This is a genomic window from Pseudogulbenkiania sp. FW507-F1 (assembly GCF_058781125.1).
The window spans coordinates 1-54,220 of record NZ_JBYSWM010000009.1 but is presented as its reverse complement, the minus strand read 5'-3'; the positions used below and the strand labels follow the sequence as shown (position 1 = coordinate 54,220).

Below are 54,220 nucleotides of genomic sequence, written 5' to 3'. Positions count from 1 at the left end.
CGGCTGGCCGCCACCCGGCCGTTCTGGGTAGGCTGATCGTCGAGTCTTTGGCAGTGCGCTCCGCCGCTCGTTCCAGCGGTGCGCGACACTGCCGTCTGCCGCCTCCCCCACGTCTTCCCCGTGCCCCTGTATGGAGAGCCAACATGTTTACCACGCTGATTTCCGCCAGCGAGCTCGCCGCCCTGCCGGCAGCCGAGCGCGTCGTGCTGGATTGCCGCTTCCAGCTCAGCGATCCCGATCATGGCCATCACGCCTACAACAAGGGGCACATCCCCGGTGCCCACTATCTCAACCTCGACTACAACCTGTCCGGGGCCAAAACCGGCCGCAACGGTCGCCATCCCTTGCCCGAAGGGCAGCGTCTCGCGGTCGATCTCGGTACCTGCGGCGTGAAGCCGGGCAGGCAGGTGGTGGTGTACGAAGACGCCGGCGGCATGTTCGCCGCGCGCGCCTGGTGGCTGCTGCGCTGGCTGGGGCATGAAGCCGTCGCCGTGCTCGACGGCGGGCTGCCGGCCTGGCTGGCGATCGGGGGGGAACTGACGCGGGACCTGCCGCGTCGCCACACCCAGCGCTACATCAGCCACCCCGCGCTGGCGCAGGCCGTCAAAGTCGACGCGGTGGCCGCCAACCTGCGCGAGCCCGCCTTCGTGCTGGTGGACGCCCGCTCGCCGGAACGCTACCGCGGCGAGGGCGAGACGCTGGATCCCGTCGGCGGCCATATCCCCGGCGCGCTGAATCGCTTCTTCATGCGCAACCTGGACGAAGACGGCCGCTTCAAGGACAAGGACAGGTTGAAACAGGAATGGATTGCGTTGCTGGGTGAGCGTGACGACTGGTCGGAGGTGGTGCACCAGTGCGGCTCCGGCGTCACCGCCTGCGTCAACCTGCTGGCGATGGAGCACGCCGGCCTCACCGGCAGCCGGCTCTATCCCGGCTCATGGAGCGAATGGTGCAGCGACCCCACTCGACCGGTGGAACGCTGAGCCTGCCAAGATGTAAAAAAAAGCCATCCGCTTCATCCCTGGATGGCTTTTTGCTGGCTCCGTCACCAGGAGGGCTCGCTCCCCTACGCCAGCATCAGCCGCTGCAACAGGCGCTGCCCCTCCTGCCAGCTACCCAGCCCCGCGGTGCTGCCCATGTGGCCGACGTGGCCGGCATCCACCAGCGTCACCCCCCAGCCCTGGGCCATGCGCTCGGCTTCGGCAAACTCGCAGAACAGGTCGTCGTGGCTAGCCACCATGATCGCCGGGCACGGCAGGCGCTGCGCCCAAGGTTGGCCGAAACCGGAGAAATCCGGTAGCGGCGCCCCCGCCGGCAATTCGCCGCTGGCCAGCGCGCGTTCCGGCGTAATCGGCAGCGCCGGCGGCGCCACCAGCAACAGCCCCTTGACCTTGCGCTGTTCCAGCAGCGACGCCGACAACAGCCAGGCCACCGCGGTGTGGCAGCCCAGGCTGTGCGCCGCGATCACCACCTTGCCGTCGATCTCGTCCAGCGTACGGGCGAGCGCCGCCACCCAGGCGTCGCGCTCCGGGTACAGCCAGTTCTCCTGCTCCACGCGGCGCGCCAGCGGGTAGCTGCGCTCCCACAACGTCTGCCAATGCTGCGGGCCGGAATTGCCCCAGCCCGGCACCGTGAGCAGGAAGATATCCTCGTCGTCGAACATCACAGCGTCCTGTCGTAGTCCACGATCAGCGGAGCATGATCGGAAAACTTCTCGTCCTTGTACACCGCCGCCGCGCGCGCGCGCTCCATCATCGACGGCGTAACGATATGGTAGTCGATACGCCAGCCGACGTCCTTGGCGTAGGCCTGGCCGCGGTTGCTCCACCAGGTGTAGCCGGGCACCTCGGGATAAAGCCGGCGCCACACGTCGTGCCAGCCCCCCTCCCCGAGCAACTCGCCCATCCAGGCGCGCTCCTCGGGCAAGAAGCCCGAGTTCTTCAGGTTGCCCTTCCAGTTCTTCAGGTCGATCTCGTTGTGGGCGATGTTCCAGTCGCCGCAGATCACGATATCGCGCCCGGCCGCGCGCAGTTCGTTCAGGTGCGGCATGAACACGTCGAGGAAGTCGAACTTCACCTGCTGGCGCTCGTCCGAGCTGGAGCCCGACGGCAGGTACAGCGACACCACCGACAGCTCGCCGAAATCGAGCTGCAGGTAACGCCCCTCGGCATCGATCCAGTCGATGCCCAAGCCTTCCACCACCGCGTCCGGCTCGTGGCGCGAGTAGATGCCCACGCCACTGTAGCCCTTCTTCTCGGCGCAGTGGAAATAGCCGGTGAGGCCGTCCGGGGCCTGCATGCGCGGCGACAGATCGCCCGGCTGCGCCTTCAGCTCCTGCACGCACACCAGGTCGGCCTGGCTGCCGGCCAGCCAGTCGAAAAAGCCCTTCTTGTCCGCCGAGCGGACGCCGTTGAGGTTGGCCGAAACGATTCGAAGCAAGACAGTCTCCCGTGTTATCCTTCCCGCCAAAGGCAGGTTTTTCAAATGGTTAATGTTTCAAAGAGGTCGATATGAGCGATTTCCGCCAGGATTTTATTCGTTTTGCGCTGGACAAGCAGGTACTGAAGTTCGGCGAATTCACCACCAAGGCGGGTCGGAAATCACCCTATTTCTTCAACGCCGGCCTGTTCAACGATGGTCTGTCCACATTGAACTTGTCGCGTTTTTATGCAAAAGCGATAATGAACGGCAAGGTCGAATTCGACATGCTGTTCGGCCCGGCCTACAAGGGCATCATACTGGCTGCCGGTGCCTCGATGGCGCTGGCCGAAGCCGGCCGTAACGTGCCCTTCGCCTACAACCGCAAGGAAGCCAAAGACCACGGCGAAGGCGGCGTGCTGGTCGGCGCCCCGCTCAAGGGCCGCGTGCTGATCATCGACGACGTCATCTCCGCCGGCACCTCGGTGCGCGAATCGGTCAAGCTGATCCGCGACGCCGGCGCCGAACCGGTCGGGGTCGCCATCGCGCTCGACCGCATGGAACGCGGCAGCGGCGCCCTGTCCGCGGTGCAGGAAGTCGAACAGGCCTACGGCCTGCCGGTGGTCGCCATCGCCACCCTGAAAGACCTGCTGGCCTTCCTTGAAGACAGCCCCGAGCTGGCGGCCAATCTGGACGCCGTACGCGCCTATCGCGCCCAATATGGAGTGAACGACTGATCATGCCACGTCTTGCCGGACTACTGCTCGCCCTGCTGCCGCTAACCGCCCTGGCCGGCGGCACGCTTTACAAATGGGTCGACGAATCCGGCAAGGTTCACTACAGCGATGCCCCGCCGCTGCAGACGCCGCGCGGCCTGGTCGAACTCAACCGTCAAGGCAACGTCACGCACTCGGTGGAAACGCCCCAGGAGCGCACGGCGCGCGAGGCTCGCGAAGCGGCCAGCCAGGCCGAGGCGGCGCGCCAGCGCTACCAGGCCCGCTACGACAAGGGGCTCGTCGAAAGCTACCAGTCGGCAGACGAACTGCGCAGCGAACGGGAAAGACAACTCGCCGTGCAGCAGAGCATACTCAACGGCCTGCTGGCCGACCGCAAAACGCTGCAGCAGAACATCGCCCAGCAGACGCGCCAGATCGAGGCGCTGCAGAAAGGCGGCAAGCCGCCCCAGCCCACCCTGACGGCCAACCTCGGGGTACTGCGCCAGCAAGCCGCTAACCTCGATGCCGCCATCCGCAGCCGGCAGAGCGAAATCGCCAGCCAGGCCAAGAAGATGCAGGCGGACCTGGAACGCTACCGCCAGCTCACCCAGCACTGATCGCAACGAAGGGGGCGCACTGACGCCCCCTTCCTTTTTTGATGCGCGCCGTCAGCGCAAGGCGCCTTCCTTGTGCTGCCAGGCCTGTTTCAGATTTTTCTCGGAGGCCTGCAACTGGCGCGCCGCACTCTCCGCGGCAGCCGACGCCTCGCCCACTTCCTTCTCGCGCCGCTGCAGTTCGTTCTGGGCGTCCGCCAGCCGTGCCTCGGCCAGCTTTTTGGCTTGCTGTGCCGCGTCCAGACGCCGCTGCGCCGCGTCGGCGCTGCGGCTCGCCTGCTGGTACGCCATCTGGGCCGACAGCACCTCCTCTTCCGGCGTCTGGGCCCAGACCAGTCCAGACAATAACAACAGGCAGCCGGCAGTGCGCTTCAACATGACAACTCTCTCTAATGGGAATATCGCGGAATTATGCGACAGTAGCCAATGACATAACAATGCCAAGGCGTCGCGTGCCGACATTGCCTGATGGCCTAATCTCGTCGTGGACAAACCAGGCAGTGAGCGCGCTCATGGAAGATTGAAGGTCTGCGTGCTGCGGGTATGGCTGACAGCGTCACAACGCGTGACACCAATCTGCGGGGTTAAAAAGCAAAAAGCCTAGTCTGATCGACTAGGCTTTTTGTTTTCGGCATCTGGTGGGTCGTGCAAGATTCGAACTTGCGACCAACGGATTAAAAGTCCGCTGCTCTACCAGCTGAGCTAACGACCCTTCGGCGTCGATGGTGGGTCGTGCAAGATTCGAACTTGCGACCAACGGATTAAAAGTCCGCTGCTCTACCAGCTGAGCTAACGACCCATCGAGCCTCGGTGGTGGGTCGTGCAAGATTCGAACTTGCGACCAACGGATTAAAAGTCCGCTGCTCTACCAGCTGAGCTAACGACCCCCGAGAGAGCGACACTATAAATATCCCGCTACGCGCTGTCAACGATTTTCTGGCCATTACCAGAAAGATTCTACAGTTTCATCCTGTTGGCAAGCGCCTCCCGCCATGTTACGGACTTACGTTCCGCGTCCTGTACTTGAAAGTACCTCCCCTGCCACCCATGTTAAATAGGCGGGCAGACCGCTGGCGACGTCGCAGGCCACGATTTCCGGTACCTCGTAAGGATGCAGCTCCACCAGCCGACGTTCCAGCCCGGCATAAGCCTGCTGTGTGGTCTTGACGAGCAGCGGCACCTCGCTCGCCTCTTCGATCCGTCCTTGCCAGCGGTACAGCGACTGCACCGCGGGCAGAATGTTGACGCAGGCGGCCAGTTGTTCCTCCACCAACTGCCGGGCGATCCGACTGGCGGTGGCATGGTCGGGCGTGTTACATAACACCAGCAAGCATTTATTTTCTGACATAAGTTGAACTCGATGCGCGGACTCTTACTGTTACTACTGTTATACCCCTTCGCGGAAATCGCCACCCTGGTGGCCATGACCGACGCCTGGGGGGGCGGCGTCACCATGCTGTGGATCATCGTCTCCGCGCTCATCGGTATCGCCATGCTGCGCAACCAGCAGTTGGGCGCGTTGCTGACGCTGGGCTCGTTGATGCACCAGGGCGACCGTATCCCACTCTATAGCCTGCTGTGGCCCTTGCGCTACCTGCTGGCCGGCGTGCTGTTCCTGATCCCCGGCGTGATCAGCGACATCCTGGCACTCCTGCTGCTGCTGCCGCTGAAGGGCCCCTCGATCAAACGGCCCACCATGCCGCCGTCGGCTGCCGACAACGTGATCGATGGCGAGTACACTCGAGTGGATGACCCGAAGGATCGCTCGCGTCACCTGCACTGAGGCCCACGGCAATCGGCCCCGGCGACGGCAGTGAGACTACAGACCGAGGCGAGCCAGGACGGTGGCCTCATCCAACCCCAGCTTGATCTCGACGATCTTGTGCCGGCTCTTGTCACCGCTCAGCAGCACGACGTCGCGTTTGGGCACCTCGAAACGCTCCGCCAGCCAAGCCAGCAACATCGCATTCGCCTTGCCCTCGACGGGGGGCGCGGCCAATCGCAGTTTGAGCGCCCCGCCGTGCTCGCCGGCCAGATCGGTCTTTTTCGCGCCGGGTTGCACATGCAGGGTGAGTCGAATCACACTGTCTTTACAGCTCAGCCAGGTTTTCATCACTTCTTTCGGGACATGACGACCGGGCATCATACAGGAGGATCAGCATGGATATCGGCATCAACGAACAAGACCGCCAGGACATCGCCCAGGGACTTTCTCGCCTCTTGGCCGATACCTACACGCTCTACCTGAAAACCCACAATTTTCACTGGAACGTCACCGGTCCGATGTTCCAGACCCTGCACCTGATGTTCGAGCAGCACTACAACGAGCTGTCGCTGGCGGTGGACATGATCGCCGAGCGCATCCGCGCCCTCGGCCACTACGCCCCCGGCAGTTACAGCGAATACGCCCGGCTGACCTCGATCGCCGAGGCCAGCGGGGTACCGCGAGCCCAGGACATGATCGCCCAGCTGGTCGAGGGCCATGAAACCGTGTGCCGTACCGCGCGCAGCATCTTCGCCGTGGTGGAGCGAGCCAGCGACGAGCCGACAGCCGACCTGCTGACCCAGCGCCTGCAAGTGCACGAGAAAACGGCCTGGATGCTGCGCAGCCTGCTGGAAGCCTGATCCTGTCGGGTGCGTGCGACACCGTCGCGCAAGGCGAGGCGCGCGGTCGCATCGGCATGCTACACTCGGTCGCAGTGAGAAAATGCCGCCATGCCCCGTAACCTGCGCCATCCCCCCAGCCCGCCGGCCAGTTCCTGGCTGTTCACCGTCACCCTGGCCGTGTCGGTGCTGGTGCATGTGCTGCTGTTCGCTGCCGGCCGCATCACCTGGATCCGTCCCATTCCCTTGCCGGAAACCAGCACCATCAGCGTCAAGCTGGCGCAAGCCCCCCAGAAAACGCCCCCGCCCACTCTGCGCCTGGCCGAACAGAACACCGTCGGCGCCGGCAATACCCCGGCCCCTGGCAAACTGGCGAGTCACGTTCCCGAGCGCATAACGCCCGGCACCGCCGGTCCGGCCCGCCATCAACAAGAGGCCGTCGCCGCCGCGCCGCAACCCCCTGCGGCCAACGAGCGGCTCACGGCGCCCAGCAACGACAAGCAGGCCCCGGTGCGCACGCCTGCCCCATCCTCCCCACCGTCACCCCCGATCACCGCCCAGGCCCTGCTGGCCCAGGCGAGCGTGGTGGCACGACAGCAGGGGGATGACGACACCGTCAACCGTCCGGACGAGAGCGGCCGCACCAAGGGGGTCTACGGCATCACGGCGCGTGGCGTGGAATGGGCTCGCTACGTTGACGACTGGCGCCTCAAGGTGGAGCGTATCGGCAACCTCAATTACCCGGACGAGGCTCGCCGTCAGCAGATTTTCGGCTCGCTGGAGCTGACCGTCGTTGTCAACGCCGACGGCACGCTGCGTTCGGTCACCGTGCGGCGCAGCTCCGGGCACGATGTGCTCGACAACGCCGCCAAGAATATCGTCCGACTCTCCGCCCCGTTTGCCCCCTTCCCGCCATCGCTGGCGGAAAAATACAGCGCGCTGGAAATCGTGCGGCGCTGGGCGTTCACCCAGGATAGCCGTCTGGCAAGCCCCTAACCCGAACAAGGATCGTCATGTACGAAGTCAACCGCAGCGTCGCCATCATCCGGCCGCGCCCTCCCTTTCTCGACTGGCTCAAGCAACTGCCGGGCGAGCTGAACGACAACGTCACGCTGGCGTCGTTGACCCGCGACTGCAACGCCCTGCTGATTCCCTGCGCCGATGATTACGACGTGGCCGAACAGGCCGTGCTGGAGCAGTATCAGCAGCTGTTCCAGGCCGAGCTGGCCGATTGGTGCGACGACGAGTCGCTGTGGCCGGCGCCGCTGACGCTGGAACTGTTCCAGGAGTGGTTCCAGCTGGAGATCCACTCGGTGCTGTCCGACATCGTCGACGAGCCGCTGGAACGTGCCGAATTCGTTCCCTTCGACCTTGGACAGGACGCCTGAAGCGCCCCGCCGGGCCGCTCCACGATAAAGGCAAAGCGATGAAACACATCACCCGCATCAAAGTGCGCGGCTACCATCTCGACCTGTACAGCCATGTCAACAACGCGCGCTACCTCGAGTTCCTTGAGGAAGCGCGCTGGACCTTCTTCGAAGAGCGCGGCGATTTGCCGTGGTTTCTGCAGTCGGGACTGGCGCTGGTCGTGGTCAACATCAATATCAACTATCGTCGCGCCGCGACGATGGGCGAAGAGCTGGCCATCGAGACTTCGGTCAAGACGATTGGCCACCGCAGCGCGGTGATGCATCAGGCGGTGAAACTGGCCGGTACCGAGACCCTCGTGGCCGAGGCGGACGTCACCTTCGTGGTGTACGATGCCAAGCTGGACAAGGCGGTGCCGCTGGAAGGCCACCTCAAGGAACTTCTGGCCGCGATGCAAGACCAAAAAGCGCTTTTCGCTTCTATTACCGGAACAGACAAGGCATGAAAAAAGGTTTGATGGCGTTGGCACTGGTGCTGGTAGCCGGCTTGCTGGCCTACACCATGCTGTTCAACAAGGACCGCGCTCCCGAAGTGCAGTACACCTCGATAACGGGACAACAGCTCAGTACCAGCTCGCTGAAGGGCAAGGTGGTGCTGGTCAACTTCTGGGCGACCAGTTGCCCCGGCTGCGTCGAAGAAATGCCGGAAATCAAGAAGATGTACCAGCAGTATGCGCCGCGCGGCTTTGAAACCGTGGCGGTGGCGATGAGCTACGATCCCCCCAACTACGTCAAGACCTACGTCGAGAAGAACCAGCTACCGTTCTTCGTGGCACTGGACCCCCAAGGCAGCATCGCCAAGGCCTTTGGTGAAATCCAGCTCGCCCCCACCACAATGCTGATCGACAAGCAGGGTCACATCATCAAGCGTTACGTCGGCGTGATGGACTTCAAGGAAGTGCGTCAGCTGATCGAGAAACAGCTCCAGTCCTGAACCACCTGGCCTGTGTCCATGAAAAAACCCGCCTCCCGGCGGGTTTTTTCATTCGGAACGCGCGCTTCGCCCGGAGCAGACCTGGCAGGCCGGATCCCGCGGCACCTTCATGCTGCGGAATGAACTCTCCAGCGCGTCGTACAGGGTGAGCCGCCCCAACGCGACGGGAATCCCCGCCAGCAGCTTGATGGCCTCCACCGCCTGCAGGCTGCCGATCACACCGACCAACGGCGCGAGCACGCCAAAGGTCGCGCACGGCCCGTCGTTGGCCTCGCCCTCTTCCGGGAACAGGCAGTGGTAGCACGGCGAGGCCGGCTGGCGGGTATCGAACACGGCAAGCTGGCCGTCGAAGCGCACCGCGGCACCGGACACCAACGGCACCCCCGCTTCCACGCAGGCACTGTTGACGGCATGGCGGGTAGCGAAATTGTCGGAGCAATCGAGCACCACATCGTGGCGCGCCACCTCGTCGGCCAAGGCCTGGCCGGAGAGGCGCTCGCCGATGACGCGCACCATCACCTCGGGATTGAGGGCCAGCATGCGCTGGGCCGCCGAATCCGCCTTGTTGCGGCCGAGACTTGCCATGTCATGGACGATCTGGCGCTGCAAGTTGGTCAGCTCGACCACGTCGTCGTCGGCGATGGTGAGCTGCCCCACCCCGGCACTGGCCAGATACAGGGCCACCGGGGACCCCAGCCCGCCGGCGCCGACGATCAGCGCACGGGCGCCAAGCAGGGCCTGCTGCCCGGCGATATCGAGTTCCGGCAACAGGATATGCCGGCTGTAGCGCAACAGCGCCTGGTCACTCAGTTCGGTCATGGGGGGGTCGATTCTGCCAGGGAAACCGCCGGGAGCGCCGGCGGTCGGGGATTACTCTTCTACGGTCTTGCGCGCGAACTTGATACCGAGCTGTTTGAGCTTGCGATACAGATGGGTACGCTCGAGGCCGACCTTCTGCGCCACACGGCTCATATTGCCGTTTTCCAGCGAGATATGGTACTCGAAGTAGCGACGCTCCAGCTGCTCGCGCAATTCGCGCAACGGCATGTTGAAGTCGAAGCCGGTTTCCTCTGCCGCTGGCTTCTCGTGACGGAATTGCGCCAGCACCTTGTTGACTTCGGGTGCATCGATATCCACCGATTCTGCCGTCAGCGCCAGGCTCTTGATGATGCTCCTGAGCTGCTCGAGATTGCCCGGCCAGTCGTACTGGCGCAGTGCGTTGAGCGCCGCAGTGGTGAGCTTGTGCGTCGACACCTGCTTGGATTCCACCAGCTCGGTAAGAATCTGTTCGGCGATGAAGATGATGTCTTCGGCATGCTCCCTGAGCGGTGGAATCGGCACGATCACGCTGGAGAGCGTGGTCAACAGGCGGTTGTCGCACTCCGGGTCGACCAGCAGTTCCTGCAACGGACGGCTGCACGAGCACAACAGGCGCACGTTGAAGCGGTCCAGCTTGGAGAGCAGGAACAGCAGCCCTTGCTGGATGCGGCGGTTGTACTGGCCGATCTCGGGCAGGAACAACACGCCGTTGTTGGCCTTCTGCAAGAGTTCCAGCGGGGCGTCGGCGAGTTGCTCCGGCTTGGCCGGCGTCACCCACGGAGTATTGCCCTGGTGGAAGAACCGGGCGACCAGCTCGAAGCCCGACCCGGGCTCGCCAGTCAGGAGCACCGGCGACTTGACCTTGGCCACCCGCTCGAGCTGACGTTTCAACTCTTGGATTGGTTCACTCTTTCCCAGCTTGTCGAGGTTGAGCGAGGTGTTGACCTGCATGTCGCCGTACTTGACGGCCCGCTGCACGGTGGTGAGCAGTTTCTGCAGGGCGATCGGTTTTTCGAGAAAATCGAAGGCGCCGATACGGGTGGCCTCGACGGCGGTATCGATGCTGGCGTGGCCGGACATCATCACCACCGGCATGTTGAGCTGACCCGACTTGGCCCACTCCTTGAGCAGTGTCACGCCGTCGCAATCGGGCATCCAGATATCCAGCAGCACCAGCGCCGGACGGGTCTGGTTGCGCAGTTGTCGCGCCACCTCGGCGTTCTCGGCCAAGGCGACGGTGTACCCTTCGTCCTGCAGTATTTCCGAAAGCAGTTCGCGGATGCCGATTTCGTCATCCACAATCAAAATGTCGCTGCTACGCATTAGGCCTCCAGCAATGGCAGGGTGAGAAGTATCCGTGCGCCCTGCTGCCCGGCATTTCCCAGTGCGATCTGACCATGGTGCTCCTCTATGATTTTCTTCACCACTGCCAGCCCAAGGCCTGTACCCTTGGGCTTGTTGGTCACATACGGCTCGAACGCGCGCGGCAGGATGTCGGCCGGGAAGCCGGCCCCGTTGTCCTGCACGCAGACGATCGCGCTTCTTCCTTCTTGTCGGCTGCTAATGTGAATCATCGGGATGTCAACGTCAAGGACCGCATCCTGCGCATTTTGCAGCAGATTATGCAACACTTGGCGCAACAGGGCGGCATCCCCCATGATCATCAATGGTTGTTCAGACAACGTCATCTTAACAGCGGCATTGGATTCGTACAGCGTCATCACCTCGCGTACCAGCTGGTTCAAATCCAGCGCCACCAGCTTGATGCGCGGCGAGCGGGCGTAGTCGCGGAAGGCGTCGACCATGCCCTTGAGCGCGGACACCTGCTTGACGATGGTGTCGGTGGCGCGCCGCAGAAGATCGGCATCGCTGCCTTCCAGCTTGTCGGCCAGCTTCATCGCCAGGCGCTCGGCGGCGAGCTGGATCGGCGTCAGCGGGTTGCGGATTTCGTGCGCCAGACGCTTGGCGACCTCGCCCCAGGCGGCGTCGCGCTGCGCCCGTGCCAGTTCGGTGATGTCGTCGAACACCACCACGTAGCCGCTGCCTGAACCCTCCGGCAAGCGCGCCCCCCGTACCAGCAGGATACGCTCCCCTTGCGCGGTAGTGTAATCGAGCTGGGTCTGCCACTCGGGCTGGCGCTCGCTGTCGGCATGCTCACAGACGTTGTCGACCAGCGGCACCAGTGCCGGCACCAAGCGGGTCCACTCGCGGAACGGGGCTTCGGCCAACTCGGCAAAGTCCACCCCGAGGATGCGCGAAGCACTGGTATTGGCGGCACGCAGGCGCCAGCCGTCGTCGAACGCCATCACCCCGGCACGCAGGTTGACCAGGATGCTTTCCAGGTAGAGCTTGCCCGACTCCAGCTTGAGTCGGTTCTCGTCGGCCAGTTGGCGCGCCTCGTCGAGCTGCTGAGTCATGCGGTTGAACATGGTGGTGAGAATGCCCAGTTCGTCACGCCGGTACACCGGGTGGCGCTTGGAGAAGTCGCCCTGCGCCACCGCGCGGGTCCCCGCCGCAAGTTCGGACAGCGGCGCCGACAGCCGCTCCGACAACCACAGCGCGAACGCCAGCGCGGCGGTCAGCGCCAAGAGACAGGCCAGCGTCAAGGTCAGGGTATAGAAGGTGCGCAGGCCGTCGCGCGAGAGCAGCAGCTGGCGATAGTCGGCACGGGCGGTGTCGATCAGCTCGGCATCGTGGGCGATGCTTTCCGGCGCGGCCTGGATCACCTGCATCACGCGGGTTTCATCATGCCGGTCGTGGTAGGCCATCAGCACCTTGAGCGCAAGCTGGTTGCGCCGATCGTTCTCGATGGTCTGCACCGGCTGGCGCGGCCGCAGCGTGCGCAAGGCCTCGCGCGAAGGGGTTTGCGGCAGCCCGGCCAGATCGCCGCTGGCGAACGCCAGCAACTGCCCCTGACGGTTGAAGATGGCAACCTCGTTGAGGCCAAGCTGTTCGCGCAACCGCTCCAGCCGTGCCGGCAGACCGCTGTCCGGCAGTGCGTCGATATCGTCCTGCACCACCCGCGCCTTGCGCCCGACGTCCTGCAGCACGTAGCCCAACGCGTTGCGCCCGAGCTCCAGCCCGCGATCCAGCGCCGACTCCACGCGCACATCGAACCAGCTCTCGATGCTGCGCGAGAGGAACTGGGTCGAGATGGTATACACCAGCAGGCCGGGCACCAGCGCCACCACGGCGAACATCATCACCAGGCGCTGGGTCAGCTTGGCGCCGAAGACGCGGCCCTTGACCCGGCGCCGCAGGCGTACCAGCTGGCGCCCGACCACGCCCAGCAGCGCCACCAAGAGCAGCGCGTTGATGCCGAACACCCACCAGTAGTACTCGGCCAGCTTGGAGGTGTTGCCGGTAGCGAGCGCCAAGAGGTAGAGCAGGATGGCGGCGAAGGTGGCCATGGCGATCATGGCGTAGCGCATCAGCCGCCTTCCTTCACATTCAGATCGATCCAGCCCGAGCCCAGCGACCAGTCGGCGCTGCCCAGCGCGTTGAGCTGGAACGGCTTGGGCAGCTGGCCGATGTCGAGCATCAGCCGCACCCGCCCCTTGACCTTGTCGGCCGGCACGCCGCTCAGCGTCCCCGCTTCAAGCACGCGCCAGCCGTGGATCGCGCCGAGCGCGCTCAGGGCCTCGGCCTGCGTCGCGTAATAGCGCGACAGACTGCCGATGCTGACGCGGTAACGGCTGGTCAGCGACTGGTAGGCGATCTTGAAGTGCAGCTCGGCATGCGGCTCGAACCACTCCCGGACGTTAAGCAGGTAGGCGGTACTGCGCGGACGGGTCAGCTCGAATTCCAGACGGAACGGCAGCGCTACCCCCTGGGTCAGCGCATCGCTGAGGCCGGGGGTGAGCTTGATGTCGAAGCGGGTGCTGATGGCGAGCTGGCCATCGAGGAGTTCGGCCTCGGAGCGGGTGGCCGAAATGGAATCGGCCCATGCCGGCAGTACGGCACAGGCGATCAGCCAGATAAGAAGGCTAGCGCTTCGCAAGCAGCGCGTAATAGAAGCCGTCATGTTGCTCGCTGGGGAGCAGTTGTTGGTCGTCGAGGCATACCGCATCCGCATGTCGCGCGAGGAAGGCCGCGAGCTGTTCGCGGTTCTCCTCGGGAAAAATCGAGCAGGTAGCGTATAGCATTTTGCCGCCGCTGGCGAGCAGCGGCCAGAGCGCATCGACCAGGGCGGATTGCTGCCGCGCCAGCTCGGCGAAATCGCCAGGGCGGCGCAGCCATTTGATGTCGGGATGACGGCGCACCACGCCGCTGGCGGAACACGGCACGTCGGCCAGGATACGATCGAACGGCACCCCGTCCCACCAGCTCGCCGTATCGCCGGCGTCGGCGGCGACGAGGCGAGCCGAGAGCTGAAGGCGGGCAAGGTTGTCGGCGACCCGCTCCAGCCGGGTTTCGTCGACATCGAGCGCGGTGACGTCGAGGTCGGCCAGTTCCAGCATGTGGCAGGTCTTGCCGCCCGGCGCGGCGCAGGCATCGAGCACGCGCTGACCGTTATGCAGGTCGAGCCGGTACGCCGCCTGCTGCGCACCCTGGTCCTGCACCGAGACGTCGCCGTCGGCGAAGCCGGGCAGTTCGCGCACACCGACCGGGCGGGCGAGTCGGATCGCCTCCTCGCCCAGGCACTCGGCCTCGATGCCCGCGTCACGCAGGCGCTGCAGGTAGGCGGCCGGTTCGACATGGCGGCGGTTGACGCGCAGGGTCATCGGTGGATGCTGGTTGTCCATGTCGAGAATGGCTTGCCAGTCCTGCGGGTAGTGGCGCTGCACAGCCTTGATCCACCAGCGCGGGTGGTTGTAGCGGGCCTCGTCGTCGGCCGCCACGGCGGCCTTGAGTTCGTCGCGCTGGCGCAGGTAGTTGCGCAGCACGGCGTTGACCAGCCCCTTGAACCGCCCGCGCGCCAGCCGTCCGGCCAGCGTCACCGCCTCGTTGACCACGGCGTACTGGGCGGCACGGGTGTATTCCAGCTGATGCAGGGCAACGATCAGCACACGCTCCAGCTGCGGCTCGGGCAAGGGCTTGGGCAGCAGCTGGCGCAGCACGCGACGCCACTCGGCCAGGTGGCGCAGTACGCCGTAGCCGATGTCCTGCAGCGCGCCGCGCTCGGCCGGCGTGAGATCGGGCGCCTGGCGCTGGGCGTCGGCCAGGGCCTCGGTCAGGGTACGGCCCCCTTCCACTTTTTCGAGCAGGCCGGCGGCCAGGAGCTGGATTCGATGCATTGCGGTCAGTTCCAAAAAAACCGGCCACAGCCGCGTATCACGGCTGTGGCCCGGGGTAGGTCGGTTTGCGCGGAATGATACGGCTAGACGCCGCCGCGCGCCATCTCGTTGAGGCGTGCGATGCGCTCCTCGGTATGCGGGTGGGTGCGGAACAGCGAGTCCATGCCACCGCCGGAGAGCGGATTGATGATCATCATCTGCGCGGTCTCCGGATGCGCCTCGGCGGCGGGCATCGGCAGCCCCTGGGCGTAGTACTCGATCTTGCGCAGCGCCACGGCGAGCGCCAGCGGTTCGCCGGAAATCTCGGCGCCGCCGCGGTCGGCTTCGAATTCGCGCGCGCGCGAGATCGCCATCTGGATCAGGCTGGCGGCCAGGGGGGCCAGCAGCGCGACCAGGATGCCGGCGATCGGGTTGACCGCACGGCCCTCTTCGTCGCGCCCGCCGAAGAACATGGCGAAGTTGGCGAGCGCCGAGATGGCGCCGGCCATGGTGGCCGAGATGGTCGAGATCAGCGTGTCGCGGTGCCGCACGTGCGCCAGCTCGTGCGCCATCACGCCGCGCAGTTCGCGGTAGTCGAGCATGCGCATGATGCCGGTGGTGGCCGCTACCGCCGCGTGCTCCGGATCGCGCCCGGTGGCGAAGGCGTTGGGCTGGTCCTCGTGGATCACGTACACGCGCGGCATCGGCAGCCCGGCGCGGCCCGCCAGTTCGGCCACCATGCCGTACAGCTCGGGGGCGCTCTGGGCATCGACCTCCTGCGCGTTGTACATGCGCAACACCATCTTGTCCGAGTTCCAGTAGGCGAAGACGTTCATCGCGCCACCGAACAGCAGCGCCAGCAGCATGCCGCTCTTGCCGCCGATCATGGCCCCGATGACGCCGAACAGCGCCACGATGGCGGCCATCAGCAGCGTCGTCTTGAACCAGTTGAATGTCATAGCCACAGCCTCCTTGCGTTATCCACCACCCTAGATATGGTTCACCGGCTTGGAATATCAAGCCCCGAGCCGGGTCCCCGTCAGATCCGGCCGGCCGGCAACGAAGTCGCGTGCCGCCAGGCGCTTGCCGCCGGCAGCCTGCAGCTGGGTGAGCCGCACCACGCCGCTCCCCGCCGCCACGCGCACGCCGTCGGCGTCGGCCGACAGGACCGTGCCCGGCTCACCGCGGCCTTCCTCGGCGGAGGCCAGCCACAGCTTGAGGGGTTCGCCGGCGAGACGGGTGAAGGCGCCGGGCACCGGGTTGTAGGCGCGGATGGCACGGGCGATGTCGGTCGCCGGCTGGCTCCAGTCGACCTCGGCCTCGGCCTTGGAGAGCTTCTGGGCGTAAGTCACACCTTCTGCCGGCTGCGCCACCGGGGTGACGGCGTCGAGCCGCGCCAGGGTGTCGACGATGGCGCTGGCGCCGGCTTCGGCCAACCTGTCGTGCAGCGTGGCGGCGGTTTCGTCCGCGGCGATCGGCAGCGGGTACACCGACAGCATGGCGCCGGTATCGAGGCCGACGTCCATCTGCATGATGGTGATGCCGGTTTCGCTGTCGCCCGCCAGCAGCGCGCGCTGGATCGGCGCCGCGCCGCGCCAGCGCGGCAGCAGCGAGGCGTGGATGTTGAGGCAGCCTTGCGCCGGCAGCTCGAGCACCGCCTGCGGCAGCAGCAGACCGTAGGCGGCCACCACCATCACCTCGGCGCCGACCTCGGCGATCAGCGCCTGCGCTTCCGGGGTCTTCAGCGTCAAGGGCTGCTCGACGCGCAGACCGTGCTGCAACGCCAGCGCCTTGACCGGGCTCGGCTTGAGTTTCATGCCGCGCCCGGCGGGGCGGTCGGGCTGGGTCAGCACCAGCGGGATGTCGTGCCCGGCGTCGAGCAGGGCCTGCAAGGCGGCGGCGGCGAATTCTGGGGTGCCGGCAAAAATCAGTTTCATGGCATTCCTGCAAAAACGAGGGGACACGGTGTGCGTGTCCCCGGGGTTCGGCCAACGCGGGTCGGGCCTGGAATCTGTTCACGATCTGTCGTGAGCGGCCCTCAGCGGGGTGAAGAGCAGCACAGAAACCGGAATGGACATGAAGTCCATGAGGATTTCCGATCGCTGAGCGAATCCCTGCGTGCCAATCTTCGATTGGCTCGGCGATAGATTCGCACGCAGTGCACCTGAGCCCCGATCAGGGACGCGCAGCAAGATCGGGACAGATTCTTACAGCGTGTGCTTCTCGCGCTTCTTCATCTTGGCCTTGATGCGGCTCTGCTTGAGCTGGGACAGGTAGTCGACGAACACCTTGCCGTCGAGATGGTCGATTTCGTGCTGGATGCAGATCGCCAACAGGCCGTCGGTCTCGATCTCGAATGGCTCGCCGTTGCGGTCGAGCGCGCGCACCCGCACCCACTCCGAGCGGTGCACCTTGTCGTAGATGCCGGGCACCGACAGGCAGCCTTCTTCGTACACGGTATCGCCACGACGCTCGACGATTTCCGGGTTGACGAAAGCGGTCAGGGCCGACTTCTCTTCGCTGACATCGATCACCACCACGCGCTCATGCACGTTGACCTGGGTGGCCGCCAGGCCGATGCCATTGCATTCGTACATGGTCTCGGCCATGTCGTCGATCAGTTGGCGGATGCGCTCGTCCACCGCGCCGACCGGACGCGCGACTTTGTGCAGACGCTCGTCCGGGTAATGCAGAATAGTTAGCAGCGCCATCTAATTCCGTTACTCCAGATTGTAGTTTTGCCATCAGCATGTCGATAATAGACCTGTCTGACGCAGATATCGTTACTTCGAGGGCGCCGGGAATGGCGCGCCCGTCCATGAATATTGGGGCATTTTCCATGCGCAAAAGCATTATATCGCTAGTCTTGGCTCTGGGCCTTGCGGCACCGGCCTTTTCCGACACGCTGACGCTGCGCCCTGACGCCCCGGCGCGCTACGTGGTGGTCAAAGGCGACACGCTGTGGGGCATCTCCGGCCGCTACCTGAAAAAGCCGTGGAACTGGCCCCGCCTGTGGCAGATGAACCGCGACGAAGTGAAAAACCCGCACCTGATCTACCCCGGCGACGTGCTGGTGCTGACCTGGGTCAACGGCCAGCCGCGCCTCGGCCTGGAGCGCAACCGCCGCGAGGTGAAGCTGTCGCCGCAGGTGCGCATCGAAGACCAGGACCGTGCCCTGCCGAGCATCCCGGCCAAGGCCATCGAGCCCTTCCTGTCGCGCCCGCTGATCGTCGACATCGACAGCTTCTCGCGCGCACCGCGCCTGGTCGCCGGCAGCGACGAGCACGTGGCGATGAGCAGCGGCGACCGTGCCTACGCCATGGGGCTCGACCAAGGTGGCAGCTGGCAGTCATACCGCCCCAACAAGCCGCTGCGCGATCCGGACAGCGGCGAGACGCTGGGCTACGAGGTGACCTACGGCGGCGATCTGGCGGTCGAGAAGATGGGCGACGAGGTACAGTCGTTGCGGGTGCGCAAGGTGGCCGAGGAAATCCTGGTCGGCGACCGCCTGGTCAAGGCGCCGCGCGACTATTTCGTCAGCTACGTGCCGCATCCGCCCGAAAAGATGGTGCAGGGCAAGATCATCTCCACCCCCAACGGCGTCGCCGGCGCGGCCCAGTACTACAACGTGGCGATCAACCTGGGACAACGTGACGGCCTGGAAACCGGCCACGTGCTCGACATCCTCAAGAACGGCAGCCTGGTCAAGGTCACGACGCCGGACAACCGCGCAACCAAGGTGCTGCTGCCGACCGAGAAAGCCGGCTCGCTGTTCGTCTACCGCGTGTTCAACCGCGTCGCCTACGGCCTGGTGATGGAGAGCGCGGTGCCGATCGGCGTGGGCGACGTGGTGCGCACGCCGGACGAGGAATGAGCAGCGAGCGCGCCGACTGGGCGCTGCTGGCGCTGACGCCGGGCATCGGCCCGGTCGGCGTGCTGCGCCTGATCGACACCTTCGGCAGCGCCGCCGCCGCGGCTTCGGCCAACCTTTCGCAGTTGCAGCGTTGTCTCGGCGACGAGGCGGCGCGCGCCCTGGCGGGACGCGTGGCGACAGCCGAGGTGGAGGCGGCGCTGGCCTGGGCCGACGCGCCGGGCTGTTTCCTGCTGACCCTGGCCGATCACGACTACCCCACCGCGCTGGCCGAGGCCGGCCACGCCCCGCCGCTGCTGTTCGGCCGGGGCCGGCGCGAATTGCTGGCGCGCCCGATGCTGGCCATGGTCGGCAGCCGCCACGCCACACCGCAGGGCCGGCAAACCGCCGAGGAGTTCGCGCACGGCCTGGCGCAGGCCGGCTACACCATCGTCAGCGGGCTCGCCAGCGGCATCGACGGCGCCGCCCACCGTGGCGCGCTGGGCACGGCGGCATCGACCATCGCGGTGATCGGGACCGGCATCGACCGGGTCTACCCGGCCAGCCACCGCCAGCTCGCCCACCAGCTGGCCGAAGGCGGCCTGATCCTGTCGGAATTCCCGCTCGGCACGGCACCGCTGGCGCACAACTTCCCGCGCCGCAACCGCATCATCGCCGGGCTCAGCCGCGGCTGCCTGGTGGTCGAGGCCAACGTCAACTCCGGCTCGCTGATCACCGCGCGCCTCGCCGCCGAGGTCGGGCGCGAGGTGCTGGCGGTTCCCGGCTCGATCCACAACCCGCAGGCGCGCGGCTGCCACCGCCTGATCAAGGACGGCGCCAAGCTGGTGGAAACGGTGGACGACGTGCTGGACGAAATCGGCCGCCCCGCCCCCGACGCACCAGGGGCGGCCAGCGCCAACGCGGCCGTGGCGGACGGCACGGCAACGGCGGAGGCGGAGACGCCGCTGCTGGTCCAGCTGGGCTACGATCCGGTCGACGTCGACAGCCTGGCGGCGCGGCTCGAGTTGACGGCGGGGGAGGTTTACGCGATGCTTCTCGAGCTGGAACTGGAAGGCCGGGTGGCAAGCCTGCCGGGCGGTCGTTTCCAGCGCCTGTCCTGAAGCGGGACGCGCCCTGCCAGCATCCTTAAAAGTCTCTGCACCATGTTTGACGTTCTTGCCTATCTGTTTGAAGAATACCAGGACCCCGAAGCCTGCAACGACCGCGAAGGCGTGATGCGCACGCTCGCCGCGGCCGGCTTCGAGGACGCCGACATCAACGACGCCCTCGACTGGCTCGACATCCTCTGCAACATCAACGAGGGTGCCTTCGCCGCGATGGACGAGTCCTACGGCCTGCGCGTCTACAGCGACAGCGAACAGAAACGCCTGCCGACCGAAGTGCGCGGCCTGCTGCAGTTCCTCGAGCACCACGGCGCCCTCTCCCCGGCGCAGCGCGAGATGGTGATCGACCGCCTGCTGGCGATGCCCGACGACGAGGTCAACGTCGCCTCGGCCAAACTGGTCACCTTGCTGGTGCTGTGGGTGCAGAAGGCCGAGCTGCCGATCCTGCTCGGCGAAGAGCTGCTCGACGTGGTGAACGGCGAACCGACCATGCAATGAGCTTGTCACGGCGTTGCGACAGGCTTACCATCGCGCCCTTCCGACGCCTTAACGACACGTCCGACAAGAGCGCCCCCTTGCGCTCTTGTTTTATTTGATAGATACACAAGATGTCAGCCCGGGACTGCCGGGTTCACGATTGAACAAAACATGCCCTCGAGCCTATTGATCGTTGAGTCGCCGTCCAAGGCCAAAACGCTGAAAAAATACCTGGGTCAGGACTTCGAAGTCCTCGCCTCCTACGGCCACGTCCGCGACCTGGTGCCGAAAAGCGGCGCGGTCGACCCGGACAAGAACTTCGCCATGAAGTACCAGCTGATCCCGCGCAACGCCAAGCACGTGGACGCCATCACCCAGGCGGTGGCCGAGGCCGATCACATCTATCTGGCAACTGACCCGGACCGCGAAGGCGAGGCCATTTCCTGGCACCTGGTGCAGATCCTCAACAACAAGAAGCTGCTGAAGGGCAAGACCGCGCAGCGCGTGGTGTTCCACGAGATCACCAAGAACGCGGTGCTCGACGCCATCGCCAACCCGCGCGACATCTCGCAGGAGCTGGTCGACGCGCAGCAGGCGCGCCGCGCGCTCGACTACCTGGTCGGCTTCAACCTGTCGCCGATGCTGTGGAAGAAGATCCGCCGCGGGCTGTCCGCCGGCCGCGTGCAGAGCCCGGCGCTGCGCCTGATCTGCGAGCGCGAGAACGAGATCCGCGCCTTCACCGAGCAGGAATACTGGTCGATCCACCTCGACAGCCACAAGGGCCGGCAGAAGTTCGGCGCCAAGCTGTTCGAGCTCGGCGGCAACAAGCTCGACCAGTTCGACATCCCGAGCGAGGCCATCCAGGCCGACACGCTGGCGCGCCTGGCGGAGCAGCCGGCGACCGTCAGCAACGTCGACAAGAAGAAGAAAACCCGCAACCCGGCCGCGCCGTTCACCACCTCGACGCTGCAGCAGGAGGCGGTGCGCAAGCTCGGCATGACCACCGACCGCACCATGCGCACGGCGCAGCAGCTGTACGAGGGCGTCGACATCGGCCAGGGCACGGTCGGTCTGATCACCTACATGCGTACCGACGCCGTGGTGCTGTCGAACGAGGCCCTGACCGAAATCCGCGGCTACATCGAGAGCCAGTTCGAACCGGCCTTCCTGCCCAAGGCCCCGGTCACCTTCAAGAACAAGTCGAAGAACGCCCAGGAAGCCCACGAGGCGATCCGCCCGACCTCGATCGAGCGCACCCCGGCGGCGATGAAGCCGTTCTTGACCACCGACCAGTTCAAGCTCTACGAGATGATCTGGAAGCGCACCCTGGCCTGCCAGATGGCGCCGGCCAAGTTCGACACCACCAGCGTCGACATCACCGTCGGCGAGGGCGTGTTCCGCGCCACGGGCCAGGTACAGACCTTCGCCGGCTTCCTCGCGGTGTACGAGGAAGACGTCGACGACGCCGAGGACGAGGACAACGCCAAGCTGCCGGTGCTGGAGGTGGGCGACGTGCTGCCGGTGGACAAGCTCTACGGCGAACAGCACTTCACCCAGCCGCCGCCACGCTTCTCCGAGGCCAGCCTGGTCAAGGCGCTGGAAGAATTCGGCATCGGCCGCCCGTCCACCTACGCCAGCATCATCTCGACGCTGAAGGACCGCGAGTACGTGGTGCTCGACAAGAAGCGCTTCCTGCCGACCGACACCGGCGAGATCGTCAACAAGTTCCTCACCGAGCACTTCGGCCAGTACGTCGACTACAACTTCACCGCCAAGCTGGAAGACCAGCTCGACGAGATCGCCAACGGCCGGCGCGAGTGGGTGCCGGTGATGGAGACGTTCTGGAAGGGGCTGGCCAAGCAGCTGAGCGAGAAGGAAAGCCTGTCGCGCGCCGAGGTCACCACCGAGAGCCTGGACGAGGCCTGCCCGAAGTGCAGCAAGCCGCTGCAGATCAAGTTCGGCAAGCGCGGCCGCTTCATCGCCTGCACCGGCTACCCCGAGTGCGACTACACCCGCGACATCGGCGAGACCGCCGAGAGCGCGGCGGCAGCGGCGGAAGAGCCGACGGTGATCGAGGGGCGCACCTGCCCGGAATGCGGCGGCGCGCTGCACATCAAGAAGGGCCGCTACGGCAAGTTCATCGGCTGTGCCAACTACCCCAAGTGCAAGCACATCGAACCGCTGGAGAAGCCGCGCGACACCGGCGTGACCTGCCCGGAATGCAAGACGGGCAGCCTGATCGAGCGCAAGAGCCGCTACGGCAAGCTGTTCTACAGCTGCAATACCTATCCCAAGTGCAAGTACGCCACCTGGAACCCGCCGGTGGCCGAGCCCTGCCCGAAGTGCCACTGGCCGATCCTGACCATCAAGACCACCAAGCGGCGCGGCACCGAGAAGGTCTGCCCGCAGAAGGAGTGTGGCTACAGCGAGGTGATCGCCCCGCCGGAAGCCAAGGAAGCCTGAGCCGCATCCACCCTCACCCCCGACGCCACCGCCAGGTGGCGTTTTTCATGCCCGGTCGGCCCGCGATATCGCCCGTTCGTCATAACCCGGCACCGGCTTTTATTCAGCATTTCCCGGCGCAATGCTTATACTTCGAGTCAAGGGCGAAGTCAGCCCGATTTCACTGCCAGATTCGTTCTGGCGAGTACGGTACCTGCGACGGACCGGAATGCCCTCCGGGGCAAAACGCCGCCTGCCCCCAGGCGGCGTTTCCATTGGGCCAGAACGCCGCGCGCATTCCAACTGACAGCCGCAGCGCCTCGAGCAGATGTCCGCAAGCCGCACTGGAATGCGGTTGCGGCGGCGCTGGCGACGCTTCGGGCACGGCGCAGACAGGGCGGGGTACCCGTTCCCCGGTTTGTCCGGGGTGGGTGTTGTGCCGCAGTGCCTGCAAGGCGGGCTGGAGGTAAAGAGCGGATCATGAAAGCCGACAGCAGCTTCTACTTCACCGGCAGCGCCGTGCTGACCTTGCTGGCTTTCGCCTCCACGACCTGGCCGCTGCTGGCCGTCTCCTTGCTCGTCACGTTCTGCGGCATGATGGTGGCGGACCGCGAGCAACTGGCGGCACTCGACAGCCACGCGCTGGCGATGTTCCTGATGCAGCACGAACGCCCGCTGCTGCCGCTGGATGCCTTTCGTGGCCGCGAGCTGCTGTTCTACTACGCCGGCCAGCCGGTGTACCGCTACCTGATCGCGCGCGACTCGCGCTGGCTCCTGGTCGGCAAGCAGGGCGAGGTCAAGGAAGGCCCGGGCATGATCCGGGTGACGCCGGGCTACCTGTACCGCCGCCTCGACGATTGATAGCCTGATCCATTAGGCGGCTGCGCCCTTGCATCTTGAGCGCCGGCAATGCTCTGAGCGTGCGAATCTCTGATTCGCTCAGCCATGATCCTCATGTACTCCGTGTACATTCCGGTTCCTGTGCGTTGGCGGCACTCAACCTGCTTTGGCTCGCTCTCCCACTGAAACAGGCTACCGTCCCGCCCAATGCAAAAACGGCAGCGCGCCACCAGGCATGCTGCCGTTTTGTCCCGTGCTTCGGCCAACCTTGTCAGCCGAACAGCACCAGCCCCCACACCACGGCCAGGTTGACCAGACCGATCAGCTGCGCCGCGCTGCCCATGTCCTTGGCGCGCTTGGCGAGCGGATGACGCTCCAGCGAGGTGTGGTCGACCGCCGCCTCCACCGCCGAATTGAGCAGCTCGATGATCAGCGTGGCGAGCGAGCTGGCCACCAGCAGGGCGCGCTCGAGCGCGCTGGCGTGGATGACGAAGGCCAGCGGGATCAGGATCACGGCCAGCAGCAGCAGCATGCGGAACGCGTCCTCGTGGCGAAAGGCGGCCTTGAGACCGTCCAGCGAGTACCCGAAGGCGTTGATCAGCCGGGTGATTCCGGTCTTGCCCTTGAACGGGCTTTCCTGCAGCTTCATGCGGCTCCCAGAAGATGGATACGTGGCGCTTCGCCCAGCCAGTGCAGGCGTGCCTGCATCGAGCGCGACAGCCAGACCTCGCCGTGGCCATCGACCAGCAGCACGTCGCGGATGCCGAAGCGGCTGGCATAGTAAGAAGCGCGCGCGGTGTCGGCAAGATAAATCGGCTTGGTGGCGACATCGGAGCGCAGGCCGGCGTCGGCGGCCGGCGCCACCACCACGGTGGCGGCCTGGGCGCGGCAGTCGCTGCTGCCGTCGCGCGGGTCGATCAGGTGGCAGTGGCGCCGCCCGTTCAGCTCGAAGTAGCGCTGGTAATCGCCCGAGGTCCCCACCGCCTCGCCGTCGGCCAGCTCCACCACCGCCATCGCCTCGTTGCGGCGCGGGTGCTGGATGCCGACCTTCCACGGCGTGCCGTCCGGCTTTTTGCCCAGCGCGATGACGTTGCCGCCGATGTTGATCAGCGCGGCACGGACACCGGCGGCCTTGAGCTGGTTGCGCACCCGGTCGAGCGCCCAGCCCTTGGCGATGCCGCCCAGATCGAGCTGCACCGCCGGGTTGCGGCTGGCGATGCGGCCGTCGGCGAGGCTCAGGTCGGCCATACGCGGGCGGGCCTCGACCAGTTGCCGGAGCGCCGCCGGGTCGGGCGTGACCGGGGCGAAACTGTCGGCGTGGAAGCCCCACAGCGCCACCAGCCCGCCCAGCGCCGGCGAGAACAGGCCGTCGGAGAGCGCCTCGTCGCGCTGCGCGGCACGCAGCAGCTCGGCCAGGTCGGGCGCCAGCGTTGCCGATTCGCCGCGCGCCAGGGCGCGGTTGATGGCGACCAGCTCGCCGTTGCCCTTCCAGGCGTGCAGGCGCAGGTGCAGGCGGTCGAGTTCGGCCATGGCCTGCGCCACCGCGGCCTGGGCGCGGGCCTCCGGCTCGCCCAGCACGGTGACCTCGACGCGCGTGCCGAACACGTAGCTTTCCTGGCGGAACGGTTCGGGCTCGCGGCTGCACGCCGCGAGCCCGATCAGCAGACACAGGGCCAGACAGGTTGGCCGAAGCCGCGAGATCAGTGCGCGCACCGCCGCTCCAGCGCGTCGATGTACAGCCCGGCGACGTTGATGCCGGTCTGATCCATGATCTCGCGGAAGCAGGTGGGACTGGTGACGTTGACTTCGGTGAGGTAGTCGCCGATGACGTCGAGACCGGCGAACAGGATGCCGCGCCGCTGCAGTTCCGGCCCCACCGCCGCCACGATCTCGCGGTCGCGCGCGGTGAGCGGGCGCGCCTCGCCGCGGCCTCCGGCGGCGAGGTTGCCGCGCGTTTCGCCGGCCATCGGGATGCGCGCCAGGCAGTAGTCCACCGCCACGCCGTCGATCACCAGGATGCGCTTGTCGCCGTCGCGGATTTCCGGGATGAAACGCTGCGCCATCACGGTGCGGGTCTCGCGCTGGGTGATGGTTTCCAGGATCACCGACAGGTTGGGGTCATCCGGCGTGACGCGGAAGATGCTGTCGCCGCCCATGCTGTCGAGCGGCTTGAGGATGACGTCCTGATGCTGGCGCACGAAGGCGCGCAGGCGGGCCGACTCGCCGGAGATCAGGGTCGGCGCGATGCAGTCGGGGAAGTGCAGGATCGCCAGCTTCTCGTTGTAGTCCCTGAGCGCCTGGCCGCTGCTGAACACCTTGACGCCCTGGGCTTCGGCCAACGTGAACAGCTGCGAGGCGTACAGGTACTCCATGTCGAACGGCGGGTCCTTGCGCATGATCACCGCGCTGAACGCGGTGAGCGGCTGGCGCTGCACCTCGGCGAGGCGGAACCAGTCGTGTTTGTCCCCGGTCAGGGTCAGGCCGCGCGCGTCCACCAGCAGCCGTCCGCCTTCTACCGACAGCTGGCGCGCTTCGGCCACCGCCAGCGCATGGCCGCGTCGCGCCGCCTCCTCCATCATGGCGAAGGTGGTGTCCTTGTAAATCTTGAAGTGGTCCAGCGGGTCGGCGATGAACAGGATTTTCATAGGCGGGATCCAGTGCGCTCAGGCGTTGTCGGGGTCGGTGGCTTCCAGCTCCAGCGAGGCGGCCAACAGCGCCAGGCGGGCGATCACGCCGTAGGAATAGAACCGGTTGGGCGGACAGTCCGGGGTGCCGCTCTTGTCCGGCAGACAGGCCGATTCGAACGACAGCGGCACGAAGTGCATGCCCGGCGCGTTGAGGTTCTCGTCGACGCCGCGCCCGGTGTGGACGCGGTAGAAGCCGCCGATGACGAAGCGGTCCATCATGTACACCACCGGCTCGGCCACCGCGGCGTTGACCGTCTCGAAGGTGTACACGCCTTCCTGCACGATCACCTCGGACACTTCCAGCCCTTCCTTCACCACCGCCATCTTGTTGCGCGCCTTGCGGTTGAGGCCGATCACCTCGTCCGGCGACTTCACGCTCATCACGCCCATGCCGTAGGTGCCGGCGTCGGCCTTGACGATCACGAACGGATCATGGGTGATGCCGTACTCGCGGTACTTGACGCGGATCTTGTCGAGCAGGCCGGAGACGCTGTCGGCCAGCGCTTCTTCGCCCTGGCGCGACTGGAAATCCAGCCCCTTGGTGGCGTTGAAGTAGGGATTGATCAGCCACGGGTCGATCGAGATCAGGCGCGCGAAATCGTCCGCGACCTGGTCGTAGGCCTTGAAATGGTGGGTCTTGCGCCGCACCGCCCAGCCGGCGTGCAGCGGCGGCAGCAGGGTCTGTTCCAGGTTCTGCAGGATGTCCGGCGCGCCGCCCGACAGGTCGTTGTTGAGCAGCACCACGCACGGGCTGAAGCCATCGGCCAGCACCAGACGGTTGCCGCGGCGCTCGATCGGCTCCAGCCGCACCGTGGCGCCGTTGGCGGCGGTCAGTTCGGTCGGCTCGGTGATCTCCGGGTTGAGCGAGCCCAACCGTACCTTGAGGCCGGCCTGCTCGAAGATGTGCACCAGCGCCGCCACGTTCTGCAGGTAGAAGGTGTTGCGGGTATGGTTCTCCGGGATCAGCAGGATGTTCTTGGCTTCCGGACACACCTTCTCCACCGCGCTGGTGGCGGCCTGTACCGCGAGCGGGGTGAATTCCGGGTTGAGGTTGTTGAAACCGCCGGGGAACAGGTTCATGTCCACCGGGGCCAGCTTGAAACCGCTGTTGCGCAGGTCGACCGAGCCGTAGAACGGCACCTGGTGGGCGTGCCACTGGCTGCGGAACCAGTGCTCGATATGGGGCTGGGCGCCGAGGATGCGGCTTTCCAGCTCCAGCAACGGGCCCTTCAGGGCGGTGGACAGGTAAGGAACGGTCATGTCTTCCCCTTTGGGATGATCTTGGGTCGAATTGCACAATGGTGGGGATGACAGGCGCCTTATTCAACCCTGGGTGGCGGAGCGGCGCGGGCTCAGTCCGGCCATGCTTCGTTATAGGCCGCCTGGTAGCGCTCTTTCAGCCCGGCCCAATCGAAGACATGGTTCTGCGCGCCGCGGCTGACCACCTTGATGGCGCCCAGCAGATTGGCCAGGCGGCCGGTGAGGTGCCAGTCGAGGCCGTGCCGGATGCCGTACAGCAGGCCGGCGCGGAAGGCGTCGCCGCAACCGGAGGGGTCGAGTGCGGGGCCGTCCAGCGGCACCGCCGGGATGTGGAGCAGCGTGTCGTCGACGTGGATCTCCGCCCCCTGCGCCCCGCGCGTGATGATCAGCGCGCGCACCTGGCGGCGCATGTCGTCCAGCGTGAGCCCGGCGCGCTCGCGCATCAGTTCGGCTTCGTAGTCGTTGAGCGTGACGTAGCTGGCCATTTCGACCAGCGCGCGCAGCTCGGTGCGCGAGAACAGCGGCAGCTCCTGGCCGGGGTCGAACACCAACGGGATGCCGGCCTCGGCCAGCTCGCGGCAGTGCTGCAGGCAGCCGAGGTAGCCCGACGGCGCCACGATGGCGAGTTCCACCGGGCTCTCGACCTCGCTCAGGTGATTGTCGGTGGCGTGCTCCATCGCGCCGGGATGGAACGCCATCAGCTGGTTGCCGCCGCTATCGCTGATGATGAAACATTGCGCGGTATACTGGCCGGGAACGGTGCGGATATGGCGGTCCGCCACGCCGAGGCGCGCCAGATGCTCGCGGTAGGGGTCGAAGTCCTCGCCCACCGTGGCCATCACCAGCGGCCGCTCGCCCAGCAACGCGAGGTTGTAGGCGATGTTGCCGGCACAGCCGCCGAACTCGCGGCGCATCGTCGGCACGCGGAAGGTGGTGGAGATCTTGTGCAGCTGGTCTGCCAGGATATGCTGGTCGAAACGGTCTTCGAAGGTCAGCAGGGTATCGTAGGCGAGCGATCCGCAGACGAGGATGGACATGCCGGCTCCGCTATGAAATCAAGCGCTTAAGTGTAGCACGAAACGCCGCCCTCCCCCGTGGCGAACCCTGGCTGCGCCGCCCGCTCCAAGCTGTTGCCACGTTTTTACAGGATGATCCGATGACACCCACCACTCTGCGCCGCGGCGTGCTGCCGCTACTGTGTGCCGCGCTGCTGACAGCGCTGCCGGCCGCCGCCAACCCGGCGCTGGAACGCGCCCGCTTCACCGACCTGGCCGGCAAGAACGCCGCGCTCACCCAGTACAAGGGCAAGGTCACCGTGGTGAATTTCTGGGCCACCTGGTGTTCGCCCTGCCGCGAGGAGATGCCGATGCTCAACGCCGTGCGCACCCGCCTGGCGCCGCGCGGCGTCGAGGTGGTCGGCGTGGCGCTCGACGACAAGGTGTCGGTCGGCAATTACCTGCGCACGACCCGGGTGAGCTATCCCATCGTGCTGGGCGACGGCAACACGCTCGACCTGATGCGCGCCATCGGCAACCCGGCCGGCGGACTGCCCTACACCGTGGTGCTGGACCGCTCCGGCAAGCAGGTCGCCACGCTGATCGGCAAGCTGTCGGAACAGACCCTGCTGCAGGCGGTCGAGCCGCATCTCTAGGCACCTGTTCACGATCCCTTGGCCCCCGTGCCGGGCCTCGTCGCCCGACCTGCCGCCACGACGAAAAAAAGCCCGGCCTAGGCCGGGCACAAGCTGACAACAACAGGGAAAATCTCAGAAGGTCACCTTGACCGGCGCCCACTTGGCCTGGCGCACCTGATAGACGGTGATCGGCGCCTGGATCAGGTCGCCACGGCTATCGAAGCGGTAGCTGGCGTTCACCCCCTCGTAACTGATCTTTTTCAGCGCCGCCGTGACCTTGCCGGGCTCGGTGCTGTTGGCCTGCTGCATGGCCTTCGCCACCAGCATCACCGCGTCGTAGTGCTGCGGGCCGTAGGACAAGGGCGGCTTGCCGTACTTGGCCTGATAGCGCTTGATGAAGTCCTGGCCCTGGCTGCGCTTTTCCAGCACGTTGCCGGCCACCGCCGCCATGAAGCCTTCGCTGTTGCTGCCGGAGAGCTTGATGAAGTTATCGGTCTGGATCATGTCGCCACTGAGCACCTTGGTGGACAGGCCGAGCTGCTTCATCTGCAGCGCCAGGGGAGCCGCCTGGCTGTCGGACATGGCAACGAACAGCAGGTCCGGCTTGGCGGCACGGATCGTGGTCAGGATCGGACTGAAGTTGTTCTGCCCCGGCGTGGTGTATTCGCGGCGGATCACCTGCGCCCCCAGGCGCTTGGCCTCGGCCTCGAACTTGTCGGCCAGGCCCTGGCTATAGGCGGTGCGGTCGTCGATCATGGCGATGCGCTTGGCCTTCAATTCGCTCAGCGCGTATTGGGCGATAGCCGGTCCCATGCGGGTGTCCACCGCGCTCAGGCGGAAGGCGTTGCCGTAGCCCTGGTTGGTGTAGGTGGCGTTAACCGCCACCGAGAACTGCGGCAGACCGGCCTGGTTGATGATGCGCGCGGCGGGAATGGTGGTGCCCGACGTGAACGGGCCGACCACCGCCTTCACTTCTTCATCCAGCAGTTTTTGCGCGGCCAGGGTGGACTGCTTGGGGTCTTCCTGGTCGTCCTGCGATACCAGTTCGAACTGCACCGGCTGGCCGTTGATCCTCAGCGCACTGCGGTTGAGGGTGTCGACGGCGAGCTGGGCACAGTTCTGGTTGTCCTTGCCCCAGTGGGCGTCCGGCCCGGTCAAGGGGCCGATGAAACCGATTTTCACCACCTCGGCGGCAGAAGCGGCGCTGATGCCCCCCAGGGCCAGCAGGGTAACGAGCAGGGTGTGTTTCATGTTTTGCATCCTGATGAGGTTGTTGAATCGACAAGGGCACAGCAACAGCTTGATTGCGACAGCGTTGGCACCGACCGGGCCGCTAACGAAACCGGTCGGGCCAGAACTCTGGCGGAATGGCCGCCACCCCGGTGAGGTGGTCGCGCAGCAGCGCGCCGGTGGTGGCGGCGAGGGTCAGGCCGAGATGGCCATGACCGCAGGCGAAGAGCAGTTGCCGCAGGTGCGAGGACGGGCCGATCACCGGCACGGTATCCGGCACCGACGGGCGGTTGCCCATCCAGGCGCTCATGCCCTCGGTACCGAGCTCGCCCAGCATGGCCTGCGCCTTGTCCAGCAGCAGGTGGGCGCGACGGTAGTCCGGCGGCGCGTCGCGGTGCGCCAGTTCCACGGTGCCGGCCAGGCGCAGGCCACCGTCGGCCATCGGCAGGATGACGAAGCTTTCACTGGCGTTGAGCAGGAAATGCCGCAGCGGACGGCCGGCCCTGGGCAGGGTCAGGTGGTAGCCGCGCTCGCTCTCCAGCGGCAGCGCCTGGCCAGCCTGGCGTGCGAAACGGTCGCTCCACACGCCGCTCGCCACCACGACCTGCCCCGCGCTCAGCGCGCGGCCGTCGGCCAGGGTGATGCCGCTGACGGCGCCGTGCTGCTGACGCAGCGCCGTCACCGGCTGCTGCAGGAACCGGCCGCCTTCGCGCAGGAACTGCTGGAACAGGCCGAGGCTGAACAGATAGGGATCGTCCACGTGCGACCAGTCGGGAATCAGCACCCCCTGCTGCCACGGCGCACGCAAGGCCGGCTCCAGCCGTGTCAGTTGGTCTTTGTCGCAGCGCCGCCAGCGCACGCCCTGCTCGCCGCGCCGCTGCCAGCGCGCCAGGTCGGCCTGCAGGGCGCCCTGATCGGGATAGAGCGCCAGTGCGCCGTGGCGACGCCAGCTCCCTTCCAGACCGCAGCGGGCGATAAGCGGGGCGTAGTCCTGGTTCACCCGGGCCAGCAGCTGTCCCAGCTGCCGGCTCAGCGCCGCCACCCGCGCTGGCCGGCTCGCCAGCACGAAACGGCCGAGCCACGGCATCAGACCAGGCAGATGGCGCCAGCGTATCGCCAGCGGGCCGAGCGGATTGAGCAACCAACGTGGCACCTGGCGCAGCACGCCAGGCTCGGCGAGCGGGAGCACCTCGCTCACCGCCAGCGCCCCGGCGTTGCCGGACGAGGTGCCGGACGCCGGCGGATCGCGGTCGAGCAACAGCACGTCGAGCCCGGCCAGGCGCAGTTGCAGCGCGCTGGCGATGCCGACCACGCCGGCGCCGACCACGATGACGTCGGCGCGGCTCATGCCCCCTCGCCTACGCCGAGGCGCCAGTTGGCCAGCGCGCATCGCGCCGCCGCCAGATCCCAGGCGGCGGTACCGACGCTCTTGAACAGGCGCGGGCGGGCCGCGTCGAAGCGTCCGGCCACGGCGTCGGCCAGCGACGCCACGGTGGACCAGTCGATCCCGGCCTGGATCAGGTCGCCGGCCTCGTGGCGCGCGCCGACCGGGTCGTCGGAAAACAGCTGGCTGCCGGCGATGGCGTGCGGCCCCAGCTCGGCCATGTCGGGACGGAAGGCGCCGACCCCGATCAGCAGACGATCGGGACGCGCCGGCTGGTCGTACACCGGAACCTTGCTGGTGGTCAGCATGATCACCACTTGCACCGCCTCGGCCACGTCCCCCGTGGCAGGCTGCAGATCCAGGCCGAGCGTGCCGTGCTCGCGGCAGAACGCCTCGGCGGCCGCCCTCTGGTGGCCATGCACGTCGACGCGCAGTCCCGGATACAGCGCCGCCAGCGCCTCGGCATGGCCGGCCGCCTGCTTGCCGGTGCCGATCAGCGCAACGTGGCGCGGAGGCGCCGCTTGCAGCGAGCGCATCGCCAGCATCGAGACCGCCGCGGTACGCCGTGCGGTGACGGTCGGCCCGTCCAGGATCAGCAGCGGCACGCCGCTGGCGGCGTCGTAGACGCTGACCACGCCGTGGATGGTGGGCAGGCTGTGGCGGCTGTTGTGCGGGCAGACGTTGACCAGCTTGTGCATGGCGACATCGTGGGCGGAGGCCGGCATCGAGAGCAGCACGCCCTCCCCCTGTAACGGCAGCACCTGGCGTTCCGGGCTGCTGATGCGACCGGCCTGGTATTCTTCGGCGGCGTCCGCCAGCACGTGGCACAGGGAATCGAAGGGCAGCAGCTCGGCGGTTTGGCGGGCGGAGAGAACCGGTAGCGGTGTCGACATGCTCATGGGGCGTCAGACCTCTGAATTGGTAGAATTTCGACCAGATTTTGGTTGCTTCCACATCAACCAATCCAAAACTGGCCAGATGCAGGACTGCAACCACACTATTCATGTCAAAAAAATTACCAATTAGCCACGCAAGGCACAACCCTATCGCGTCATCGCCAGGGAATTTGGTAAACTTTGTCACCAATACGCAACACTCATGTCCGCTTTTAGACCAATTTGAGTGACCACCATGCAAGAGACCAACCACTTCCAGCCGCGCCCGATCTACCAGCAGGTGGCCGAGCAAATCCAGCACAGCATCACCAACGGCGAATTCCTGCCGGAATCCCGCCTGCCGTCGGAGCGCGAGCTGGCGGCACGCTTCCGCGTCAGCCGCCCCGCCGTACGCGAGGCCATCGGGTCGCTGCAGAACCAGCAGCTGGTGATGACGCGCCGCGGCTCGGGCACCTACGTCTGTGCCGATGCCTTGCAGCGGCTGCAGCAGGCCCAGCTCGCCGACACGGACCGACGCGCCGACGACAGCCCGCTGTCCACGCTGGAAGTGCGGCTGCTGCTGGAGCCCGCCATCGCGCGGCTGGCCGCGCGACGCGGTCAGCGCGACGACAAGGCCGAGCACTACTTGGCGCTGATGAAGAACGTCAAGAACATCGACATCCAGGCACAGCAGGCGCTGTGGAGCGAGAGCGACCGGCTGTTCCACCGCCAGCTGGCCGTGATGACCGGCGATGCGCTGATGGTGCGCATCGCCGACGAAATCGCGAAAGCCATGGAGCAGCCGCTGTGGCAGCGGCTGCGTGACGACGGGATCTACGACGAGGAACGCATCAGCCTGTACGTGGCGGAGCACCAGCTGATCTACGAGGCGATCGTCAGCGGCGACGAGCAGGCGGCGGCCTTCTACGTCGAGCAGCATCTGCGTCGGGTGGGCCGGGACATTTCCACCGGCGACGCCTCGCCGCCGAAAACGCCGGCCTAGCCAGCCGCACGCCCACCCGCGCAGCCGCTGCCTGCAGACGGCCCCCTCACCAGGGGAAAGGACGCCTCCGCGGGGCGGAGGCGGCACGCCTAAGCACTACTCACCCGCTGCGCCAGCCGCAGCGCGGCGATACGGCCGATCTCGCCAAGACAGCGGGCGAATTCCTGTTGCGGGGGGTCGTGCAGGCGCTGCTCGAGCTGGGCGAGGATGTCGTCCCGGCCGAGCCCGGCCACGGCGACGATGAAGGGATGGCCGAAGCGCGCGCGATAGTGGGCGTTGAGTTCGGCCAGCCGCGCGGTGTCGGCGCTCTCCTGGCGCAGGCCGGCGGCCTGCTGCTCGCCGCCCGAGGCCGTGCTCAGCGGGGCACGCGTCCCCAGTTCGGGGTGGGCGCGGATCAGCGCCAGCTGTTCCTCGTGGGAGGCTGACAGCATGGCGGACACCAGCGCCTGCCACAGCGCAAAGCGCGTGCTGAACGGGCGTTGTTCCCAGGCGCGCTCGGCCACCCACGCCGTCTGTTCGAACACGCCGTCGAGCGCGGCGACGAAAGCGTCGCGCTCCAGGGCCGACAAGTCCGCCGGCGTCCAGCGCCGGTTGTCAGGGCTATCCATGGCGTCCTTCCTGCCGCCAACGCGGCGAATCATCACCATGCGGTTATAACCATAATAGAAGCTGGCCACTGCGCTGCTTTCCCGACAGCATCGTCATGACCGACAGAAAGGCCACGCCATGGGCCGTCTCACCACGCATGTGCTCGATACCGCGCGCGGCTGCCCCGCCGCCGGGCTGGTCGTGAGCCTGTACCGCATCGACGGCCTGCAACCACGCCGGCTGCTGGTTACCCGCACCAACGCCGACGGCCGCTGCAATGCCCCGCTGCTGGAAGGCGCGGCGCTGCAGCCGGGGGTGTACGAGCTGCACTTCGCCGCCGGCGACTACCTGCGCGCGCAGGGCCATGCCCTGGGCGACCCGCCCTTCCTCGACGTGGTGCCGATCCGCTTCGGCATCAGCGATACCACGGCGCACTACCACATCCCGCTGCTGCTGGCGCCGTACGGCTACAGCAGCTACCGCGGGAGCTGAGCGTGGTTGCCTACCTGCTCGACTGGCTGGCGCTGTTGCTGCGCTGGCTGCACTTCGTGGCCGGGGTGGCGTGGATCGGGGCGTCGTTCTACTTCGTCTGGCTCGATAACCACCTGACCCCGCCCACCGACCCGGAACTGCAGCGGCGCGGCGTCGGCGGCGAGCTGTGGGCGGTGCACGGCGGCGGCTTCTACAACCCGCAGAAGTACCTGGTCGCTCCAGCCGTGCTGCCGTCCAGGCTGCACTGGTTCAAGTGGGAGGCCTACACCACCTGGCTGTCGGGCTTCGCGCTGTTGGCGCTGCTGTATTTGGCGCGCGCCGAGGTGATGCTGGTCGATAGCGCCGTGGCGCGCTTGAGCCCGGCGCTGGCGGTGGCCGTAGCGTTGCTGACGCTGGGCGGGGCCTGGCTGGTCTACCACGGCCTGTGTCGCAGCCCGCTCGGACGGCGTGACGGCAGGCTCGGTCTGAGCGTCTACCTGCTGCTGGTGGCACTGGCCTGGGGGCTGTCGCAGCTGTTCGCGGCGCGCGCGGTGTATCTGCTCTGCGGCGCGGTGATCGGCACGCTGATGGCCGGCAACGTGTTCTTCGTCATCATCCCCGGCCAGCGCGTCATGGTGGCGGCCCTGACACGCGGCGAAACGCCGGACCCGGAGCCGGGACGGCGCGGCAAGCAGCGCTCGGTGCACAACAACTACTTCACGCTGCCGGTGCTGTTCATCATGATCAGCCCGCACTTCGCCTTCACCTACGGCCACCGCTACGGCTGGGCGCTGCTGGCCGGCATCGGCGCCGCCGGGGTGCTGATCCGCCACTTCTTCAACCTGCGCCACCGTGGCATCGTCGACTGGCGCTTTCCCGCCGCCGGCGTGGCGCTGTTGCTGCTGGTGGCGCTGGCCGGCGCGCCGTCCGGCGTGCTGTCCGGCGTGCTGTCGGCCGGGGAAAAACGGTCTTCGGCCAACCTGGAGCAGGTGCGCGCCATCCTGGCGCAGCGCTGCGTCGCCTGCCATGCCGCACGGCCGAGCTTTGCCGGGTTTTCGGCACCGCCGGCCGGGGTGCGGCTGGACGAACCGGCCGAGATCAAGCGCAACGCCGCGCGCCTGGCCGCGCAAGTGCAAAGCAGGACCATGCCGCTCGGCAACCTGACGCACATGACCGACGCCGAACGCCGCCTGGTCGTCGAATGGGCCGCCGCCGGGGCGCCGGACTGAGCGCCGGCCCGGCGCCCCGGGCCCCGGAGAACCCGGCCGCAGCGGCTTCGGCCAACCTGGGCCGGCGGGACCGACCAGCGACACGGCATGGCCGGAGCGCGGGCTCCGCCTTGGCGACCGCGGCGCGGGGGAAGTGGGTAAGGAGGGACGGAGGAGTGGCGACACCAGCGGCAAGCGGGCCGTCCGCCGAAGCGGGCAGCGGCGCGCTGGTCACACTCAGGACGCCTCGGCCGCGTCGATGATGCCCCACCAGCGCAGCGTCTGGCGGAAATGGTTGCGCACTTGGCCGGCGGCCTCCTGCTCGTCGCCGCCGGCGATCGCATCCATGATCGCCAGGTGCTCCTGCATCGCCGGCACGATGCGGTCGGGCAGCAGCGGGCGGGAATGCTGCATCACCAGGATGCGATCGCGGTTGCGTGCGTAGATCTCCCGGATGCTGGCGTTGTCGAGAACATTGGACAGGGCGCTGTGCAAGGCCCAGTCCACCGCCATCGCCTCGCGCTGCAGCGAGGGCGTGATGCCGGCGCGCGCGGCGTCGAGCACCTGCTGATGCTTTTGCCGCAGTTCGCCGAGCGTGTCCGCGGCGTGCCGGCGCACCAGCAGCCGGGCGCCCTCCTGGTCGAAGACGGTGCGCAGGTGGAAGCACTCGCGCACCAGCTCCGGCGTCGCCTCCATCACCGCCACGCCGCGCTTGGGCAGGACGCGGACGTAACCGGCCGACTCGGCGCGCTTGACCGCTTCGCGCACCGGCGCCAGCGGCAGCCCGATCACCCCGACCAGGTCCGACATCGAGACGAACTGCCCGGCCCGCAGGCCACCGCCGGTCAGCAGCTCCCGCAGCGCCAGGAAGGCCTTGTCGGCCAAGAGCAAACCTTCAGGCTCCTGCATGTTTCTCGTCCCCATCCATTTCGTCGAGCGGCAATTGTCACATCAGGCTTCGCCGGCAGCAAATTCCACCTGCCACACCAAGCAAACCCATAAAGACATTTTTGTTGCAAAACTCGAAAAATTCAAACTAACATGTCAGAAAGAATATAACACCACGTCCCCGGTGCCGCTGTACTCCGGCCGGCGGGTAACGGTGAGTCGTCCGACGCGGAATCCGTCCCGCTTCGGCAAGCACCAGGTGGCTCAGCACCCCCTCCCGGCCGGCTCGGGAGGAGAGGCCTACCGGCCGGGAGTCGATAGCAAAACTATCGACAGAACCGATGCCGGAGGGAATTCAAGCGCTTGCGCTTTATCCCTAAGCTGTCCCAACCAAGCTAATAATTATTTACACCAAGGAGAAGCAGATGGCCCGAACAAGAGCAGCGCATGCCGCCACCGCGGCGTTGCGCAACAACCCCGTGAGCATGGAACTCACCCCCTCCCGTCATCCCTTCGACAAGACCCCGGTTGCGCACGGCAACCCCCTTTCGATCCGGTTTGCGAGGTGAACCATGTACAAACGCTTCCATAAGACCCTGTTCGGGCAAGTCGTCATCGCCCTGATTCTCGGCGTGATCGTCGGCATCGTCTGGCCCGATTTCGCCACCAAGCTCAAGCCGATGGGCGACGGCTTCATCAAGCTCATCAAGATGCTGGTCGCGCCCCTGGTGTTCTGCGTCGTGGTGCACGGCATCTGCAGCACCGGCGACCTGAAGAAGGTCGGCCGCGTCGGCGTCAAGGCCCTGCTCTACTTCGAGATCGTCACCACCTTCGCCCTGGCGCTGGGCGTGCTGCTGGCCGAAACCCTGCGGCCGGGCGCGGGCATGAACATCGACCCCCACACCCTCGATGCCTCGGCGCTGGCCGACTATAGCGAGCGGGTGTCCCAGGTGGGCCACCTGACGGCGGTGGACTTCATCATGAAGCTCATTCCCGCCACCTTCGGCGACGCCTTCGCCAAGGGCGACATCCTGCAGGTGCTGCTGATCGCCATCCTGTTCGGTTGTGCCGTCGCGGCGCTCGGCGAGCGCGGCCGCCCGGTGACCGTCGCCATCGACCACCTCGGCCAGGTGTTCTTCAAACTGATCGGCTTCATCGTCAAGCTCGCCCCCTTGGGCGTGATGGGCGCCATCGCCTTCACCGTCGGCAAGTACGGCATCGGCTCGCTCAAGCAGCTCGGCCTCTTGGTGGCGCTGTTCTACCTGACCTGCAGCATCTTCGTGGTCGGCATCCTCGGCATCATCCTGCGCCTGGCCGGCTTCAACATCTTCAAGCTGCTGGGCTACCTGCGCGAGGAACTGCTGATCGTGCTGGGCACCGCCTCGTCCGACGCCGTGCTGCCACAGGTGATGCGCAAGCTCGAGCTGATGGGGGTGAAGGATTCGACCGTGGGCCTGGTGATCCCCACCGGCTACTCCTTCAACCTCGACGGCTTCTCGATCTACCTGACCCTGGCCGCGGTGTTCATCGCCCAGGCCACCAACACGCCGCTGTCGCTGACCGACCTCCTCACCATCCTCGCCATTTCGCTGGTGACCTCGAAGGGCGCCCACGGCGTGCCGGGCTCGGCCATCGTGATCCTGGCCGCCACCTTGAGCGCCATCCCGGCCATACCCGCCATCGGCCTGGTGCTGGTACTGTCGGTGGACTGGTTCATGGGCATGGCGCGCGCGCTGACCAACATGATCGGCAACTGCGTGGCGACCGTGGTGGTCGGCGTGTGGGAAAAGGATATCGACCGCGAACGCGCCACCCAGGTGCTCAACGGCGAAATCAAGGTCGATTTGCGCGCCCCGGCCCGTGCCGAAATGTTGGCCGAAGCCGCGCCCCAGACACGCCTCTGATCGAGCGCTCGACACCCCGAGGGACACGCCAAGCCGGCGCGTCCCTCACGAACTTTCACTGAACACTGCAAGGAGAACCCATCATGGCCCACGCCACCGGACCCACCGTCATCGCCCCGCCCGCCGAGCTGCCCGATTGGGCGCGCCGCTCGGTGGACCTCGCCAACCCGCGCCTGGGCGCCCAGGCCCTGTACGCGTCCGACGATTTCTTCGCCGACGTCTCGCGCATGCTCAACCCGGAACCGGCCCAGTTCGTTCCCGGCAAGTTCGACGAGAACGGCAAGTGGATGGATGGCTGGGAGTCGCGCCGCAAGCGTGTGGCCGGCTATGACTGGGCGCTGGTGAAGCTCGGCGTGAAGGGCGTGATCCGCGGTTTCGACGTGGACACCAGCCACTTCACCGGCAACTACCCGCCGGCGGTGTCGATCGAGGCCACCGTGTCCGCCAGCGACGACGTGGAAGCGCTGAAGGCCGCCGCCTGGACCGAGATCCTGCCCGCCACCGCGCTGGGCCCCAATAGCCATCATCTGCTGCAATGCGCCAACGGCGACGTCTGGACCCACCTGCGCGTCAACATCTACCCGGACGGCGGCATCGCCCGCCTGCGCGTGTACGGCCAGCCGGTAGGCGGCCTGGAGAGCGCCGGCCCGGACCAGCTGGTCGACCTCGTCGCGCTGGAAAACGGCGGCCGCCCGGTGGCCTGGAACGACGCCAGCTTCGGTTCCTCCGCCAGCAATATGCTGCTGCCCGGCCGCGGCCTGAACATGGGCGACGGCTGGGAGACCCGCCGCCGCCGCGAACCGGGCAACGACTGGTGCGTGCTGGAACTGGGCGCGCCCGGCATCATCGAGAAGATCGAGCTGGATACCGCCTTCTACAAAGGCAATTATCCCGATGCCTTCTCGCTGCAGGCGGCCTTCGTCAGCGGCGGCACCGACCAGTCCGCCACCACCCAGAGCATGTTCTGGCCGGTGCTGCTGCCAGAGCAGAAGCTGTCGATGGACGCGGTGCACACCTTCACCGACCTGGCCAGCCTCGGCCCGGTGACGCACGTGCGCCTCAACATCTTCCCCGACGGCGGCGTCTCGCGCCTGCGCCTGTGGGGCCGGGTGGCCAAATGAAGACCCTCGACCTCAGGGTGGAGCCGCTCAGCCGGGAAGCCTTCGCCCCCTTCGGCGACGTCATCGAGGCGTCGGAGGCGGTGCGCCACTTCCCCATCAACGGCGGCAACACCGAGCGCTACCACGACCTGGCCAGCGTCGAGCCGGGGCCCGAGGGCCGGGCCATCGTGTCCATCTTTCGCGGCCAGCCGCGCGCGCTGCCGTTCCGGGTGGAGATGATGGAGCGCCACCCGCTGGGCAGCCAGGCCTTCATTCCCCTGTCCGGCCGCCCCTACCTGGTGGTGGTGGCCCCGGCGGGAGCGCCTCCGGCGGCGGCAGACCTGCGGGTCTTCCTCGCCCGCGCCGACCAGGGCGTCAACTACCGCACCGGGGTGTGGCACCACCCGCTGCTGGCGCTCGACGCGGTGTGCGACTTCCTGGTGGTGGACCGCAGCGGCCCCGGCCACAACTGCGACGAAGTCCAGCTCGACGCCGTCGGGGTGATTCCCTCCGTGGCCTGAGCGGCGGGAGCACCGATCATGCCTGACATCGTTGCCGACGGCGTCCGCGCCAGCCCCGCCCGCCAAGGCGGGGGCGCTCCGGGCGCAGGTTGGCCGAACCGCGAAAGGTAGCGCGCCATGTTGCTCGGTCTGGCGCTCCTCTACGTAGGAGCCGTGCTGATTCTCAACGGGCTGTGGATGCTGGGCCGCATCGGCGACAGGGAGATCTCCGTGATCAACCTGTTCGCCGGCGGCCTCACCCTGCTGGTGGCCCTCAAGCTCGCCTTCGGCGAGGGGGCTAACGCCGCGTCGATCAAGGCGGGCGCCCTCTCCCTGCTGTTTTCCTTCACCTACCTGTGGGTCGCCATCAACCGCCACAACGGCGCCGACGGCCGCGGACTGGGCTGGTTCAGCCTGTTCGTGGCGATCACCGCGCTGCCGGTGGCGGTGGATACCCTGCGCCTTGCCGCGTCCACCTGGGACTGGTGGTTCGGCCTGTCCTGGCTGGCGTGGGCCGTGCTGTGGCTGCTGTTCTTCCTGCTGCTGGCGCTGCAGAAACCGGTGGCCAGGCTCACCGCCGGCATGGCCATCGTCCAGGGCGTGCTGACCGGCTGGCTGCCGGGCTACCTGCTCCTAACCGGGGCAATGCGCTAAGAACCTGTTCACGATCTTGCTGCGCATCCCTGATCGGGGCTCATGTGCTGCTCGGAATCCTCATGTACTCCAGTACATTCCGGTTCCTGCGCTGCTTTTCACCCCGCTGAGGGCTGCTCGCGACTGATCGTGAACAGGTTCTAAGGACAACGGCACCCGACGCCGCCCGCAGGCCAAAACAAAGCCGGCCCGTCTCGCGACGGCCGGCTTTTTCCTTTCGACGGCGGGAACTCAGCCCTGCGGCGCGTAGGGATGATGCTGATGCCAGTGGCGGGCGATGTCGACGCGGCGGCACACCCACACCCGGTCGTGCTTCTCGATGTGGTCGAGGAAGCGCTGCAGGGCGCGGAAGCGTCCCGGACGGCCGAGCAGCCGGCAATGCATGCCGACCGACATCATCGCCGGACGCTCGTCGCCTTCGGCGTACATCACGTCGAAGGCGTCGCGCAGGTAGTCGAAGAACTCGTCGCCGTGCGAGAAGCCCTGCGGCAGGGAGAAGCGCATGTCGTTGGTGTCGAGGGTGTAGGGCACGATCAGTTGTGGCACCGTCGCGCCGTCGGTCTTCTGCACCTCCATCCAGAACGGCAGATCGTCGCCGTAGTAGTCCGAGTCGTACAGGAAGCCGCCGTAGTCGGCCACCAGGCGGCGGGTATTGGGGGAATCGCGCCCGGTGTACCAACCCAGCGCGCGCTCGCCGGTGAGGCGTTCGATGATCTCCATGCCGATGCGCAGGTGCTCGCGCTCGGTCGCCTCGTCGACGTTCTGGTAGTGGATCCAGCGCCAGCCGTGACCGGCGATCTCGTGCCCCAGCTCGCGGAAGGCCGCGGTGACCTCGGGGTGGCGCTCCAGCGCCATGGCGACCCCGAACACGGTCAGGGGCAGGCCGCGCCGCTCGAATTCGCGCAGGAAGCGCCACACCCCGACGCGCGAGCCGTATTCGTAGACGCCTTCCATCGACATGTGGCGGTCAGGGAAGGCCGGCGGGCTGAAGAGTTCGGACAGGAACTGCTCGCTCCCCGGGTCGCCGTGCAGCACGCAGTTCTCGCCGCCCTCCTCGTAGTTCAGCACGAACTGGACGGCGACGCGGGCGCGCCCGGGCCAGTTGGCGTACGGCGGGTTGCGGCCGTAGCCGACCAGGTCGCGGGGGTAATCCTTGGTGATGGCCATGTGTTTCTCCTGCATTGTTTTGCGCCCGGCACCGTGCGGTGCCCGGCGTCATGATTGCCGTTGCCTCAGGTGCGCCGCGCGGCGCGCATCGCCGCCAGGTAGATCAGCGCGCCGGCCAGCGCGCCGATCACCCAGCCGAAGTTGTTCTCGGGCAACAGATGGAAAAATTGCGTCGCCAGCTCCCAGCCGACCGACAGCGTGCCGGACAGCGCGAGCGCCGCCAGGCCCACCTTGTTCCAGCCGCCGTCGTAGTGATAGCGCCCGCTGGGCGCCATCGTGTACAGCTCGGCCTCCTGCACCACCTGCTTCTTGACGAGGTAGAAGTCGGCCATCATCACGCCGTACAGCGGGGCGAGGATGGAGCCGAACACGCTGACGAAGACCGTGATCGCCTTCGGGCTGTCGACGAAGATCCACGGGCACACCAGCACCGCGAGGATCGACGCGATCAGGCCGCCGCGCTTGAAGTCGACGTGCCTGGGGAACAGGTTGGCGATGTCGTAGGCCGGCGAGACGAAATTGGCGACGATGTTGATGCCCATCGTGGCGACGACGAAGGTCAGGCTGCCGATCACGACGGCCAGCTTGTTGTCGATGCGCGAGACGATCTCGACCGGGTCCATGATCATCGCGCCGAATACTGTCGAGCTGCCGGCGGTCACGATCACGGTGATGATCGAGAACACGATGAAATTCACCGGCAGGCCGAGGAAATTGCCGATCTTCATCTGGCGCTCGTTCTTGCCGAAGCGCGAGAAGTCGCCGAAGTTGAGCAGCAGCGCGGCGAAGTAGCTGACTACCAGCAAGACTGCGCTGCCCATCGCGGTGACCGATTCGCTGCCGCTGAGCACCTTGTCGCCGAGCGTCAGGTCGAGCGCGCCGAGGCCGGCCTGCGACAGAATCCAGCCCATCAGCACGAACATCACGACATACACCGCCGGGCCGCAGAAATCGACGAATCGGCGGATCGTTTCCATGCCGCGCTGGAAGATCACCAGCTGGAAGAACCACATGAACATGAAGCAGGCCCAGCCGAGCAGGTCGAGCCGCAGAAAGCTTGTGTCGCGCAGCGCCACGGCGCCGGGGAAGAACAGCAGCACCAGCGTCGCCACCGCCTTGGAGGCGAAGTAGGTCTGCACGCCGTACCACACGATGCCGACCACGCCGCGGATGACCGCCGCCAAGTTGGCGCCCATCACGCCCATGCTGACGCGCGCCATCACCGGGAAGGGGATGCCGTGCACCAGGCTGGGCTTGCCGACCCAGTTCATCAGCAGGTTGACGAGCAGGATGCCGAGCGTCAGCGCCGCCAGCACCTGCCAGCCCGACAACCCGAGCAGGAACAGGCTCGCGGCAAAGGTATAGCCGCCCACGCTATGCACGTCGGACATCCACATCGCGAAGATGCTGTAGCCGTTCCAGGTGCGCGCGCTCTGCGGCACCGGCGCGAGGTCGTCGTTGTAGAGGCGCGGGTCGGCGCCGGCGATGACCGGTTGCGGCGTGCTCCGGGTGGCACTGTGGGCGGTGGTGGTCATGAAGGGTTCCTCCTCGCGATGCGTCGTCGTGGTACCGATGGGGCCGGGGCCGGCACGCTGACGCGTACAGGCTCATACCGTGTTAATAGACGGCGGAGACGGCAAATGCTGGCCCCGTTGACGACAGCCTCGACGGGAAAGGCTCAGGAACCCGGTTAGGAGCTGAGGTGTTCGAACTGCCCGGTGAAGCGCTTCGCAGGCGGGAAAGCCAGATCGCCGTGCTTGCTGGTGCCGAGCCGGAGGCTCACCAGCGTCTCGGCGAGCTTCACCGCGGCGGTAACGCCTTCGACGATCGGCAGGCCGACCGCCTCGCGGATCTCGTCGGCGAGATCGGCCATGCCGCCGCAGCCCAGCACGATCGCGCCGATGCCGTCCTCGGCCTTGGCGCGGCGGCATTCCGCCACGATGCGGTCGAGCGCGCAGGCGCCGTCGTCCTCGAGATCGAGCACCGGGATCTCGGCCGCGCGCACGCGCCGGCAATGGTGGGCGAAACCGTAGGACTGCAGCAGGTGCTCGGCGATGATGCCAGTGCGCCCGAGCGTGGTGACTACCGAGAAGCGCGTCGCGATCATCGTCGCCAGGTGAAAGGCAGCCTCGGCGATGCCGATCACCGGGGCGCGCGTCAGCTCGCGCGCGGCGAGCAGGCCCGGATCACCGAAACAGGCGATGACGTAGGCGTCGGCTCCTTCGCGCTCGCCCTTGCGCACCTCCTCGGCGACGCCGACCGTGCTGATCGCCTCGTCGAAATGGCTCTCGATCGAGACCGGACCGCTGTCCGGGTTCACCGCGACGATGCGCGTGCCGGGCGCGGCCACGCGCTGGGCAGACGCGCCGATCTTTTCGGTCATGCTGCGGGTGGTGTTGGGGTTGATAACGCGTATCAGCATGGTTGTCTCCTTGGTATGTAGGCGGGACCCCGTCCTCGGTCGGCGAAAGCCGGTTTTCCCATCTTCCGCCTCCCAGTGGGACAAGCTCGGACGGTCCATCGTTGCCAACAGTCTAGAATTGCCTTGTACACAATTCAATGATTTTTTGTGTACACACACTAGTTACCCACGATACGCGGTGCCAGTGTGCACCCCCTGCCTCGTGCCGTGCTCGATACCAGCCCGCAATGGACACGCCGCAAGCCGCCTGCTCAGCGCAGGCAAAAAACAATTTCAGTCCTATACGTATACAATTTTTCACGCACCCCCTTCCCCGACGATGGCAACGCTCGAGCCGACAGCACGCGCTGGAGCGGTATCGCCAGCAAGGGCGGGCGCCCCGCATCGCAGGACGCCTCCCGCCGCAGGACGACGCCTGCGGCGGCAAGGCGGCCGCACGGCGTTCACGGTGCGCGACAGCAGCACCGGCGTTTTCACCGACACGGGGAGGCGCGGCCGGGCGAGTAAATACTAAAAGTATCGACAGAACCGAGACCCCCGGCAATTCAACCACTTAGTCTTTCTCCCTATGCTGTGACCATCAGTCAAGCAAACCCACCCCAGGAGGAAGACAAATGGCCCGAATGAGAGCAGTGGATGCCGCCGCAGCGGTATTGCGCAAGGAAGGTGTTGCCACCGTGTTCGGCGTACCCGGCGCCGCCATCAATCCCCTTTATTCGGCCATGAAGAAGGATGGCCGCTTCCAGCACGTGCTGGCGCGCCACGTGGAAGGCGCCTCGCACATGGCGGAGGGCTACACCCGCGCGCGCGCCGGCAACATCGGGGTGTGCATCGGCACCTCCGGCCCGGCCGGCACCGACATGATCACCGGCCTGTATTCGGCGTCGGCGGATTCGATACCTATCCTGTGCATTACCGGCCAGGCGCCGCGCGCCCGCCTGTACAAAGAGGACTTCCAGGCGGTGGACATCGAATCTATCGCCAAGCCGGTCACCAAGTGGGCGGTGACGGTGCGCGAGCCGGCGCTGGTGCCGCGCGTGTTCCAGCAGGCTTTCCACATCATGCGTTCCGGCCGTCCCGGCCCGGTGCTGATCGACCTGCCCTTCGACGTGCAGATGGCCGAGATCGAATTCGACATCGAAACCTACGAGCCCCTGCCCTTGCACAAGCCGGCCGCCACGCGCGCCCAGGCCGAGAAGGCGATGGCGATGCTCAACGCCGCCCAACGCCCGCTGATCGTCGCCGGCGGCGGCGTGATCAACGCCGACGCCGCAGCGCGGCTGCAGGAATTCGCCGAGCTAACCGGCGTGCCGGTGATCCCCACCCTGATGGGCTGGGGCACCATCCCCGACGACCATCCGCTGATGGCCGGCATGGTCGGCCTGCAGACCTCGCACCGCTACGGCAACGCCACAATGCTGGCGTCGGACTTCGTGATCGGCATCGGCAACCGCTGGGCCAACCGCCACACCGGCTCGGTGGAGGTCTATACCGAAGGCCGCACCTTCGTGCACATCGACATCGAGCCGACCCAGATCGGCCGGGTGTTCGGCCCCGACTACGGCATCGTCTCGGACGCCGGCGCGGCGCTCGACCAATTGCTGGAAGTGGCGCGGGGGATGAAGCTGGCCGGCTGGCTCCCCGACCGCAGCGCCTGGGTCGCCGAGTGCCAGGAACGCAAGCGCACCCTGCAGCGCAAGACCCACTTCGACGCCGTGCCGATGAAGCCGCAACGGGTATACGAGGAGATGAACCGCGCCTTCGGCCGCGACACCTGCTACGTCAGCACCATCGGCCTGTCGCAGATCGCCGCCGCCCAGTTTCTCCACGTCTACCAGCCGCGCCACTGGATCAACTGCGGCCAGGCCGGCCCGCTGGGCTGGACCATCCCGGCCGCGCTGGGCGTGTGCGCCGCCGACCCCGAGCGCAAGGTGGTGGCGATCTCCGGCGACTACGACTTCCAGTTCATGATCGAGGAGTTGGCCGTCGGTGCCCAGTTCAAGCTGCCCTACCTGCACGTGGTGGTGAACAACGCCTACCTGGGGCTGATCCGCCAGGCCCAGCGCGGCTTCGACATGGACTTCTGCGTGCAGCTCGCCTTCGAGAACATCAACGCTCCCGAGACCGAAGGCTACGGCGTGGACCACGTCGCCGTGGTCGAGGGCCTTGGCTGCAAGGCGATCCGCGTGCGCCGGCCGGAGGAAATCCAGCCCGCCTTCGCCCAGGCCCGCGCCTGGATGGAAGAGTTCCGCGTGCCGGTGGTGGTGGAGATCATCCTGGAACGCGTCACCAACATCTCGATGGGCACCGAGATCAACGCCGTCAACGAGTTCGAAGAACTGGCCGCCCGCGGCGCCGACGCCCCGACCGCCATCGCGCTGCTCGACTGAGCCGCGCCCAGACATCAGGAGGACACCATGCCGAAATTCGCCGCCAACCTCACCATGCTCTTCACCGAGCTGCCTTTCCTCGAGCGCTTCCAGGCCGCCGCCGAGGCCGGCTTCCAGGGGGTCGAGTACCTCTTCCCCTACGCCTTCGCCAAGGAGGTCCTGGCCGAGCAGCTGGCGCGCCACGGCCTGGTGCAGGTGCTGCACAACCTGCCCGCCGGCGACTGGGAAGCCGGCGAGCGCGGCATCGCCTGCCATCCGGACCGGGTCGACGAGTTCCGCGACGGCGTCGGCCGCGCCATCGACTACGCCCGCGCCCTGGGCTGCACCCAGCTCAACTGCCTGGCGGGCATCGCCCCGGCCGGGGTGCCGCAGGACACGCTGCACGAGACCTTCGTCGCCAACCTGCGCTTCGCCGCCGCCCAGCTGCAGCGGGCGGGCCTGCGCCTGCTGATCGAACCGATCAACACCTGGGACATTCCCGGCTTCTACCTCAACCGCACCGCCCAGGCGGCGGCGATCCTCGACGCGGTGGGCTCGGACAACCTGTTCATCCAGTACGACATCTACCACGCCCAGCGCATGGAGGGCGAACTGGCGGGCACCATCGCGAAATACCTGCCGCGCATCGCCCACATCCAGCTCGCCGACAACCCCGGCCGCCACGAGCCGGGTAGCGGCGAGATCAACTACTCGTGGCTGCTGCGTCACATCGATGAGCTCGGCTACGACGGCTGGATCGGCTGCGAGTACAAGCCCGCCAGCAGCACCCGCGACGGGCTGGGCTGGATCAAGGCCCTTGCCGCCTGACCCCCCAGCAGAGAACCGGAACATCCCGATAACAGGAGACACATCATGGCAAACATCGGCTTCATCGGCCTCGGCATCATGGGCGCCCCCATGGCCGGCCACCTCATCGCCGGCGGTCACACCGTCTTCACCTACACCCGCGGCCACACCCCGGGGGCCATCCTCGAGGCCGGCGCCAGGGTCTGCGCCAACGGCGCCGAGGTGGCGCGCCAGGCGGACATCGTCATCACCATGGTGCCCGATACCCCGCACGTGGAAGACGTGCTGTTCGGCGCCAACGGCGTCGCCGCCGGTCTCAGCGCCGGCAAGATCGTGGTGGACATGAGTTCCATCTCGCCGGTGGCCACCAAGGAGTTCGCGCGCCGCATCAACGAGCTCGGCTGCGAGTACCTCGACGCCCCGGTGTCGGGCGGCGAAGTCGGCGCTAAGGCGGCGACGCTGACCATCATGGTGGGCGGCAGCGAAGCCGCCTTCGCCACGGTCCAGCCGCTGTTCGAGCTGATGGGCAAGAACATCACCCTGGTCGGCGGCAACGGCGACGGCCAGATCACCAAGGTGGCCAACCAGATCATCGTGGCGCTCACCATCGAGGCGGTGGGCGAGGCGCTGCTGCTCGCCGCCAAGGCCGGCGCCGACCCGGCCAAGGTGCGCCAGGCGCTGATGGGCGGCTTCGCCAACTCGCGCATCCTGGAGGTGCACGGCGAGCGCATGGTCAAGCGCACTTTCGAGCCGGGCTTCCGCATCGAGCTGCACCAGAAAGACCTCAACCTGGCGCTGACCACCGGCCGCCAGCTCGGCGTGTCGCTGCCCAACACCGCCACCGCGCAGGAGCTGTTCAACGCCTGCGCGGCGCACGGCGGCGCCAGCTGGGATCACTCGGCGATGGTGCGCGCGCTGGAGAAGCTGGCCAACTTCGAGATCGCCCAATAAGTGTTGTAAGAACCTATTCACGATCTGTCGCGAGCAGCCCTCAGCGGGGTGAAGAGCAGCGCAGGAACCGGAATGTACTGGAGTACATGAGGATTCCCGATCGCTGAGCGAATCACTACGTGCACATGAGCCCCGATCAGGGATGCGCAGCAAGATCGTGAACAGGTTCCAAGAAGGGCCGGCATCGACCGGCTCCATAGCCCCCAGGAGACCCCATGCGTTACCTGTCCATCGATGTCGGTTCCTACCGTTTCGTCGCGCGGCTGGAAGAGGAGGCCGCGCCGCGCACCTGCGCCGCCTTCCTGAAGCTGCTGCCCTTCTCCAACCAGGTGATCCATTCGCGCTGGAGCGGCGAGGCGGTGTGGGTGCCGCTCGGCGACTTCGACACCGGGCTCGGCTTCGAGAACCACACCAGCCACCCTTCGCGCGGCGACCTGCTGCTCTACCCGGGCGGCTTTTCCGAAACCGAGATCCTGTTCGCCTACGGCAGCAGCCAGTTCGCCAGCAAGATGGGCCAATTGGCCGGCAACCACTTCCTGACCGTGGTCGAAGGCGCCGATCAGTTGATGGACATGGGCCGCACCGTGCTGTGGAAAGGCGCGCAGCCGATCCGTTTCACCGACCTCGGTGAGCTCTGATAGCAAAGGACCCCCGCCGATGAACACGCCTCCCCGCGACCTGCTGGCGAAGATGTTCGCCGCCGCCGTCAACGCCGCCCAGCCCGAGCACTGCCTCCCGCCGTTCCTGCCCGAGCCGCCACGCGGCCGCACCATCGTCATCGGCGCCGGCAAGGCCTCGGCCGCCATGGCCCAAGCGCTGGAGCGGCACTGGCCGGGTGAGCTTGCCGGCCTGGTGGTGACGCGCTACGGCTACGCCGTGCCGTGCCAGCGCATCGAGATCGTCGAAGCCGCCCACCCGGTGCCGGACGCCGCCGGGCTGGCCGCGGCGGGCCGCCTGCTGGACACGGTGCGCGGCCTGACGCCCGACGACCTGGTGATCTGCCTGATCTCGGGCGGCGGCTCCGCGCTGCTGCCGCTGCCGGGCCACGGCGTCAGCCTGGAGGACAAGCAGGCCATCAACCGCGCCTTGCTGACCTCCGGCGCGACGATCGCCGAAATGAACTGCGTGCGCCGCCACCTCTCGGCGATCAAGGGCGGACGGCTCGCCGCCGCCTGCCATCCGGCGCGCGTGGTGAACCTGCTGATCTCGGACGTGCCCGGCGACAACCCGATGGACATCGCCTCCGGCCCGACGGTGGCCGATCCCACCACCTGCGCCGACGCGCTGGAGATCGTGCGCCGCTACGGCATCGCCCTGCCCGCCGGCGCGCGCCGCCTGCTGGAGTCCGGCGACGGCGAGACCGTCAAGCCGGACGACCCCCGCCTGGCGCGCGTCACCACCCACCTGGTGGCGACGCCGCAGATGGCGCTGGAAGCCGCCGCCACGGTTGCCGCCGATGCCGGGCTGCCGGCGCTGATCCTGGGCGACAGCATCGAGGGCGAGGCGCGCGACGTCGGCAAGGTCATGGCCGGCATCGCGCTGCAGGTGAAGCACCGCGGCCAGCCGGCGGCGGTGCCGTGCGTGCTGCTGTCCGGCGGCGAGACCACGGTGACGGTGCGTGGCCAGGGACGCGGCGGCCGCAACGTCGAGTTCCTGCTGTCGCTGGCGGTGGCGCTGAACGGCACGCCAGGCATCCACGCCGTGGCGGGCGATACCGACGGCGTCGACGGGCAGGAGGAGATCGCCGGCGCCTTCATCACCCCCGACACCCTCGCGCGCGCCTGGGCCGCCGGCATCCGCCCGCGCGACCGCCTCGACGACAACGACGGCCACGGCTTCTTCGAAGCGCTGGGCGACGCCCTGATCACCGGCCCGACGCTGACCAATGTGAACGACTTCCGCGCCATCCTGCTCACCTGAGCCAGCCGCAGGAACGCGCCCAATATCATAAAGAGGAGACTGATGATGAGAGACACCAAGGCACTGACCCTGGACGAGGTCAAGCGTATCGCCGCCGCCGCCGAAACCGAGGCGACGGCACAAGGCTGGGCGGTCAGCATCGCGGTGTGCGACGCCGGCGGCCACGCCCTGTGGCTGCAGCGCATGGACGGCGCGCCGCTGATGAGCGCCGCCGTGGCGCCGGAAAAGGCGCGCACCTGCGTGCTCAGCGGCAAGCCGAGCAAGGCGTTCGAGGAGATGGTGAACAACGGCCGCTTCGCCGCGCTGGCGATGCCGGTGGTGCCGCTGGAAGGCGGCGAGCCGATCGTCGTCGGCGGCCAGGTGATCGGCGCGGTCGGGGTTTCCGGCGTCAAGGCCGGCGAGGACGCCCAAGTCGCCCGCGCCGGGGTGGCCGCCGTCATCGGCCAGTGGGAGGTCGCATGAGACGCCAGCGTCGTGCCCGCATCCTCGCCACGCTCGGGCCGGCGAGTTCTACCCTTGAACGCATCCGCACGTTGGCCGAAGCCGGCGCCGACGTGTTCCGGCTCAATTTCAGCCACGGCAGCCACGAGGACCACGCCGCACGCCTGCGCCTGATCCGCGAGGTCGAACAGGAACTCGGCCGCCCGATCGGCGTGCTGCTCGACCTGCAAGGCCCCAAGCTGCGCATCGGCCGCATGGCCGGCGGCAAGGCACTGCTCGAGCCCGGCGCCCGCTTCCGCCTCGACCTCGACCCCGCCGAGGGCGACGCCGGCCGCGCCAACCTGCCGCACCCGGAAATCTTCGCCGCGCTCGAGGTCGGCACCGAGCTGCTGCTCGACGACGGCAAGCTGCGCCTGCGCGTCGAGGCCTTCGGCCCCGACTTCGCCGACACCACGGTGCTGGTGGGCGGCACGCTGTCCGACCGCAAGGGCGTGAACGTGCCCGGCGTGGTGCTGCCGATCTCGCCGCTGACGGCGAAGGACCGCGCCGATCTCGCCTTCGGCCTGGAACTGGGGGTCGACTGGGTGGCGCTGTCGTTCGTGCAGCGTCCCGAGGACATCAGCGAGGCGCGCGCGCTGATCGGCGACCAGGCCTGGATCATGGCCAAGCTGGAAAAGCCGGCCGCCATCGAACATCTGGAGGAAATCGTAGCGCTGGCCGACGGCGTCATGGTGGCGCGCGGCGACCTCGGGGTGGAACTGCCGCCGCAGCAGGTGCCGGTGCTGCAGCGGCGCATCGTGCGCGCCGCCCGCGCCGCCGGCCGGCCGGTGGTGGTGGCCACCCAGATGCTGGAGTCGATGATCGTGGCCCCGGTGCCGACCCGCGCCGAAGCCTCCGACGTCGCCACCGCGGTGTACGAGGGCGCCGACGCGGTGATGCTGTCGGCCGAATCCGCCTCCGGCCAGTACCCGGTGGAGGCGGTCGCCATCATGGACCGCATCATCGCCGAGGTGGAGCACGACCCGGCGTGGCGCCACGAACTGGCGGCCGGCCACACCCCGGCCCAGCCCAACACCCCGGACGCCATCTGCTGCGCCCTGCGCCGCGTCGCCGAACTGCTGCAGCCCGCCGCCACGGTGGCCTTCACCTCCTCCGGCTTCAGCGCGCTGCGCGCCAGCCGCGAGCGCCCGGTGGCGCCGATCCTGGCGCTCACCCCGCAGCTCGCCACCGCGCGCCGCCTGGCCCTGGTCTGGGGGGTCCATCCGGTGCCGTTCGACGAGGTGCAGGACGTGGGCGAGATGATCGCCCACGCCAGCGACGCCGCGCTGCGCGAGCAGGTCGCCGCGCCCGGCGATACCGTGGTGGTGATCGCCGGCATTCCCTTCGGCCAACGTGGCAGCACCAACCTGCTGCACGTGGTGCACCTGCCCGGCGGCGTGGCAGGGGAAGGCTGACATGGCAGCGCAGGACAACACCCCGCAGCCGCTCGTCATCGCCGGCCGGGCCTACGCCTCGCGCCTGCTGGTGGGCACCGGCAAGTACCGCAGCCTGGAGGAAACGCGGCAGGCGGTGGAGGCCTCGGGGGCGGAAATCGTCACCGTCGCCGTGCGCCGCACCAACCTCGGCCAGGACCCGGCGGCACCCAGCCTGCTGGAGGTGCTGCCGCCGGAGCGCTACACCTACCTGCCCAACAGCGCCGGCTGCTATACCGCAGAAGATGCGGTGCGCACCCTGTGCCTGGCGCGCGAGCTGCTGGACGGCCACGCGCTGGTGAAGCTGGAGGTGCTGGGCGACGAGCGCACCCTCTACCCCAACATGCCGGAAACCTTGCGGGCCGCCGAGGTGCTGGTCCGTGACGGCTTTCAGGTGATGGTGTATTGTGCCGACGACCCGATCCAGGCGCGCCGCCTGCAAGATATCGGCTGCGTGGCGGTGATGCCGCTGGCCAGCCTGATCGGCTCCGGCATGGGCATCCTCAACCCCTGGAACGTGCGCCTCGTGATCGACGCCGTCTCCATCCCGGTGCTCGTGGATGCCGGGGTGGGCACCGCCTCCGACGCCGCCATCGCCATGGAGCTGGGCTGCGACGGCGTGCTGATGAACACCGCCATCGCCCAGGCCCGCGACCCGGTCGCCATGGCGCGGGCGATGCGCCTGGCCGTGGCGTCGGGACGGCTCGCCCACGAGGCGGGACGCATGCCGATGAAGCATTACGCGGCCTCGCCCAGTTCGCCCGGCGACGGCCTGATCGCGGTTGGCCGAAGCCGCTAGCCCCCGAGGAGAGGTGAGGATGGACCGATACACGGAACTCAAGAGCTTCGTGCTGGTGGCCGAAAAAGGCAGCTTCGCCGCCGCGGCGCAGGCCGAACGGGTGACGCCGGTGGTGATGGGGCGCCGCCTCGACAGCCTGGAGGATCGCCTGGGCGTCAAGCTGATGCACCGCTCCACGCGCGGCCTGCACCTCACCGACCTCGGCGAGCAGTTCCTCGACCAGGCGCGCCAGCTGCTCAAGGACTTTGACGACATCGAGTCCTCGCTGCTGGCCGGACGCAACCTGGTGCGCGGCCACCTGGTGGTGTCGGCGCCGGCGGCGTTCGGTCGCCGCCACGTGGCGCCGCTCGGCCAGACCTTCCAGACCCTCTACCCCGACCTGAAGCTCTCGTTCAACCTCACCGACAGCGTGGTCGACCTGGTGCGCGAAGGCTACGACATGGCGATCCGCATCGGCGAAGTCACCGACCCCAACTACGTCGCGGTGAAACTGGCCAGCAACCGCCGCGTGGTGTGCGGCACGCCGGCGTACTTCGCGCAGCACGGCGTCCCGCACAGCCTGGAAGACCTGGCCCAGCACAACTGCCTGGCCTTCAACCTTCAGGGCGGCCAGCCGCGCGGCTGGTCCTTCCTGAAGGACGGCCGGCTGGTTGCGGTGAAGGTCGGCGGCAACCTGGACTGCAACGACGGCGAGCTGCTGTACAACTGGGTGAAGCAGGGCCTGGGCATCGGCTGGCGCTCCACCTGGGAGATCGAGGGCGAGTTGAAGCGCGGCGAACTGGTCACCGTGCTCGACGCGTTCGCGGTGCCGGCCTACGACATCCAGGCGGTCTACCCGCAACAGCGCCACCTGCCGGCCAAGGTGCGCTTCTTCATCGACTACCTGAAAAAGACCTACAACACCCCCGGCTATTGGGAACGATAGACGGCGCGATGCACGCCGCCGCGGTGTCTATAGTGAGGGAAACCCCTCTGCGGATGGCCCCCCATGCCCCTCTCCCGCCGC

The 54,220-nt window shown here is 67.0% G+C and carries 57 protein-coding genes and 3 tRNA genes; 31 read left to right on the top strand and 29 right to left on the bottom strand.

Translation table 11 applies throughout. The annotated features are described in order from the left end of the window. The first annotated feature begins 143 nt into the window (after nt 1–143). A complete protein-coding gene (locus tag AC3WG5_RS07820; protein ID WP_492568335.1) occupies nt 144–983 on the top strand; it encodes a sulfurtransferase in 840 nt (279 codons plus the stop codon). Between the two features lie 83 nt (nt 984–1,066). Here the strand turns inward: AC3WG5_RS07820 and AC3WG5_RS07815 are convergent, their stop codons facing one another. Together AC3WG5_RS07815 and AC3WG5_RS07810 are read right to left on the bottom strand one after the other, a co-directional pair. Then, a complete protein-coding gene (locus AC3WG5_RS07815; RefSeq protein ID WP_482583392.1) occupies nt 1,067–1,663 on the bottom strand; it encodes an RBBP9/YdeN family alpha/beta hydrolase in 597 nt (198 codons plus the stop codon). Next, a complete protein-coding gene (locus AC3WG5_RS07810) occupies nt 1,663–2,439 on the bottom strand; it encodes an exodeoxyribonuclease III (protein WP_492568334.1) in 777 nt (258 codons plus the stop codon). The genes AC3WG5_RS07815 and AC3WG5_RS07810 overlap by 1 nt, the downstream gene beginning before the upstream one ends. Before the next feature lie 71 nt (nt 2,440–2,510). Between AC3WG5_RS07810 and pyrE the strand changes: the two genes are divergently transcribed. Both pyrE and AC3WG5_RS07800 read left to right on the top strand, forming a co-directional pair. Beyond that, the gene (gene pyrE, locus AC3WG5_RS07805) at nt 2,511–3,155 is read left to right on the top strand and encodes an orotate phosphoribosyltransferase (protein ID WP_008955844.1); all 645 of its coding nucleotides are present in this window, start codon (nt 2,511–2,513) and stop codon (nt 3,153–3,155) included. 2 nt (nt 3,156–3,157) lie between these two features. Beyond that, the gene (locus AC3WG5_RS07800) at nt 3,158–3,751 is read left to right on the top strand and encodes a DUF4124 domain-containing protein (protein WP_492568333.1); all 594 of its coding nucleotides are present in this window, start codon (nt 3,158–3,160) and stop codon (nt 3,749–3,751) included. A gap of 51 nt (nt 3,752–3,802) precedes the next feature. Here the strand turns inward: AC3WG5_RS07800 and AC3WG5_RS07795 are convergent, their stop codons facing one another. The 5 genes from AC3WG5_RS07795 to cutA form a co-directional block, all read right to left on the bottom strand. Further along, on the bottom strand, nt 3,803–4,126 hold the full coding sequence (locus tag AC3WG5_RS07795) for a hypothetical protein (protein WP_492568332.1): 324 nt from the start codon (nt 4,124–4,126) through the stop codon (nt 3,803–3,805). Nucleotides 4,127–4,384: 258 nt separating this feature from the next. Then, nucleotides 4,385–4,460, bottom strand: a tRNA-Lys gene (locus AC3WG5_RS07790). Between the two features lie 11 nt (nt 4,461–4,471). Beyond that, nucleotides 4,472–4,547, bottom strand: a tRNA-Lys gene (locus AC3WG5_RS07785). A gap of 12 nt (nt 4,548–4,559) precedes the next feature. Continuing rightward, a tRNA-Lys gene (locus AC3WG5_RS07780) sits at nt 4,560–4,635 on the bottom strand. A gap of 116 nt (nt 4,636–4,751) precedes the next feature. Further along, nucleotides 4,752–5,096 (bottom strand): divalent-cation tolerance protein CutA, encoded by a 345-nt coding sequence (cutA, locus tag AC3WG5_RS07775; RefSeq protein WP_492568331.1) that lies wholly within the window; start codon nt 5,094–5,096, stop codon nt 4,752–4,754. Nucleotides 5,097–5,108: 12 nt separating this feature from the next. On the opposite strand from cutA, the gene AC3WG5_RS07770 reads away from it, so the two are divergent. Then, nucleotides 5,109–5,531: an FxsA family protein gene (locus tag AC3WG5_RS07770; RefSeq protein ID WP_014085726.1), complete on the top strand. Its 423-nt coding sequence runs from the start codon at nt 5,109–5,111 to the stop codon at nt 5,529–5,531. A 36-nt stretch (nt 5,532–5,567) separates the two neighbouring features. Here AC3WG5_RS07770 and AC3WG5_RS07765 read toward each other — a convergent pair whose 3' ends face one another. After that, nucleotides 5,568–5,861 (bottom strand): DUF167 domain-containing protein, encoded by a 294-nt coding sequence (locus AC3WG5_RS07765; protein WP_492568330.1) that lies wholly within the window; start codon nt 5,859–5,861, stop codon nt 5,568–5,570. Nucleotides 5,862–5,908: 47 nt separating this feature from the next. Between AC3WG5_RS07765 and AC3WG5_RS07760 the strand changes: the two genes are divergently transcribed. From AC3WG5_RS07760 to AC3WG5_RS07740, 5 genes are all read left to right on the top strand, one after another. Beyond that, nucleotides 5,909–6,373, top strand: a complete 465-nt coding sequence (locus AC3WG5_RS07760) for a Dps family protein (RefSeq protein ID WP_492568329.1) — start codon at nt 5,909–5,911, stop codon at nt 6,371–6,373. Nucleotides 6,374–6,463: 90 nt separating this feature from the next. Next, nucleotides 6,464–7,348, top strand: a complete 885-nt coding sequence (locus AC3WG5_RS07755; protein ID WP_492568328.1) for an energy transducer TonB — start codon at nt 6,464–6,466, stop codon at nt 7,346–7,348. Between the two features lie 17 nt (nt 7,349–7,365). After that, nucleotides 7,366–7,740 carry a VacJ gene (locus tag AC3WG5_RS07750; protein ID WP_492568327.1) on the top strand — a complete coding sequence of 125 codons (375 nt, stop codon included), beginning with the start codon at nt 7,366–7,368 and terminating at the stop codon, nt 7,738–7,740. Nucleotides 7,741–7,778: 38 nt separating this feature from the next. Next, nucleotides 7,779–8,225, top strand: a complete 447-nt coding sequence (locus AC3WG5_RS07745) for an acyl-CoA thioesterase (protein ID WP_492568326.1) — start codon at nt 7,779–7,781, stop codon at nt 8,223–8,225. After that, entirely contained in the window at nt 8,222–8,713 is a 492-nt protein-coding gene (locus AC3WG5_RS07740) for a TlpA disulfide reductase family protein (RefSeq protein WP_041702785.1), read from the top strand. The genes AC3WG5_RS07745 and AC3WG5_RS07740 overlap by 4 nt, the downstream gene beginning before the upstream one ends. A 48-nt stretch (nt 8,714–8,761) precedes the next feature. Here the strand turns inward: AC3WG5_RS07740 and AC3WG5_RS07735 are convergent, their stop codons facing one another. The 8 genes from AC3WG5_RS07735 to def all read right to left on the bottom strand — a co-directional run bounded on the left by AC3WG5_RS07735 (nt 8,762) and on the right by def (nt 17,459). Beyond that, nucleotides 8,762–9,532 (bottom strand): HesA/MoeB/ThiF family protein, encoded by a 771-nt coding sequence (locus tag AC3WG5_RS07735; RefSeq protein ID WP_492568325.1) that lies wholly within the window; start codon nt 9,530–9,532, stop codon nt 8,762–8,764. 51 nt (nt 9,533–9,583) lie between these two features. Further along, complete coding sequence (locus tag AC3WG5_RS07730) at nt 9,584–10,855, bottom strand: sigma-54-dependent transcriptional regulator (RefSeq protein WP_492568324.1); 1,272 nt, start codon at nt 10,853–10,855, stop codon at nt 9,584–9,586. After that, nucleotides 10,855–12,963 (bottom strand): sensor histidine kinase, encoded by a 2,109-nt coding sequence (locus tag AC3WG5_RS07725; RefSeq protein ID WP_008954824.1) that lies wholly within the window; start codon nt 12,961–12,963, stop codon nt 10,855–10,857. The genes AC3WG5_RS07730 and AC3WG5_RS07725 overlap by 1 nt, the downstream gene beginning before the upstream one ends. Next, a complete protein-coding gene (locus tag AC3WG5_RS07720; protein ID WP_492568323.1) occupies nt 12,963–13,532 on the bottom strand; it encodes a DUF4390 domain-containing protein in 570 nt (189 codons plus the stop codon). Before AC3WG5_RS07720 ends, AC3WG5_RS07725 begins: the two co-directional genes overlap by 1 nt. Next, nucleotides 13,519–14,769 (bottom strand): 16S rRNA (cytosine(967)-C(5))-methyltransferase RsmB, encoded by a 1,251-nt coding sequence (gene rsmB, locus AC3WG5_RS07715; RefSeq protein ID WP_492568322.1) that lies wholly within the window; start codon nt 14,767–14,769, stop codon nt 13,519–13,521. Before rsmB ends, AC3WG5_RS07720 begins: the two co-directional genes overlap by 14 nt. Nucleotides 14,770–14,852: 83 nt before the next feature. Beyond that, nucleotides 14,853–15,707, bottom strand: coding sequence for a zinc metalloprotease HtpX (gene htpX, locus AC3WG5_RS07710; protein WP_492568321.1), 855 nt, complete (start codon nt 15,705–15,707; stop codon nt 14,853–14,855). 57 nt (nt 15,708–15,764) lie between these two features. Beyond that, entirely contained in the window at nt 15,765–16,685 is a 921-nt protein-coding gene (fmt, locus tag AC3WG5_RS07705; RefSeq protein ID WP_492568320.1) for a methionyl-tRNA formyltransferase, read from the bottom strand. A 270-nt stretch (nt 16,686–16,955) separates the two neighbouring features. After that, nucleotides 16,956–17,459 (bottom strand): peptide deformylase, encoded by a 504-nt coding sequence (def, locus tag AC3WG5_RS07700; protein WP_014085713.1) that lies wholly within the window; start codon nt 17,457–17,459, stop codon nt 16,956–16,958. A 128-nt stretch (nt 17,460–17,587) separates the two neighbouring features. Here def and AC3WG5_RS07695 point away from each other — a divergent pair, with 128 nt between their 5' ends. The 5 genes from AC3WG5_RS07695 to AC3WG5_RS07675 all read left to right on the top strand — a co-directional run bounded on the left by AC3WG5_RS07695 (nt 17,588) and on the right by AC3WG5_RS07675 (nt 23,502). Next, nucleotides 17,588–18,622, top strand: coding sequence for a LysM peptidoglycan-binding domain-containing protein (locus AC3WG5_RS07695; RefSeq protein WP_492568319.1), 1,035 nt, complete (start codon nt 17,588–17,590; stop codon nt 18,620–18,622). Then, entirely contained in the window at nt 18,619–19,719 is a 1,101-nt protein-coding gene (gene dprA, locus AC3WG5_RS07690) for a DNA-processing protein DprA (RefSeq protein WP_492568318.1), read from the top strand. The genes AC3WG5_RS07695 and dprA overlap by 4 nt, the downstream gene beginning before the upstream one ends. A 42-nt stretch (nt 19,720–19,761) precedes the next feature. Continuing rightward, nucleotides 19,762–20,220 (top strand): Smg family protein, encoded by a 459-nt coding sequence (locus AC3WG5_RS07685; RefSeq protein ID WP_008954816.1) that lies wholly within the window; start codon nt 19,762–19,764, stop codon nt 20,218–20,220. 150 nt (nt 20,221–20,370) lie between these two features. Beyond that, nucleotides 20,371–22,662: a type I DNA topoisomerase gene (gene topA / locus AC3WG5_RS07680; RefSeq protein WP_008954815.1), complete on the top strand. Its 2,292-nt coding sequence runs from the start codon at nt 20,371–20,373 to the stop codon at nt 22,660–22,662. A gap of 459 nt (nt 22,663–23,121) precedes the next feature. Further along, nucleotides 23,122–23,502: a hypothetical protein gene (locus AC3WG5_RS07675; RefSeq protein ID WP_014085709.1), complete on the top strand. Its 381-nt coding sequence runs from the start codon at nt 23,122–23,124 to the stop codon at nt 23,500–23,502. A 250-nt stretch (nt 23,503–23,752) separates the two neighbouring features. Here AC3WG5_RS07675 and AC3WG5_RS07670 read toward each other — a convergent pair whose 3' ends face one another. From AC3WG5_RS07670 to AC3WG5_RS07650, 5 genes are all read right to left on the bottom strand, one after another. Beyond that, complete coding sequence (locus AC3WG5_RS07670) at nt 23,753–24,130, bottom strand: diacylglycerol kinase (RefSeq protein ID WP_008954813.1); 378 nt, start codon at nt 24,128–24,130, stop codon at nt 23,753–23,755. Beyond that, on the bottom strand, nt 24,127–25,194 hold the full coding sequence (locus AC3WG5_RS07665; protein WP_492568317.1) for an FAD:protein FMN transferase: 1,068 nt from the start codon (nt 25,192–25,194) through the stop codon (nt 24,127–24,129). Before AC3WG5_RS07665 ends, AC3WG5_RS07670 begins: the two co-directional genes overlap by 4 nt. Further along, a complete protein-coding gene (gshB, locus tag AC3WG5_RS07660; protein ID WP_014085707.1) occupies nt 25,182–26,126 on the bottom strand; it encodes a glutathione synthase in 945 nt (314 codons plus the stop codon). The genes AC3WG5_RS07665 and gshB overlap by 13 nt, the downstream gene beginning before the upstream one ends. A gap of 18 nt (nt 26,127–26,144) precedes the next feature. Continuing rightward, nucleotides 26,145–27,428 (bottom strand): glutamate--cysteine ligase, encoded by a 1,284-nt coding sequence (gene gshA / locus AC3WG5_RS07655; protein ID WP_014085706.1) that lies wholly within the window; start codon nt 27,426–27,428, stop codon nt 26,145–26,147. 92 nt (nt 27,429–27,520) lie between these two features. Further along, nucleotides 27,521–28,465, bottom strand: coding sequence for a carbohydrate kinase family protein (locus AC3WG5_RS07650; RefSeq protein WP_492568315.1), 945 nt, complete (start codon nt 28,463–28,465; stop codon nt 27,521–27,523). A 119-nt stretch (nt 28,466–28,584) separates the two neighbouring features. Between AC3WG5_RS07650 and AC3WG5_RS07645 the strand changes: the two genes are divergently transcribed. Continuing rightward, on the top strand, nt 28,585–29,079 hold the full coding sequence (locus AC3WG5_RS07645) for a TlpA family protein disulfide reductase (protein ID WP_014085704.1): 495 nt from the start codon (nt 28,585–28,587) through the stop codon (nt 29,077–29,079). Nucleotides 29,080–29,193: 114 nt separating this feature from the next. On the opposite strand, the gene AC3WG5_RS07640 is transcribed toward AC3WG5_RS07645, so the two are convergent. The 3 genes from AC3WG5_RS07640 to lhpI all read right to left on the bottom strand — a co-directional run bounded on the left by AC3WG5_RS07640 (nt 29,194) and on the right by lhpI (nt 32,574). Continuing rightward, nucleotides 29,194–30,312: a branched-chain amino acid ABC transporter substrate-binding protein gene (locus AC3WG5_RS07640; RefSeq protein ID WP_014085703.1), complete on the bottom strand. Its 1,119-nt coding sequence runs from the start codon at nt 30,310–30,312 to the stop codon at nt 29,194–29,196. Between the two features lie 82 nt (nt 30,313–30,394). Continuing rightward, the gene (locus AC3WG5_RS07635) at nt 30,395–31,639 is read right to left on the bottom strand and encodes an NAD(P)/FAD-dependent oxidoreductase (protein WP_492568314.1); all 1,245 of its coding nucleotides are present in this window, start codon (nt 31,637–31,639) and stop codon (nt 30,395–30,397) included. Then, nucleotides 31,636–32,574 (bottom strand): bifunctional Delta(1)-pyrroline-2-carboxylate/Delta(1)-piperideine-2-carboxylate reductase, encoded by a 939-nt coding sequence (gene lhpI / locus AC3WG5_RS07630; RefSeq protein ID WP_492568313.1) that lies wholly within the window; start codon nt 32,572–32,574, stop codon nt 31,636–31,638. Before lhpI ends, AC3WG5_RS07635 begins: the two co-directional genes overlap by 4 nt. A gap of 232 nt (nt 32,575–32,806) precedes the next feature. Here lhpI and AC3WG5_RS07625 point away from each other — a divergent pair, with 232 nt between their 5' ends. Further along, nucleotides 32,807–33,553, top strand: a complete 747-nt coding sequence (locus tag AC3WG5_RS07625; protein WP_008954804.1) for a FadR/GntR family transcriptional regulator — start codon at nt 32,807–32,809, stop codon at nt 33,551–33,553. An 89-nt stretch (nt 33,554–33,642) separates the two neighbouring features. Here AC3WG5_RS07625 and uraD read toward each other — a convergent pair whose 3' ends face one another. Then, complete coding sequence (uraD, locus tag AC3WG5_RS07620) at nt 33,643–34,161, bottom strand: 2-oxo-4-hydroxy-4-carboxy-5-ureidoimidazoline decarboxylase (RefSeq protein WP_492568312.1); 519 nt, start codon at nt 34,159–34,161, stop codon at nt 33,643–33,645. Nucleotides 34,162–34,279: 118 nt separating this feature from the next. Here uraD and uraH point away from each other — a divergent pair, with 118 nt between their 5' ends. Next, nucleotides 34,280–34,633 (top strand): hydroxyisourate hydrolase, encoded by a 354-nt coding sequence (gene uraH, locus AC3WG5_RS07615; protein WP_008954802.1) that lies wholly within the window; start codon nt 34,280–34,282, stop codon nt 34,631–34,633. A 2-nt stretch (nt 34,634–34,635) separates the two neighbouring features. Next, the gene (locus AC3WG5_RS07610; RefSeq protein WP_482583417.1) at nt 34,636–35,841 is read left to right on the top strand and encodes a urate hydroxylase PuuD; all 1,206 of its coding nucleotides are present in this window, start codon (nt 34,636–34,638) and stop codon (nt 35,839–35,841) included. 216 nt (nt 35,842–36,057) lie between these two features. On the opposite strand, the gene AC3WG5_RS07605 is transcribed toward AC3WG5_RS07610, so the two are convergent. Then, nucleotides 36,058–36,729, bottom strand: coding sequence for a GntR family transcriptional regulator (locus tag AC3WG5_RS07605; protein WP_008954800.1), 672 nt, complete (start codon nt 36,727–36,729; stop codon nt 36,058–36,060). 551 nt (nt 36,730–37,280) lie between these two features. Here AC3WG5_RS07605 and AC3WG5_RS07600 point away from each other — a divergent pair. From AC3WG5_RS07600 to AC3WG5_RS07585, 4 genes are all read left to right on the top strand, one after another. Further along, the gene (locus AC3WG5_RS07600) at nt 37,281–38,612 is read left to right on the top strand and encodes a C4-dicarboxylate transporter DctA (protein ID WP_482583418.1); all 1,332 of its coding nucleotides are present in this window, start codon (nt 37,281–37,283) and stop codon (nt 38,610–38,612) included. A gap of 83 nt (nt 38,613–38,695) precedes the next feature. Beyond that, nucleotides 38,696–39,733, top strand: a complete 1,038-nt coding sequence (gene alc, locus AC3WG5_RS07595) for an allantoicase (RefSeq protein WP_482583419.1) — start codon at nt 38,696–38,698, stop codon at nt 39,731–39,733. Continuing rightward, nucleotides 39,730–40,233: an ureidoglycolate lyase gene (locus AC3WG5_RS07590; RefSeq protein WP_492568311.1), complete on the top strand. Its 504-nt coding sequence runs from the start codon at nt 39,730–39,732 to the stop codon at nt 40,231–40,233. The genes alc and AC3WG5_RS07590 overlap by 4 nt, the downstream gene beginning before the upstream one ends. Nucleotides 40,234–40,350: 117 nt before the next feature. Further along, complete coding sequence (locus tag AC3WG5_RS07585) at nt 40,351–40,866, top strand: AmiS/UreI family transporter (RefSeq protein ID WP_008954795.1); 516 nt, start codon at nt 40,351–40,353, stop codon at nt 40,864–40,866. Nucleotides 40,867–41,097: 231 nt separating this feature from the next. Here the strand turns inward: AC3WG5_RS07585 and puuE are convergent, their stop codons facing one another. From puuE to AC3WG5_RS07570, 3 genes are all read right to left on the bottom strand, one after another. Then, nucleotides 41,098–42,033, bottom strand: a complete 936-nt coding sequence (puuE, locus tag AC3WG5_RS07580) for an allantoinase PuuE (protein WP_008954794.1) — start codon at nt 42,031–42,033, stop codon at nt 41,098–41,100. 65 nt (nt 42,034–42,098) lie between these two features. Further along, a complete protein-coding gene (locus tag AC3WG5_RS07575; RefSeq protein WP_492568310.1) occupies nt 42,099–43,568 on the bottom strand; it encodes an NCS1 family nucleobase:cation symporter-1 in 1,470 nt (489 codons plus the stop codon). Between the two features lie 155 nt (nt 43,569–43,723). Next, a complete protein-coding gene (locus AC3WG5_RS07570; protein ID WP_492568309.1) occupies nt 43,724–44,455 on the bottom strand; it encodes an aspartate/glutamate racemase family protein in 732 nt (243 codons plus the stop codon). 614 nt (nt 44,456–45,069) lie between these two features. Between AC3WG5_RS07570 and gcl the strand changes: the two genes are divergently transcribed. The 9 genes from gcl to AC3WG5_RS07525 all read left to right on the top strand — a co-directional run bounded on the left by gcl (nt 45,070) and on the right by AC3WG5_RS07525 (nt 54,139). After that, a complete protein-coding gene (gene gcl, locus AC3WG5_RS07565) occupies nt 45,070–46,845 on the top strand; it encodes a glyoxylate carboligase (RefSeq protein WP_492568308.1) in 1,776 nt (591 codons plus the stop codon). Between the two features lie 27 nt (nt 46,846–46,872). Then, complete coding sequence (gene hyi / locus AC3WG5_RS07560; protein WP_492568307.1) at nt 46,873–47,652, top strand: hydroxypyruvate isomerase; 780 nt, start codon at nt 46,873–46,875, stop codon at nt 47,650–47,652. Nucleotides 47,653–47,697: 45 nt separating this feature from the next. Then, nucleotides 47,698–48,582, top strand: coding sequence for a 2-hydroxy-3-oxopropionate reductase (locus AC3WG5_RS07555; RefSeq protein WP_492568306.1), 885 nt, complete (start codon nt 47,698–47,700; stop codon nt 48,580–48,582). A gap of 215 nt (nt 48,583–48,797) precedes the next feature. Next, entirely contained in the window at nt 48,798–49,220 is a 423-nt protein-coding gene (locus AC3WG5_RS07550) for a DUF3830 family protein (protein ID WP_008954788.1), read from the top strand. 19 nt (nt 49,221–49,239) lie between these two features. Then, nucleotides 49,240–50,502, top strand: coding sequence for a glycerate kinase type-2 family protein (locus AC3WG5_RS07545; protein WP_492568305.1), 1,263 nt, complete (start codon nt 49,240–49,242; stop codon nt 50,500–50,502). A 42-nt stretch (nt 50,503–50,544) separates the two neighbouring features. After that, nucleotides 50,545–50,964 carry a GlcG/HbpS family heme-binding protein gene (locus tag AC3WG5_RS07540; RefSeq protein WP_236261593.1) on the top strand — a complete coding sequence of 140 codons (420 nt, stop codon included), beginning with the start codon at nt 50,545–50,547 and terminating at the stop codon, nt 50,962–50,964. Then, nucleotides 50,961–52,397, top strand: coding sequence for a pyruvate kinase (pyk, locus tag AC3WG5_RS07535; RefSeq protein WP_492568304.1), 1,437 nt, complete (start codon nt 50,961–50,963; stop codon nt 52,395–52,397). Before AC3WG5_RS07540 ends, pyk begins: the two co-directional genes overlap by 4 nt. A 1-nt stretch (nt 52,398) precedes the next feature. Then, a complete protein-coding gene (locus AC3WG5_RS07530; RefSeq protein WP_492568303.1) occupies nt 52,399–53,214 on the top strand; it encodes a thiazole synthase in 816 nt (271 codons plus the stop codon). A gap of 19 nt (nt 53,215–53,233) precedes the next feature. Beyond that, the gene (locus AC3WG5_RS07525; protein WP_008954782.1) at nt 53,234–54,139 is read left to right on the top strand and encodes a LysR family transcriptional regulator; all 906 of its coding nucleotides are present in this window, start codon (nt 53,234–53,236) and stop codon (nt 54,137–54,139) included. Nucleotides 54,140–54,220 lie beyond the last annotated feature (81 nt).

Excerpts from the sequence above, each read along its gene's own strand:
- def (WP_014085713.1), bottom strand. The coding sequence starts at position 17,459 with ATGGCGCTGCTAACTATTCTGCATTACCCGGACGAGCGTCTGCACAAA.
- gcl (WP_492568308.1), top strand. The coding sequence starts at position 45,070 with ATGGCCCGAATGAGAGCAGTGGATGCCGCCGCAGCGGTATTGCGCAAG.
- fmt (WP_492568320.1), bottom strand. The coding sequence starts at position 16,685 with ATGAAACTGATTTTTGCCGGCACCCCAGAATTCGCCGCCGCCGCCTTG.
- AC3WG5_RS07730 (WP_492568324.1), bottom strand. The coding sequence starts at position 10,855 with ATGCGTAGCAGCGACATTTTGATTGTGGATGACGAAATCGGCATCCGC.
- AC3WG5_RS07755 (WP_492568328.1), top strand. The coding sequence starts at position 6,464 with ATGCCCCGTAACCTGCGCCATCCCCCCAGCCCGCCGGCCAGTTCCTGG.
- dprA (WP_492568318.1), top strand. The coding sequence starts at position 18,619 with ATGAGCAGCGAGCGCGCCGACTGGGCGCTGCTGGCGCTGACGCCGGGC.
- uraH (WP_008954802.1), top strand. The coding sequence starts at position 34,280 with ATGGGCCGTCTCACCACGCATGTGCTCGATACCGCGCGCGGCTGCCCC.
- htpX (WP_492568321.1), bottom strand. The coding sequence starts at position 15,707 with ATGACATTCAACTGGTTCAAGACGACGCTGCTGATGGCCGCCATCGTG.
- AC3WG5_RS07745 (WP_492568326.1), top strand. The coding sequence starts at position 7,779 with ATGAAACACATCACCCGCATCAAAGTGCGCGGCTACCATCTCGACCTG.
- AC3WG5_RS07670 (WP_008954813.1), bottom strand. The coding sequence starts at position 24,130 with ATGAAGCTGCAGGAAAGCCCGTTCAAGGGCAAGACCGGAATCACCCGG.
- AC3WG5_RS07635 (WP_492568314.1), bottom strand. The coding sequence starts at position 31,639 with ATGAGCCGCGCCGACGTCATCGTGGTCGGCGCCGGCGTGGTCGGCATC.
- AC3WG5_RS07540 (WP_236261593.1), top strand. The coding sequence starts at position 50,545 with ATGATGAGAGACACCAAGGCACTGACCCTGGACGAGGTCAAGCGTATC.
- AC3WG5_RS07795 (WP_492568332.1), bottom strand. The coding sequence starts at position 4,126 with ATGTTGAAGCGCACTGCCGGCTGCCTGTTGTTATTGTCTGGACTGGTC.
- AC3WG5_RS07575 (WP_492568310.1), bottom strand. The coding sequence starts at position 43,568 with ATGACCACCACCGCCCACAGTGCCACCCGGAGCACGCCGCAACCGGTC.
- AC3WG5_RS07645 (WP_014085704.1), top strand. The coding sequence starts at position 28,585 with ATGACACCCACCACTCTGCGCCGCGGCGTGCTGCCGCTACTGTGTGCC.
- hyi (WP_492568307.1), top strand. The coding sequence starts at position 46,873 with ATGCCGAAATTCGCCGCCAACCTCACCATGCTCTTCACCGAGCTGCCT.
- AC3WG5_RS07695 (WP_492568319.1), top strand. The coding sequence starts at position 17,588 with ATGCGCAAAAGCATTATATCGCTAGTCTTGGCTCTGGGCCTTGCGGCA.
- AC3WG5_RS07605 (WP_008954800.1), bottom strand. The coding sequence starts at position 36,729 with ATGCAGGAGCCTGAAGGTTTGCTCTTGGCCGACAAGGCCTTCCTGGCG.
- gshB (WP_014085707.1), bottom strand. The coding sequence starts at position 26,126 with ATGAAAATCCTGTTCATCGCCGACCCGCTGGACCACTTCAAGATTTAC.
- AC3WG5_RS07555 (WP_492568306.1), top strand. The coding sequence starts at position 47,698 with ATGGCAAACATCGGCTTCATCGGCCTCGGCATCATGGGCGCCCCCATG.
- gshA (WP_014085706.1), bottom strand. The coding sequence starts at position 27,428 with ATGACCGTTCCTTACCTGTCCACCGCCCTGAAGGGCCCGTTGCTGGAG.
- AC3WG5_RS07625 (WP_008954804.1), top strand. The coding sequence starts at position 32,807 with ATGCAAGAGACCAACCACTTCCAGCCGCGCCCGATCTACCAGCAGGTG.
- AC3WG5_RS07525 (WP_008954782.1), top strand. The coding sequence starts at position 53,234 with ATGGACCGATACACGGAACTCAAGAGCTTCGTGCTGGTGGCCGAAAAA.
- AC3WG5_RS07650 (WP_492568315.1), bottom strand. The coding sequence starts at position 28,465 with ATGTCCATCCTCGTCTGCGGATCGCTCGCCTACGATACCCTGCTGACC.
- pyk (WP_492568304.1), top strand. The coding sequence starts at position 50,961 with ATGAGACGCCAGCGTCGTGCCCGCATCCTCGCCACGCTCGGGCCGGCG.
- AC3WG5_RS07735 (WP_492568325.1), bottom strand. The coding sequence starts at position 9,532 with ATGACCGAACTGAGTGACCAGGCGCTGTTGCGCTACAGCCGGCATATC.
- AC3WG5_RS07770 (WP_014085726.1), top strand. The coding sequence starts at position 5,109 with ATGCGCGGACTCTTACTGTTACTACTGTTATACCCCTTCGCGGAAATC.
- AC3WG5_RS07725 (WP_008954824.1), bottom strand. The coding sequence starts at position 12,963 with ATGCGCTACGCCATGATCGCCATGGCCACCTTCGCCGCCATCCTGCTC.
- AC3WG5_RS07585 (WP_008954795.1), top strand. The coding sequence starts at position 40,351 with ATGTTGCTCGGTCTGGCGCTCCTCTACGTAGGAGCCGTGCTGATTCTC.
- AC3WG5_RS07600 (WP_482583418.1), top strand. The coding sequence starts at position 37,281 with ATGTACAAACGCTTCCATAAGACCCTGTTCGGGCAAGTCGTCATCGCC.
- AC3WG5_RS07750 (WP_492568327.1), top strand. The coding sequence starts at position 7,366 with ATGTACGAAGTCAACCGCAGCGTCGCCATCATCCGGCCGCGCCCTCCC.
- AC3WG5_RS07765 (WP_492568330.1), bottom strand. The coding sequence starts at position 5,861 with ATGAAAACCTGGCTGAGCTGTAAAGACAGTGTGATTCGACTCACCCTG.
- AC3WG5_RS07800 (WP_492568333.1), top strand. The coding sequence starts at position 3,158 with ATGCCACGTCTTGCCGGACTACTGCTCGCCCTGCTGCCGCTAACCGCC.
- pyrE (WP_008955844.1), top strand. The coding sequence starts at position 2,511 with ATGAGCGATTTCCGCCAGGATTTTATTCGTTTTGCGCTGGACAAGCAG.
- AC3WG5_RS07570 (WP_492568309.1), bottom strand. The coding sequence starts at position 44,455 with ATGCTGATACGCGTTATCAACCCCAACACCACCCGCAGCATGACCGAA.
- AC3WG5_RS07815 (WP_482583392.1), bottom strand. The coding sequence starts at position 1,663 with ATGTTCGACGACGAGGATATCTTCCTGCTCACGGTGCCGGGCTGGGGC.
- alc (WP_482583419.1), top strand. The coding sequence starts at position 38,696 with ATGGCCCACGCCACCGGACCCACCGTCATCGCCCCGCCCGCCGAGCTG.
- puuE (WP_008954794.1), bottom strand. The coding sequence starts at position 42,033 with ATGGCCATCACCAAGGATTACCCCCGCGACCTGGTCGGCTACGGCCGC.
- AC3WG5_RS07550 (WP_008954788.1), top strand. The coding sequence starts at position 48,798 with ATGCGTTACCTGTCCATCGATGTCGGTTCCTACCGTTTCGTCGCGCGG.
- uraD (WP_492568312.1), bottom strand. The coding sequence starts at position 34,161 with ATGGATAGCCCTGACAACCGGCGCTGGACGCCGGCGGACTTGTCGGCC.
- lhpI (WP_492568313.1), bottom strand. The coding sequence starts at position 32,574 with ATGAGCATGTCGACACCGCTACCGGTTCTCTCCGCCCGCCAAACCGCC.
- AC3WG5_RS07640 (WP_014085703.1), bottom strand. The coding sequence starts at position 30,312 with ATGAAACACACCCTGCTCGTTACCCTGCTGGCCCTGGGGGGCATCAGC.
- rsmB (WP_492568322.1), bottom strand. The coding sequence starts at position 14,769 with ATGCATCGAATCCAGCTCCTGGCCGCCGGCCTGCTCGAAAAAGTGGAA.
- AC3WG5_RS07740 (WP_041702785.1), top strand. The coding sequence starts at position 8,222 with ATGAAAAAAGGTTTGATGGCGTTGGCACTGGTGCTGGTAGCCGGCTTG.
- topA (WP_008954815.1), top strand. The coding sequence starts at position 20,371 with ATGCCCTCGAGCCTATTGATCGTTGAGTCGCCGTCCAAGGCCAAAACG.
- AC3WG5_RS07675 (WP_014085709.1), top strand. The coding sequence starts at position 23,122 with ATGAAAGCCGACAGCAGCTTCTACTTCACCGGCAGCGCCGTGCTGACC.
- AC3WG5_RS07760 (WP_492568329.1), top strand. The coding sequence starts at position 5,909 with ATGGATATCGGCATCAACGAACAAGACCGCCAGGACATCGCCCAGGGA.
- AC3WG5_RS07530 (WP_492568303.1), top strand. The coding sequence starts at position 52,399 with ATGGCAGCGCAGGACAACACCCCGCAGCCGCTCGTCATCGCCGGCCGG.
- AC3WG5_RS07820 (WP_492568335.1), top strand. The coding sequence starts at position 144 with ATGTTTACCACGCTGATTTCCGCCAGCGAGCTCGCCGCCCTGCCGGCA.
- AC3WG5_RS07545 (WP_492568305.1), top strand. The coding sequence starts at position 49,240 with ATGAACACGCCTCCCCGCGACCTGCTGGCGAAGATGTTCGCCGCCGCC.
- AC3WG5_RS07685 (WP_008954816.1), top strand. The coding sequence starts at position 19,762 with ATGTTTGACGTTCTTGCCTATCTGTTTGAAGAATACCAGGACCCCGAA.
- AC3WG5_RS07590 (WP_492568311.1), top strand. The coding sequence starts at position 39,730 with ATGAAGACCCTCGACCTCAGGGTGGAGCCGCTCAGCCGGGAAGCCTTC.
- cutA (WP_492568331.1), bottom strand. The coding sequence starts at position 5,096 with ATGTCAGAAAATAAATGCTTGCTGGTGTTATGTAACACGCCCGACCAT.